Here is a 43,001-nt window from a genome sequence, read left to right as displayed (position 1 = left end):
GCCGTCGACCGTGCCGAGCATCTCGCCGCTGCGCGTCTCGACCACGCGCACCTGGTCCAAGGACCCGGAGCGCAGCGACACCGCGCCCGCCGGGAACTCCTCCGGGTGGCGCAGCGTGAACTGCCCGCGACGCTCCACCAGTTCCCCGAGCGCGACGAGATGGTCGCAGTGCTCGCGCACGCGCGGACCGAAGACGGCAGCGTCGGTCCGCGGGTCGATCGGTCCCTCGTGGGCCGCGCACACCAGGTGTGCGAGGTGGATCTCCTCGCTCTCGTGGTCGAGGATCGCCGACTCGACGGGACGATCGAGGAACTCGTCGGGGTGGCGGCAGAAGAACTGGTCCAGCCCGTCGTCCCCCGCGACGTAGACGGCGAGTCCCCGGCCGCGCCGCCCGGCCCGTCCCCACATCTGCCGCAGCGAGGCGACCGTCCCCGGGAACTCCACGCACACGGCAGCGTCCAGCGCCCCGATGTCGATGCCCAGCTCCAGCGCGTTGGTCGTGATGACCGCCTGGATCTCGCCCGCCATCAGGCGCGCCTCGAGCTCGCGGCGCTGCTGTGGCGTGTAGCCGGCCCGGTAGGGGATCACCCGCTCGGCCAGGTCCGGGTCGGTGTCCCGCAGCTTGTCGGTGATGATCTTCGCGACGCGCTCGACGCCGCGGCGGCTCTTCACGAAGCAGATGGTCCGCGCCCCGTCCTGCACCAGCGACGTGACGATGTCGGCGGCCTCGCCGAGCGGGCTGCGGCGCGTCTGCAGCGCCTCGTCGGTCACCGGCGGATTCCACATCGCGATCTTGCGTGCCGCGCCAGGCGACCCGTCCTCGTCCACGAGCTGGACGCCGTCGAGACCGGTGAGCCGCTGCGCGAGGTCCACCGGATTGGCGATCGTGGCGCTGGCGAGCAGGAACCGGGGATCCGTCCCGTAGGCGTTCGCGATCCGCCGCAGGCGCCGCAGCACGTTCCCGACGTGGCTGCCGAAGACGCCGCGGTAGACGTGGGCCTCGTCGACCACGACCACGGCCAGGTTGGCGAACACGTCGGCCCACAGGCGGTGGTGGGGCAGGATCCCGATGTGCAGCATGTCAGGGTTGGTGAGGATCAGGTTCGCCTTGCGGCGGATCGCGCGCCGGTCCTCCTGACGGGTGTCGCCGTCGTAGATCGCGGGCCGCACGTGCTTGGTGAGGCCCAGCGCATGGATCGCCCGCGCCTGGTCCTGGGCGAGCGCCTTGGTCGGGTACAGGTAGATCGCGCGTGCCTTGGCGTCGGAGCAGAGCACGTCGAGCGTCGGCAGGTTGAAGCACATCGACTTGCCCGACGCCGTGCCGGTCGTGACGACGAACGGCCCGCGTGACGCGGCCTCCAGCGCGTGGGCCTGGTGGCGGTAGAGCCGCTCGACGCCCGCGCGAACGAGCCCCTTCCGCAACGCCGGGTGCAGGTCGTCGGGGAGGTCCTCGAAGACCGGTCGGCGCGCACCCTCGAAGGCCTCGCGAACGAGCCGGCCGTCGCGGGCCGCCTCCTCCAGGAGTCCGGCCCACGGGTCGGTCTGCGCGGGAGCGGAGGGCGACGGCGGCATCCACTCCGACGGTACACCTCCGGGGGCGGCTGCTACCTCGCCGCGAGCACCGTGTCCGTCACGCGGTCGCACGCCTCCCGCAGCTTGCGGAAATACGTGGCGCGGCTGACGTTGAGGTCGAGGGCCGCCCGCTCGTGCCCACCGTCGGGGTCGAAGTAGCCACGCCGGATGGTCTCGGCCAGCAGGCGCTCGTCGGCGCTCCCGCCGAACCCCTCGTTCACCGCGGCGTGAAGCACGGCCCGGACGGCCGCGGCGCGCTCGGTCGGCGTCCCGGCGGGGGGCGCGAGCGCGTTGCGGGCGAGGTCCAGTGGGCGGTGATAGCGCCGCAGCGCGAGACGGACGTCCTCCGCGGTCGCCCGGCCGTTCGCGCCCCCGCCGTCCGCCGGGGCCGGGGTGGCGTCGCCGGTGCGTACGAAGCGCCGTCCGGGACCGGGGACCGTGACGAAGGTGCCGTCGTCGTCTCCTGCGACCTCGCCGCGCCGGCCGGTCTCCGCGGCGCGAGCGGCGACCTCGGCGTGGATCACGTCCCGAAGCTGGCCGAGCACGCCGCCCGGTCCGTGGTCGAGAACGTGGCACTCGGTGATGCGACCCTCGCCGCGGTCCACGTCGAGCTCCGGGACGTGCTGGGCCCCGACACCCTCCGCGAACGCACGAGCGACCGGGTTGTGCGGGTCGATCGGCAAGTAGCTGCGGCGGATGTTGCGCAGGCCGCACCGGAGCATCGCGGCGGTGTTCATCAACGCGATCACGGGCGAGTGCACGTTGCCTTCGCGTCCCGAGCTCAGGTCGGCCGAGTCCCGCCAGACCAGCACGTCCTCGCCGGCGTGGTTCGCGCGCGCGTGCGCGATCCACGGCCCCAGGATGGGGTCGGCGTGCACGACCGGCGAGGTCGCGGACGGGGTGGCGCTGATGCAGAAGCCGGCCAGGCGGTCGGTCGCGTCCCGGGCGATCACGACGTGCTCGGGCGCCTCCTCGAGGAAGGCGCGGACGTAGGCGTCCCAGTCGTCGTTGCCCATCCGCGCGGCCATGGCCGCGACCACGGCGTCCACGTCGCTGGCGACGGGCTGATCGAGGCGGTGGGTGACCGACCCCTCCGCGCCGAACCCCCATCGCAGGGCCTCCGCCTGCATGAGCTCGGCCAAGTCCGGGATGACCGCCAGGCCCTCCGTCCCGGCCCGGGAGTGGACGTGGTCGGCGATGCGGCGGCGCAGCTCCCGTTCGCGCTCCGGTGCGCCTGCGCGGAGCTCGGCACCCACGGCCCGACGGAGCAGCTCGTGCAGCGCGATGCCCCCGCCGAGCCGCTCGGCGAAGGACCGCTCGCGCAGCCACCTCAGGGCGCGCCGGGCGTCGACGCCGGGCAGCGCGGCGGCGAGCAGATCGTGGGTGCAGACGCGCGCGATGGCGGCGACGGCGAGCACGTCGTGGTCGGAGCCCGCGAGCTCGTTGCCGGCGATGCGCTGGACGAGCGTGCCCGCGAGGTCCGGGCGCCCGTCGAGCGTCGGCTGGATCAGGTGCGGACGATCGGCGGTGCCACCGGCGGCGTCGAGCCCGACCACCAGCGCCAGCGGGGAGCCGTTCGCCCAGCCGACGAGCGAGCGTGCCGCGGCGGCGTCCGCGATCCCGGCGCGCTCGACGAGGGCGAGCGCGTCCTCCTGGGGCAGGGGGCCGAGCTCGAGGGACGTCGTGATCGCCTCCCAGCCGTTCTCGAACCACGCGGGCTCGGGCGTGCGGCGCCCCGCGATGACCACGAGGGTGCCGTCCGGCAGGCTGGGCAGCACCCGCTTGCGCAGATGCGTACCCGTTGCCGCGAGCCGCTCGTAGGTGTCGAGCAGGACCACCGGGCGCTCGGCGTCGTGGACGCCTCGCAGCGCGAGGTCGAGCTCGCCCGGCACCGGCGCGACGTCCCGGCCCTCCACGGCGAAGACCGGCCGGCCGGTGGCCGCCGCGCGGCGGCTCGTCTCACGCAGCAGGGTGCTCTTCCCGATGCCGCTGGGCCCATGGACCAGGACCACCGACGCGCTGGCGTCCACGTCCTCGAGGAGCAGACTGAGACGACGGATTTCGTCCTGACGTCCGACGAAGCGCTGCGCGTCGCGACGTTCGAGGCGCTGGCCTAGGGTGGCGGTCATGTGCGGTCCAACCGTGGAACTGGTGAAGAACTTACGCCGCTCGACGCCGATCGCCAAGCAGGTTCAGTGCTGACCCTGAGGCTCCGCCGGCGTTGACGGGGTGCGCGCGGCTACGCTCCCCGCATGCTCCAGGCGGTCTACGTGGATCTCGACGGCACCCTCCTCGGGCCGGGGGGGCACCTGTTCAAGGACGCCGAGGGGGGCTTCTCCCTGCTCGCGGCCCGGGCCGTGGAGGCGTGCGAGCGGGCCGGTGCCGAGCTCGTGGTCATGACCGGGCGCCGGCAGGCTCAGGCGATGGAGGACGCGCGGCTCCTGGGGCAGACGGCCTACATCTTCGAGGCCGGTGCGTGTGTCGTGCTCGACGGGGAGGAGCACTGGCTGACCGCTCCGCTCCTGCCCCAACCCGGCGAGCGGGGGTCGATCCACGCGCAGATCGAGGACGCCGGTGCCGCGACGCTCCTGCTCGAGCACTACGCGGGTCGGCTCGAGTACCACGACCCGTGGCATCGCAACCGGGAGGTGTCGCACCTGTTCCGTGGTCTGGTCGACGCCGATGAGGCCACGGCGCTCCTGGCGGAGCGCGGGCACGCAGGACTGCGCCTGCTGGACAACGGCGGGGTGCACCGGCGGTCGCCGGACCTCGCCGATCTGCCCCAGGTCCGCGCGTACCACCTGGTCCCCGTGGGGGCATCGAAAGCGGCGGGTGTCGCGTTCCACGTCCGCGCCCGTGGCTATGACCCGAGCCGGTGCATCGCGGTCGGCGACTCGCGGGAGGACCTCCAGACCGCCGAGCACGTCGGCGCGTTCTGGCTGGTGGCCAACGGGCTGAGCAAGGATCCGTCGATCGCCGAGGCGTTGTCGGCGTACCCGAACGCCCGCGTCGCCGAGGGTGCGCACGGGGCCGGGGTCTACGAGGCGGTCGTGGAGACACTGGCGCGACGCGGCGGCTGAGCGGGAGCCTCCGCCACCGCCGCACGCGGCGCCGCGACCGGGCCGTCAGGCCCCGTCCTCGCGCTGCTGCGCCCGGCGCTCGCGCCACGCGAGCCAGCGTGCCCGCATGCGCGCCCAGAAGCCTTCGCCCCGTTCACGTGGACGGGGTCGCCACCGCACCGGCGAGGGAGGAACCGTCGTGCGGACGAGCGCGACCCAGCCCTCGAGCGGCAGCGCGCCCGCGATGAGGTCGGCGAGCCCGCGGGTGACGGGCGCGTCGACGCCACTGCGCTCCAGGGCGCGGGCGAGCATCGGCACAGACTCCAGCGCCTCGACCGCCTGCCCGATGCGGTCGGGGATCTCGCTCGTCGGGACGCCCTCACCGAGCAGTTCTCCCGCGCGGCGGTTGCGGGACTGGGGGGCGAGCGCCGTCGCGACGAGGTCGCCCGTGCCCGCGAGGCCGATCATCGACTCGGGGCGCGCACCGTTGGCCTCGGCGAACCGCCACACCTCGGCGAAGATGTGCCCCGCGGCGGCGCCGGCGGCGTTCAGCCCGTGCCGCTCGGTGGCGCCCGCGGCCAGCGCCGCGGCGTTCTTGGCGGCGCCCGCCAGCTCGACCCCGACCGGGTCGTTGGAGCTCTCGCACACCACGCCGGCCCGGATGAACACGGCGCTGATCGTCGTGGCCAGCTCCTCGTCGCTGGACGCGACGACGAGCCCGGCCCCCTCGCTCACCATCTCGCGCGCGTGCGCGGGACCGCCCACGCAGGCGACGCGGTGCTCCCCGAACGCCTGCGACAGCAGGACCGTGGGCGCGATGCCGTCCGGCGGCACGAGGCCCTTGGCCAGCGACACGATGGACGCCTTGGGCGAGAGCCCGGTGTCCTCGAGGCGCCCGATGACCTCGTCGAGCCCACGCGACGGCACACCGAGGAACACGATCTCCGCGCGCGACAGACCGTCCCCGATGTGGCCGATCCGCAGCTCGCGAGGGAACTCGACGCCCGGGAGGTAGGTCTGGTTCTCGCGGTCCTGCTGCAGGCGCTCCGCCTGCTCGGTCGTACGCGCCTGCAGGACCGTGCGAAAGCCGCCACGGGCGAGCAGGACCGCGACGGCGGTGCCGAAGGACCCGGCTCCCACCACGACGGCGCGACGGCCCAGGGGTGTGGGGAGACGGGAGGGAAGCTGAGGGAGATGGCGTTCGGTCACGAGAGGGGGTCGGGGAGGGTACCCGGAGCGTCGCGTCGGGTTGCGCGAGGTCCAGACTTGTCCGCAACACGGGCCGTAGTACGAGCGGATGGCGCCGCTGCCGGGCAGCAGTAGCGTGGAGTCCGATCCACGCCGAAACGGAGATCGCCGTGATCCATGCCCGCCGCACCGTCCACCCCGAAGGTCTCGCGTGTCGCGCATGACGGCCCGACGCACCGCCGCGCTGGCTGCGGCCGCGGCATGCCTGCTCGGCGTGAGCACGGCGCCGGCCGACGCCAGCAGGGTGAAGTACAAGCTGACCGCGACGTACGACCGCGTCCACGCGGACTGGCGCAGCGGCGAGTACTGCGGGCCCGGATCGCCTCCGGGCGGCGGGGACCCGATCTACGTCTGCTCCGCGGATGCCGGGCTGAACCACGAGACCACGACCTATACCGCCCGGAGCACACGCTCCTTCACGTTCACGCGCGGAGCCACGAAGACGCCGTTCTTCTCGTTCAGTGCGCCGATGAAGGGGTCGTTCCGGACGGCGGTGAACCGCAACGCCTGGTCGAACTGGTTCCTCGGCGGCATCGGCCACAACCTCTGTACGAGCTTCTCGGGCGGCACGGGCGGCGCTCGCCTGACGGGGACCGTGGCGATGTCGGGCTACGGGAAGGCCCGTGTCCGCACCAACCTGCGGACGCGCTCCAGCACCAAGTACGGCTCCGTGTCGACCACCTCCGCCTGTCAGCGGTTCGGCGGCCAGGAGACCATGGAGCCGATCTCGGCGATGACCGACCGCAACTTCCTGCGGTTCGTCGATCTGCGGAAGGTCTACGGCAAGGAGTTCACGGTCACCGACACCCGCGTCGACCGCGGGCTCCTGAACCCGCCGCGCCAGCGCACGCGGACCCGCTGGACGTTCCGGTTCACCCCCGTCGCCAAGAAGCGTCCGCCGCGACGGACCTGGCACATCGACGTCGCGGGCCACGACACGTGGTCGTGGGGCATGTTCACCGGCCTGCGTGCGGGCGTCGGGGTCGACTGGCTGCATCGCACCGTGCTCGTGGTCAGGGGCGGCAAGATCGTGTCCGCCCGCGGCAAGGTCTACGTGCCGAACGTCCGCGCGTTCTCCGAGCCGGACGGGGCGTTCTCGGTCTCCCATCGGGTGACCACGCCGAAGAGCTACAAGATCCGCAGGGCGATCAAACGCAAGCGCAGCAACCGGGTGGAGCTCGGCCTGCTCGCCCTCAACCGCTCCGAGTACCGGGTGCGCTTCACGACCACCGCCGCGGGGCCGCCCCTGCTCGAGCAGTTGCGGCGCATCGGTGTGGCGAACCCGGATGCGTCCTACGCCAACGTCGTGAAGCGCGGGCCGGTCGAGGAGGCGGTGGCGTCGATCGTCCCCCTGAACCCTCGGGTCGTCGTGCGCCTGGTCGACGGTCGCAGCTATCGCCGGGAGACGGACGCCTTCAACGTGCAGTTGCCGTGCACGCGGTTCGGGGCCAAGGAGGACGACTGCTTCCGGCGGCGCGGCGGCGAGATCATCACCGTGAAGCTCGTGAAGTGAGCTAGAGGAAGGCCGCGATCCTGGCGCCCGCCGCCTCGATCTCCGCGAGCGTCGAGGCCTCCTCGATCGCCTGCAGGTCGAGGATCCGCACGTCGAAGGGGTCGATCTCGCGACGGCCGACCACCGCGTGCGCCGGGACCCCCGCCTGCCGGGCGCGGATCGCGAGCTCGCCCGCGATCTTGCCCTCGAGGGTGGTCCGGTCCAGGCGCCCCTCACCGACGACGACCGCGCGGGCCTCCCGCATCCGCGCGTCGACGTCGAGCGCCTGCAGCACGAACGGTGCCCCAGGTTCCAGCGTCGCCCCGAAGGCTGCGTGCAGCCCGCCGGCCAGACCGCCCGCGGCGCCACCACCCGGGACGCCGCGCGGGTCACGGGGCAGGGTCTCGGCGAACGCCGCGAGCCGCCGGGTCAGCCGATCGACCGTGGGGGCGTCGGCGCCCTTCTGGGGACCGAACACCGCCGCGGCCCGTTCGAAGGCGATGCGCACGTCGCACAGGACGACCAGTGAGGCGCCACGCAGGCCGCCGTGCTCCTGGATCGCGGTGATCGCGCCCGCCCCGCCGTCGGTCGTCGCGCTCCCGCCCGCGGCCACGAGCACGACCTCGGCGCCGGCGTCGACCGCGGCCGCCACGAGGTCTCCGGTCCCGACGGACGACGCCGCCCACGCCGTGTCGGGGCCACGTTCCTCGTCGCTCACGTGAGCCCAGCCACTGGCGGCGGCCACCTCGACGATCGCGGTCCCCCCGTCCTCGACGAGCGCGAAGGACGACAGCACCTCGCGGCCCAGCGGGTCACGGACGCGGGCGCCGGCCGTCTCCCCGCCGAGGGCGGTCAGCAGGACGGACATCGTTCCCTCGCCACCGTCCGCGAGCGGGCACAGGTCGGGAGGCGGCGTGACGCCCGCGCGCTCGAGGCCGCGGCCGACGGCGGCGGCCACGGTTGCGGAGGAGAAGGTCCCCTTGAAGCTGTCGGGTGCGACGAGCACCGGACGGTCCCACGGGTCCACGGGCCGCGCCATCGGTGCTGCTCAGTGCTCGAGCTGGTCGACGAGGCACTCGCGCGGAGCCTTGTCCTCGCGCCAGCGCTGGACCTTGGTGCCGTGACGGATCCGCCCGTCGCTGGCGTGGTCGTAGGTGACCTCGACGACGAGCTCGGGGCGCAGCGAGATCCACTCCAGGTCCTCGTCCGGGCGCCAGCGCGACGGGTCGCCCATGCCGCGCTCCCCGGTCTCGAACGGCCGCAGCCTCTCGACGAGCTCGCGCTTCTCCTTGGCGCTGAACCCGGAGGAGTGGCCGATGACCCGCAGGTGCCCCGCGTCGTCGTAGGCGCCGAGCATGATCGACCCGACCGTGCCCGCCGCCTTGCCGGGGCGCCACCCGACGACGACGGCGTCGAGGGTCCGCATCCGCTTGATCTTCACCATGCCGTCGCGCTTCCCCGGCCGGTACGGGGCATCGAGGTGCTTGGCGATGACCCCCTCGGCCTCGTGCAGCCAGCGGTCGGCCTCCGCGGCGGTCCCCACCATGGGGGTGAGCGAGAACGGGTGGCCGCCGCCGGCCGGGTCGTGACGCTCGACCCACGCCTCGAGGCGCTGCCGTCGCTCCCCGTAGGGGACGTCCAGCAAGGACTCGTCGCCGTCGGCCAGCAGGTCGAACGCGACGTAACGCGCAGGGGTGGTCTCGGCGAGCATCGCGACACGTGACGCGGCCGGGTGGATGCGCTGCGACAGGGTGTCGAAGGTCTGGCCGGCGCCGTCCGGCGCGTCGATGACGAGCTCGCCGTCGAGGATCGCGTGGAGCCCGGGCGGGAACGTGATCTCCGGGAAGTACCGCGCCATCGGCTTGCCGCCGCGCGACTGCAGGTGGACGTCGTCCCCGTCGAGGAAGACGAGCGTCCGGAACCCGTCCCACTTGGGCTCGTAGGCCCACCCGTCCTCCTCGGCGGGCAGGCCCTTGCGCGGGCGGGCGAGCTGGGGCGGGATCGGCGGCTGGAGCGGGAGCGTCACGTCGCGGACGTTACCCGCCCCGCCGCGCGGCCCTCAGCCGGGAGGGGCCAGGATCAGGCAGGTCGTCGACGCGTGGGCGACGAGCTTGCCGGTCTCGGCGATCGTCAGGCGACCGTCCGCCGTCGCGGTGCGCCGGCCCACGTGGATCACGGTCCCTTCCGCGTGCAGCGTCCCCGCGTCGTGCGGCACGCCGCGCACGTAGTTGACCTTGAGCTCGAGCGTCGTGTAGCTCACCCCGACCGGCAGGGTCGTGTGGATCGCGCAGCCGACCGCCGAGTCCAGCAGGGTGGCGATCGCCCCGCCGTGCACGCTGCCGAGCGGGTTGAGCATCCACGGCGCGGCGTCGGCGGCGAAGACCACCCGCCCCTCCTCGATCTCGGGGATCGAGAAGTCCATCGAGGCGGCGATCGGCGGGCGGGGCAGCTCGCCGGCCGCCACGCTCTGCCAGATCTCCAGGCCGCTCAGCCGCTGGGCGGCGAGCCAGGTGGGACTCGGGTCCTCCCACGCGAAGGCGTGCGAACCGGGGGCCATCATGCCGGCACCTCGACCGTGGTCACGGCGGGGGCGGTCGGCCGGGCGGAGGGCCGTGGTGCGTGCAGCGGGCCGATCGCGAGGAAGCTCGCGGCCGCGGCGAGCGCGCCGAGGACCATCACGAGCCAGACCCCGTCGAAGGACCCTGCCCCGGTCGGGACGCCGAGGACGGGCACGAGGATCGCCACGCCGAGCGCCGTGCCCACCTGGCGCCCCATGCCCAGTACCGCGGCGCCGGTCGCGAACCGCGCGGGCGGCAGGGATGCCGCCGCGGCGGAGGTGAGCGCCGGGTTGACGAGGCCGACTCCGGCGCCGCCGATCAGCATGCCGGGGAGGAAGTCGCGTGCCCATGCGGGATCGTCACCCAGTCGCCACGCCCAGCTCGCCGCGCCGATGGCGAAGAGCAGTCCGCCGAGCGCGCCGACGCGGTGCGGGCCGATCCGCTCACCCAGGCGCGCGCCGGGAACGCTGAAGGCCGCTGCGGTCGCCGGGCCCGGCGCGACCATCAGGCCGGCGGTCAGGACGCTCTTGTCCCAGACCTCGGTGAGGAACAGCACGCTGCCGAGGAGCATCGCGGCGAAGGCGACGAAGAACAGCAGTCCGCCCGAGACGGCGAGCCGGAACGAGCGGACGCCCACGACCTCGCGCTCCAGGATCGGGGCGGGGTGGCTGAACGTGCGCAGGACGACGGCTCCGAGCAGGACGACGGCCGCTCCGGACAGCGCCAGGGTCCGGGTGGACGTCCAGCCCCAGCTGTCGCCGTTGACGATGGCCGCGATGAGCGCACCCGTGCCGAGCGTGACGGCGACGGCGCCCGGGACATCGATCCTCCCGGCGTCGGGCCCGGTGGCGCGCGCTTCGCGCAGGATGCGGCTGCCGATGGTGATCGCGGCGACGCCCACGGGCAGGTTCACGAGGAAGACCCAGTGCCAGCTGAGCTCGACGAGGAGGCCGCCGACGGGAGGGCCGGCCGCGGCCGCCACGCCTCCGGATGCCGCCCAGACGCCGATGGCGACCGGCCGTTGCTCGGCCGGGAACTCGCGCAGCAGCAGGGCGAGCGAGGTGGGCAGCAGGAACGCCGCGCCAACGGCCTGGACGATCCTCGCGCCCACCAGGGTCTCGACCGATCCTGCCGCAGCGCAGGCGACGCTCGCCGCCGTGAACAGCGCGAGCCCGCCCAGGAACGCCCGCTTGTTGCCGATGGAGTCCGCGAGACGGCCGGCGGGGACGAGCAGGGCGGCGAACACGATCGTGTACGCGTTGAGCACCCAGCTCAGGTCCGCGAGGTCGCTGCCGGAGAAGTCCGCAGCGATGTCGGGGAAGGCGATGTTGACGATGAAGAGGTCGAGGCTCGCGACGAAGACTCCGACGCACACCACGAGCAGGACCTGCCAGCGACGTTCCATGGGACTGCGCTCCTTCGAGTGAGTTGCTTGACGAAACGCACTGTAGGGAAGTCGGTTGTTTCATGCAACCCAAGTCGTTAGGATGCGTGACGATGCTTCGCAGCGACTACGACGGCCAGACCTGCTCGATCGCCCGCACGCTCGAGATCGTGGGTGAGCGCTGGACGATGCTCGTCCTGCGCGACGTGTTCCTCGGTCTCCGGCGGTTCGACGAGATCCAGAGCGACCTCGGTGTCGCGCGCAACACGCTCACCAACCGCCTCGACAAGCTCGTCGACGCCGGCATCCTGGAGCGCGTGCCCTACCAAGAGCGCCCGGTCCGCCACGAGTACCTGCTGACGGAGAAGGGGCTCGACCTCTGGCCGGTCATCGTGTCGCTGTTGCAGTGGGGGGACGAGTACGCCCCCAGCGATGCCGGGCGCCCGGTCCTGTTGCGTCACCGCGGCTGCGGCGGCGAGCTGGACCGCCACCGGGTGTGCACGACCTGTGGCGCTGCGCTCGGGCCGCGCGATGTGGAGGCACTCCCGGGGCCGGGCGTGAGCCCCGACCACCCGCTGATGGTCAGGCGTGCACAGGCGGAGCAGGCGAAGGCGCGGGCGGTCCGCTGAGACCGGTCTCCTCGTCCGCGTCCGCCACCCCGCTCACCGCGGTGACCGGCATCCGGGTGCGGAGGTTCAGGACCACGATGGCGCTGAGGACGAGCGCGCCGCCGAGCAGCTGCACCGGCGTCAGCGCGTCGCCGTAGATCGACATCGCCAGCGCGACCGTCACCACCGGTTCGAAGGTGGACACGATCGAGGCGGTGGACGGTCCGACGCGCGCCATGCCGCGGAGGAACAGGGTGACCGCCGCGACCGTCGAGACCAGGGCGATCGCGACGATCCAGCCGAGCGCGTCGACGGCGGCCCCCGGGTCCAACGAGCCGGAGGCGAGGCCGGCCGCGCCGAACGTCACCGCGGCACCCGTGGTGATGAGCGCGGACAGCACGAACGGGTCGGCGCCGCTCGCCGCTCGGTCGGTGCACAGGATGTACGTGGCGTACGCCGCCGCGGCGCCGCACGCCATGGTGACCCCGAGTCCGTCGAGGTGGCCGATCCCTCCCCCGAGCAGTACGAGGGCCCCGCCGCTGGACGCGGCGCCGAGTGCGGCCCAGGTCCGCGCGGTCGGCGTCTCGCGGCCCGTGGCGAGTGCGCCGAGCACGACGAGGACCGGGTGCAGGTACAGCAGCAGCGCCACCAGCGACGCGTCGATGCGGGTCAGGGCGCCGAAGTACAGGCCGGCCTGCGTCGCGTAGCCGACGGCGCCCAGCAGCAGCCCGGCCTGCACCGTCGCCCGCGAAGGGCGCCCCGGCCGCAGCACGGCGACGATCCCCCAGAAGACGAGGGCGGCCAGCAGGAAGCGCGCTTCGAGCAGCGAGGTGACGCCCAGGCCGGTCGCGTAGGCCTCCTTGGCGAACACGGCCATGCAGCCGAACGCGACGGCCGAGCCCAGGACGAGGACGAGCCCCGTCACGTCGGCGCCGCCATGGTGGCGGGACGGGGAACGGGGCTCGCGCGGCACGGCCGGGTGGGTGGTGGTCCGGCGGGTCGGGGTGGGGCGGGTCCTAGATCTGGCGGCCGCCGTCGATGGGCCGGGAGTCGGTGCCGTACCGGGAGGCGAGGGCATCGAACACTCCGACCACGGCGATGGGGGCGGCGATGGCGAGGAGGGAGAACATGGGGTCAGAGTAGAACCCGTGTTCCCCCCGCGCTAGCCTATATGTGTTTGAGCAACCATAGGTTTTGCCTTGACCCTGCAACAGCTCCGGTATCTCATCGCCGCGTTCGAGCACGGGTCGTTCTCCGCCGCCGCGGAGGCGCTCTACCTGTCGCAGCCCTCCCTGAGCGAGCAGGTTCGGCGGCTGGAGGGCGAGCTGGGCGTCGAGCTGTTCCACCGCGTCGGGCGCGGGCTCGTGCCGACGGTCGCGGGCATCACCCTGCGAGATCACGCGGTCAGCGTCCTCGCAGCGGTCGAGGAGGCGCGCGAGTCGGTGTCCGCCGTGCGCGAGCTGCGCGGCGGGACCGCGACCTTCGGCACGTGGGGGACCGCCCGCTACTACCCCGGCACCGAGATCGTCGCCGACTTCCGTGAGCGCTACCCAGGCGTCCGCGTGCGCATCGTCGGGCAGAACTCGACGGAGGTCGTCGCGATGGTGCGCTCCGGGGAGCTGGAGGCCGGCATGATCGCGTTGCCGATCGACGACCGGGGTCTCGAGGTCCGCCCGATGATGGACGACGAGCTCGTCTTCGCGAGCGCCCGTCCCGAGCACCTGCGCGGTCCCGTCACGATCGAGGACGTCGCGTCACATCCCCTGGTGCTGTCGGAGTCCACGTGGGGCGCAGAGGACCCGACCCGTCGGCAGCTCGTGGAGCAGGCGCAGCGCGCGGGTGTCGACGTGGATCCCGAGATCGACGTCGAGGACATCGAGGCCGCCCTGGAGCTGGTCTCGCTCGGACACGGTGCCACGATCGTCGCCCGGGGCATGCTGCACGGACTCGGCGACCGCGTGCCCGAGAACCTCGGCTGGGTGCCGTTCGCGGAGCCGTTCTACGACACCTTCGCGTTCATCCACCGACGGGGAGCGCGGCTGTCGCCGGCGTCGCAGGCCTTCCTCGACCTGGCCGAGGTGCGGCTGGACGCCCTCGCCCGGACGCTCCAGGCCAGCCCGCCGCGCCGGCGTGCGGCGAAGGGGCCTCGCCCGCACCGCAGGTGAGCCTGCTGTCGCGTTTTGGTGGCGGCGCTTCGGGTATCCGCGGAGTGAACGGACGAAACCCTCGACGAAGGAGGAGACATGGCAGACAAGGCTCGCGACGTGATGAGCGACGACTGCACCTGCATCGACGAGAAGGCCTCGATCCTCGAGGCGGCCAAGCTCCTGCGGGAGCGAGGCGTGGGAGCCCTCCCGATCTGCGGCGAGGACGACCGGCTGAAGGGAATGCTCACCGACCGTGACATCGTCGTGAAGGTGCTGGCCGAAGGCCGAAGCCCCGGCGCGACCGTGGCGGGGGATCTCGCCCAGGGCAAGCCCGTGACCATCGGCGCCGACGACTCCCTCGAGGAGACGATGCGCACCATGGCCGAGCACAAGGTGCGACGTCTGCCGGTCATCGACGGCCACCGGCTCGTGGGCATCGTGGCCCAGGCCGACCTCGCCCGGGCGCTGGACCCCGAGCGCTCGGGAGAGCTGCTGGCCGCCGTCTCCGAGTGACGGTGACCGGGCGGGCACGCCCCGGCGTCAGTCGCGCCGGGGCGCCGCGGTCCCACCGCGCAGCGCTCGCAGCAGCCGGTCGCTGACCTTCGGGGAGAGGTTGTGCAGGATCCCGAGCGCGCGCACGAGCGGTGGGAAGGTGAGGCTGCGGTCGTCCCGCTCGACCGACCGCACGATGCGCTTCGCCAACTCGGAGGCGGGGGCCGCGTCCGGGCCGCCCCGGTACCAGTCGGGCATCGTGTCCTTCTCGTGGTCGTGCAAGGACGTCGCGATCTCGCCCGGGTAGACGGTCGTCAGGGAGACGCCGGTCCCGCTGAGCTCGTGCCGCAGCGCTTCGGCGAACATCCGCTGCGCCGCCTTGGTGGCGCCGTAGACGGCGGCCCACGGGAACGAGCGCAGGGCGGCGCCGGACGAGATCACCACGATGTGGCCTTGGGCGGCATCGAGCATGTGCGGCAGCCCGTGGTGGACCGTGTAGAGCGTCCCGTACCAGTTGATCTCGGTCATCCGCTTGGCGTGCTCGAGCGGCTGGTCGCGGAACGGGCCGTAGTGGGTGATGCCCGCGTTGGCGACGAGCAGGTCGATCCCGCCGGCGAGCTCGACGAACCGGTCGACCGCGGTCCTGACCGCGGCCTCGTCGGCGACGTCGCACTCCAGGACGTGGTGGGTGCCCGGGAGGGTCGCAGCAAGCTCCTGCAGCTCGTCGGTCGAGCGCGCGGCCAGGCCGAGGATCGCGCCTCTTGACGCAAGTTCGACGGCCAGCGCGCGTCCGATACCGCGCGAGGCGCCCGTGATGAACGCTCGCGTGCCTGTTCTGATCTCCATGCGCGGAGCCTACGCGGCGACGCCGCGCGCGGACGGTACGATCGGGGGAATGAGCGCTCCGCATGCCACCGTCGCCGAGGAGGAGTACCTCCAGACCCTGTTCTGGCTCCACGAGGTCGGCCTTCCGATGACCGGTGCCAACGTCGCCCGTGCGATGCAACTCAGCGCGCCGACCGTCCACGAGATGATCGGGCGACTCGAGCGGGACGGCTACATCGAACGGGCCGCCGACAAGGTGATCAGCTTCACGCCCACCGGGCAGGAGCACGCGGAGGGCATCGTGAGCCGGCACCGGCTCATCGAGCGCTACCTGACCGACGTGGTGGGCGTGCCGTGGGACGACGTGCACGAGGAGGCCGAGCGCCTGGAGCACGCGATGAGCCCGAGGTTCGAGGCCTACATGCGCCGGGCCATCGGTGACGCGAAGACCTGCCCGCACGGGCACCCGATCGAGGTCGGCGACCGCGGCGAGGCCGTGCCGCTGGCCGACGTGGAGGTCGGGGCGAAGCTGTGCGTCGTCCGCTTCGAGAACGAGGCGGAGGACCTGCTGCACTACCTCAAGGAGTCCGGGCTCGAGCCGGGGCTCGCGGGGGTGCTCGAGGAGAAGGACGACGAGGCGGTCGTCGTCCGGGCCGACGGGGGCGCGCGGTGCGTGGTCACCGCGTCCGTCGCCGAGACGATCAGCGTGACCGCCGATCCCAGCCCGCCCCCGCGGACCGCGCTGCCCGACCAGCTGGTCCTCGCGAAGGACCGCTGGGGCATGTAGGACGGTCCGGCGGGCGCTCCCGTCGGACCTCAGGCCTTCTTCACGACACTGGACTTCAGCTGCATCGGGCCGAAGCCGTCGACCTTGCAGTCGATGTCGTGGTCCCCGACGCCGTCGACGAGACGGATGTTGCGGACCTTCGTGCCGACCTTGATCGGTGCAGAGCTGCCCTTGACCTTGAGGTCCCTGATGACCGTGACCGTGTCGCCGTCGGCCAGCACGTTGCCGACCGCGTCGCGGATGACGCTCGCCTCGGCGTCGTCGCTCTCGGCGGCCTCGGGCGACCACTCATGCGCGCACATCGAGCAGACCTGGAAGCCGTTGAGCTCGTAGGTGTACTCGCTGGCGCATTCGGGGCAGACGGGTGCTGGCTCGCTCATCCGCAGGACTGTAGTGGTGGGACCGTTCTCCACCACTCATCGCGGCCGGCGTCCGATCAGTCCGCAGTGGGGTCCGGAACGATCCGGATGTACGGCTTGGGCTCCTGCCAGCCCTCCGGGTACTTCTCCTTCGCCGCATCGTTGGTGACCGACCCCGCGATGATCACGTCGCCGCCGGGCTGCCACTGCGCGGGCGTCGCGACCTGGTGCTCGACGGTCAGCTTCAGCGAGTCGATGACCCGCAGGACCTCGTCGAAGTTGCGGCCCGTGGTCATCGGGTAGATCAGGACGAGCTTGATCTTCTTGTCCGGGCCGATCACGAAGACGTTGCGAAGCGTCTGGTTCTGGGCCGGGGTCCGCTGGGTCGGGTCGCCCTCGACGTCGGCGGGCAGCATCCCGTAGGCCTTCGAGACGGTGTGGTCGGTGTCCGCGATGATCGGGTAGTTCGGCGCGGTTCCCTGGGTCTCCGCGATGTCCTTGCTCCACTCCATCGAGCCCTCCACCGGGTCGGTGGACAGGCCGATGATCTTCACGCCGCGGCGATCGAACTCGGGCTTGATGGAGGCCATGTAGCCGAGCTCGGTGGTGCACACCGGGGTGAACGCGCGCGGGTGCGAGAACAGGACGGCCCAGGAGTCGCCGATCCAGTCGTGGAAGCTGATGGGACCGTCGGTGGTCTCGGCGTCGAAGTCGGGGGCGGTGTCGCCGATCGTGAGGCTCATGAGGTGGAACTCCGTGCTTGGGGATCGAATGACCGATTACCGATCAGGATTACCACTATAGCGCGGGGCCGATGTGGCCCAGCGCGACGACCTGTCGCTGTTCAGAGCGAGCGATACGCGTCGGCGAGGCGCTTCACACCCTCGTCGATCTGGTCTGCCGTGACACCCGAATAGGCCAGGCGCAGCGTGTTCTGCCCGCCTTCCATGAGGAAGTCGGTGCCCTTGACGAAGGCGACGCCGCGCTCGGCGGCGGCGACGAACAGCGCGTCGACATCGGTGCCCTCAGGCAGCGCCACCCACATGAAGTACCCGCCGTCCGGGGCGACGAACTCGGCCTCCGGCAGATCCCGCTGCAGCGCGGCGGTCAGCAGGTCGACGCGCTCGGCCAGGGCGGCCTTGACCGTCGCGATCGACCGGTCGAGCCCGCCGTTCACGCAGAACGCGTGGACGATCGACTGGGCGACCTGGTTCGGCGAGATGTACGTGTTCGTCGCGCGCTTGGCGATCGCGGCGATGATGTCCGTCGGGCCCACGAGATAGCCGACGCGGATGCCCGGGCAGACGGTCTTGGAGAACGACGAGGCGTAGACGACGTGCTTGGTGTCGGCGCCCCCGTCGAGGTCGAGCATGGTCTCCAGCGACTCGCCGCGGAACCGGATCGCCACGTACGGGTCGTCCTCGAAGATCGTGAAGCCGTGCTCAGCCGCCAGCGCCAGCAGGGCCCGGCGCTTCTCGAGCGACAGCGTGTAGCCGGCGGGGTTCTGGAAGTTGGGGATGATGTGGGCGAGCGTCGGCTTGACGCCCGACTCGAGCAGGGCCTTCAGCTCGTCGGTGTCGATCCCGTCGGGCTGCAGCGACACCATGCGGACGTCGGCGCCGCGTCCCTTGAGCGACAGGAGCGTCCGGTCGTACGTGGGCTTCTCGACGATCACCGGCTTGCCGGGTTCGACCAGCTCGTCGAACAGGAAGGCGTCCGCCTGCATCGAGCCGTTGGTCACGAGCACGTTCTCGGGGGCGACGCCATGGCGCTCGGCGATCCACTTGCGCAGCGGGACGTAGCCGACCGACGTGCCGTACGCGGTGGTGCCGGCCGGGTCGTCGGTGAACGCCTGCGCGGCGGCAGCCTTCAGGCCCTCGATGTCGACGATGTCGAGCGACGGCGCGCCGCGGGCGAAGGAGATGGTGTCGGGCATGCCCTGAACCCTACGCATGTCGCGCGCCGTGGGAAGCGCAGGGGGCGGCCCGTCGCTCCGGGACCGCCTGACGCTCAGTTGAACGTTCACGTACAGTAGGACGATGACCTCTTCCTCGTCCCCGGAGCAGGCCGACGCGATCGTCGTCGGTGGCGGTCTCGCCGGCCTCGTCGCCGCCGCGGAGCTCGCCGACGCGGGCCGCCGCGTGATCATCGTCGACCAGGAGCCCGAGGCGTCCTTCGGCGGCCAGGCCTTCTGGTCCCTCGGCGGTCTGATGTTCGTCGACAGCCCCGAGCAGCGCCGGATGCGCATCAAGGACTCGGTGGACCTCGCCTGGCAGGACTGGCTGGGCACCGCCGGGTTCGACCGTGAGGAGGACGCGTGGCCCCGCCGCTGGGCCGAGGCGTACGTGCACTTCGCGGCCGGTGAGAAGCGGTCGTGGCTGCACGACCAGGGCATGCGCTGGCTGCCGAACCCGGGGTGGCCCGAGCGCGGCGGGTACCACGCCGACGGGCACGGCAACTCCGTACCCCGGTTCCACATCACCTGGGGGACGGGCCCCGGGGTCGTCGCGCCCTTCGAGCGGCGTGTCCGCGACGCCGTCGCACGGGGACGTATCGCGCTGCGCTTCCGCCATCGCGTGACCGGCCTGACGGTGACGGACGGGACCGTGACCGGGGTGACGGGCGAGGTGCTCGCGCCGTCGGGCGTCGGCCGCGGAGAGGAGAGCTCGCGGGAGGTGGTCGGGGCGTTCGCGCTGGAGGCCCAGGCCGTGATCGTCACCACCGGTGGGATCGGCGGCAACCACGAGCTCGTACGGCGCAACTGGCCGGCACGGCTCGGGCAAGCGCCGAAGTACATGCTCTCGGGCGTGCCCGCCCACGTCGACGGCCTGATGCTCGGCATCGCTCGCGACGCCGGAGCGAGCGAGATCAACGGCGACCGCATGTGGCACTACGTGGAGGGCATCCACAACTGGGACCCGATCTGGCCCAGGCACGCGATCCGGATCATCCCCGGGCCGTCGTCGATGTGGTTCGACGCGCGTGGTCGCCGGCTGCCCGGTCCGCTGTACCCCGGGTACGACACCCTCGGCACGCTCGACCACATCATGGGGACCGGGTACGAGCACACCTGGTTCGTCCTCACCCAGAAGATCATCGAGAAGGAGTTCGCCCTGTCGGGCTCCGAGCAGAACCCCGACACCACGTCCAAGAGCATCCGGGCCGTGCTCAAGGACCGGATCGGCAGCGGCCCGCCCGGCCCCGTCCAGGCGTTCATGGACAAGGGCGAGGACTTCCTCGTCGAGCGCGACCTCGCGCAGCTCGTCCGCCGGATGAACGAGCTGGTCGGTGAGGACCTCATCGATCACGACGATCTGCGGGCCCAGATCGTCGCGCGCGACCGGGAGCTCGAGAACCCGTACGCGAAGGACGGGCAGATCACCGCCATCCACGGGGCGCGCGCGTACTTCGCCGACAAGGTCACGCGGGTCGCCGCACCCCACCGGATCCTCGACGAGGACGCGGGCCCGCTCATCGCCGTGCGCCTCTCGATCCTCACGCGCAAGTCCCTCGGTGGCCTGCAGACCGACCTCGAGGCCCGCGTGCTGCGCCCGGACGGCGAGCCCCTTCCGGGCCTCTACGCGGCCGGTGAGGTCGCGGGCTTCGGCGGCGGCGGGATGCACGGGTACCGCGCGCTCGAGGGCACCTTCCTCGGCGGCTGCCTGTTCAGCGGGCGGGTCGCCGGCCGGGCCGTCGCGAGCGCCGTGGGGTGAGAAAAGCGTCGGGTCAGTCGGGCCAGATCTCGCCGACCACGAACTCCACGGAGTTGCCCGCCGGGTCGCGCACGTAGACCGAGCGCCCGCCGCGCGGCCAGGTCAACTCGCGCTCGACGCCCGCTCCGGCCTGCGCGCAACGCTCCACGATCGCCGGCAGCGCCGCATCGTCGACCGTGAACGCCACGTGACCCTGGCCGTGGGCGCCATGGGCGGGCACGTCCCGGCCCTCGGCGGCCGACAGGGCCGGATCGAACAGCAGCAGCACGCTGCCCGGCGCGACGCGCAGGCCCACGAACATCTCGCTCGGTCCGAAGACGACACGCAACCCGACCGCCTGCGTGTAGAACGCGGTGGCCGCGTCGACGTCGTCGACGTAGAGCACCGTCTCGTGGACGCCGGTCGGAGCAGGATCCGCCATGCACGGATTCTGCCGTGCGGCCGGCCCGCCCGCCGACGAACGCGACCGGTCGAGACGATGACCCGCGTGTCGGGCGCCCGATCCCGCGCTACGCTCACTGCGTATGGGGTTTCCGGTGCATTCGCTCTCTCCTAGCGAGCGTGCCGCCCTGGTGACGGCCGAGCACGAGGGCTACCCCTTCCTGGCCTACCGAGACGGGTTCGGCGACCTGCGGATCGTCCCGATCACCGACGCGCAGCAGGTGACGATCGGCCGGGCCACGGACAACGACGTCGTGATCGACGGGGATCAGCAGGTCTCGCGCGTGCATGCGGTGCTCGAGCACATCGGCGGCACCTGGGCGCTGCGGGACGATGGGCTGTCACGCAACGGCTCGTTCGTGGGCGGGGAGCGCGTGCTGCATCGTCAGCGGCTGGTGGACGACGACATGCTGCGGGTCGGCGGGACCGCGATCCTCTTCCGATGCCCGCCGCCGGTCACCGCGGACAGCACGCTGGCGACCAGCAGGGCGTCCGCCGCACGCCTCACCGAGGCCGAGCGGCGCGTGCTCGTCGCGCTGTGCCGTCCCCTGCTCGGTCCCGACACGTCGGCCGGCCCCGCGAGCAATCGCGAGATCGCCGCAGAGCTGGTGCTGTCGCTCAGCGGCGTGAAGTCGCACCTCCGCTCGCTGTCGGCGAAGCTCGCGGTGGGCGATCTTCCGCAGAACCGCAAGCGGGCGCATCTCGCGCGCCGGGCGCTCGAGGCCGGGATCGTGACCACCCGGGACCTCATGCCGCGATGACCGAGGACCGCACCGGCGCGCTGGTAGGCCCCTACCGGCTGGGCCGGGTCCTGGGGCGCGGAGGGATGGCGGTCGTTCACGAAGCCACGCACGAGACGCACGGCCGCACCGTGGCCCTCAAGCTCCTGAGCGGAGACCTCGCGAGCGATCCCGCCTTCGTCGAGCGGTTCCGCCGGGAGGGTCGCGCGCAGGCCGCCCTCGACCACCCGCACGTGGTCACGGTCTACGAGGCCGGGGCATCCGACCACGGTCTCTACCTCGCGATGCAGCTCGTCCCGGGCGCGACGCTCGCCGCGCTGCGGGATCGCGGGGTGCTGACGGTCGACCTCACGCTGCGCCTCCACGAGGAGGTGGCGGCGGCACTCGACGCCGCACACGCCGCCGGCCTGGTGCACCGCGACGTCAAGCCGACCAACGTGCTCGTCGGTCCTGGTGACCACGCCTACCTGGCGGACTTCGGCCTCACGAAGATCGGGGACACCGCAGGCCCCACCGTGACCGGCAGCCTGCTCGGCACGATCGCCTACCTCGCCCCCGAGGTGATCCGCGGGGAGCCGGCGACCGCCGCCTCGGACCGCTACGCCTTCGCCGCCATGCTCTACGAGTGCCTGTCCGGGACGCCCGTGTTCCCGCGAGCGACGCACGCCGCGCTGCTGTACGCGCACACCAACGAGCCCCCGCCGAGGATCTCCGCCCGACGCCCCGAGCTCCCAGCGGAGCTCGACGAGGTGTTCGTCGCCGCGCTGTCCAAGGCTCCCGCGCAGCGACCCACGACGGCGGCGACGCTCGTCGCCGAGGTGCGGCGGATCCTCGGCGAGCACGGCGCGCTCGGTCTCGGCCCGCCGGACCCGCCGCGACGCGACGGCGCGGGCGCCGACGTCACGGACCCGGGAGCGGCGGTCGACGGCGAGCGTCGGCCGGCCCGCGGACGTGGTCGTCGCCCACCGACCACCGTCGTCGCGGCGCTCCTCGGCGTGATCCTCGGCGGGGGCACCGTGGCCGCCCTGAGCGGCGATGACCCCCGACCGGACCCGGCGAGCGTCGCCGCGCTGCCCGGTGCCCGATTGCTCGGATCCGATCTCGCCGGGCCCGGGGAACGGCGGGACTGCCGTGGACGCGCACCGACGGGCACCTCGCCGGCGTGCACGATCCTCCAGGACCGGCTCTCGGACACGACGCTCGTCGTTCCGCGCGCCGGCGTCGTGCGCCGCTGGGGGGTCCGATCGGCCCGCGGCGAGTTCGCGCTGTCCGTCCTGCGCCGCCGGGACACGGGCTCGTTCCAGACCGGGCGCTCGCGCAGCGAGTTCGTCAACGACGGCGCACCGCACCTGTTCGCGACGGACCTGCCGGTGGAGGCCGGGGACCGGCTCGCGCTGGTGGTCGTGGGTGGCTCGGCGGTCGGTCTGCGGCCTTCGGCGGCGGGCCGGACCGCGACGTGGTCGCCGCCGCTGCGCGGCGACGTACGGCCATCCGCTCCCGGCCCCGCGGGCGAGCTGCTCCTGCGCGTCGACTACGTCCCGGGCGGCGAGCAGCGGCTCCCGCGGCAGGTCAGCGGCGCAGCGGCCGAGCGCCTGGCGGACGGCGACGTCGTCCTGCGACGTGTCATCCGGATGGACAACGGCGTGACGGTACGCCTGGAGGTGGTCCGGATCGGCGACCGCTACGCGCTCGACCTGCGGCGCGGCGGTCGCCGCGTCGCACGCATGGACGTGCCGGGGCTCGTCGGCGAGGGGCGGTTCGTCGACTTCACCGCGGTGGCCGACGACGACCGCGAGCAGTTCTCCGTCTCGATGGAGTGGATGGGGCTCGAGAGCGAACGCGTGATCTCGCACTACATGGAGGGCAATGCGAGCGAGCTCTTCTTCTACGACTGAGCCTCGGATCGAGGGATACCGGATCGTGCGCGAGGTCGCGCGCAGCACGACCGGGACCGCGATCTACGACGCCGTGCAGCTCGACCTGGACCGCCCGGTGACCCTCACGGTCCTTGCCCCGCACGATCCCCGGGCGCCCCGGTTCCGGGCGGAGGCCTGGCCCGAGCACCCTCACGTCGTCTCGCTGTTCGTGGCCGGGATGTCCGACGACCGGTTCTACATCGCCACCCGCCACGTCCCGGGGGCCAGCACCCTGCAGCGGCGCATCGCGGACGGCGCCGATCCCCAGGGCTGGCTCGACGAGGTGCGCGCGACGCTGGTGGCGACCGGGACCGTGCACGGGGCGCTCGAGGACGAGGTGTCGCTCGTGGTCGATGGTGCCGACCGCGTGCTCATCACCGGCTTCGGCCTCGCGCCCGCGGGCGCCACGGCCATCGACGACGTTCGCGCGCTCGAGCGCCTCGGGGAGCTCTCGGGCGTGGTCCGACGACCGCAGCGGCCGGTGCGCGGGCGCGTCGCGACGCTGATCGCGGGGGCGGCCGTTCTGGCTGTCGTCGCGCTCTGGCTCGCGGTCGGCCCCGGCGGTGGTGACGCCGCGCGCAGCGACCAGGCACCTGCGCCCGCGGGCACCCCCGGGGCGCTCGCCCTCGGGTCGAGCCTCGCGGCCGGTCCCGCGGCGACCGCCGACTGCGACGGCGAGCCGCCGAGCGGACGGTCGCCGGCGTGCACGCTCGTGCAGCGCGCGCTGCCGGGCCGCGCCGTCGTCGTGCCCCGGGACGGGGTCCTCGTCGCCTGGCACGTGCGTGCGGCCCGCGGCGAGGTCGCCCTGCGGGTCGTGCGGCCACGCGGGACGGGGAGGTTCGCCGTGGTCGGCGGGAGCGACCCCGAGACCGTCGATGGCACGGTGCGGACGTTCCGGACGGCCCTGCCCGTGCGCCGGGGGGACCGCGTCGGCCTCGAGCTGGCCCCGAGGGCGGCCGCCGGCCTGCGCACCGCCGTGGCCGCGGCCAGGACCTGGCGCTTCATCGGTCCGCTGCGAGCCGAGTCCCGGGCACCCGACCAGGTGGCGGTCGCCGGCCGCGACGAGGAGCTGCTGCTGCGCGTCGACGTCGTCCTGGGGCGCCGGCTCCCAGCGCCCACGCGGCTCACGGGTGCCGAGGCCGCGGTCGCGCGGCGCGGCCGGCGGCTGGACGAACTGCGTCTCGACGTGCGGGGAGGAGCCACCGTGACGGTGGCCGTGGTCCTCCTGCCGGCAGCGGTGGCCGTGGACGTGTTCGACGGGCAGCGGCGACGCGCGCGGGTCGTCGTCCCCGGCGTGGACCCGGGCGGTCGCCCGGTCCGGTTCACCGCCAAGGGCGAGGCCGATCTCACGCTCGGCTGGCGCAATCCCGGGGGGCGAAGCCTCGAGACCCGGTTCCGGGTGACGGCGGATTCCGTCGACCTGGACCGCTGACCTGTCGAGGGTCACCCGACTTCAGCCCTGGGGTTCCTTCCCGCGGCCCCGGGTGCGACCGAGACTCGGTCCGTGTCCGTCGCGAGTCCCATCTGGGTGCGCAGGATGCGTACCGTGCTGGTCGTCCTCTGCACGTCGGCTGTCATCCCCGGCGCGGCAGACGCGGGACTGGTGCAGGAGCCTGGCAGCCCGATCGCCGTCGGGACAGAGCCGCGGTGGGTCACCGCGGCGGACTTCAACGGCGATGGCCGCCCGGACCTCGCGGTGGCCAACGAGTCGTCCGCCTCGCCCGACGGGACCGTGTCGATCCTGCTGCGGCAGCCGCTCGGTGGGTTCACGGCGGAGGATCCGATCACCGTCGGCCAGCGCCCGGGCGCGCTGGCTGCCGCGGACCTCGACGGTGACGGTCGCCTGGACCTCGTGGTCGCCAACGCCGCGTCGAGCACCGTCTCCGTGCTGCTGCGCCGGGCCGACAACGCGGGGTTCGTCGCGGAGGGCGCGCCGCTGGCGGTCGGGACGAGTCCGCACGCCGTGGCGACCGGTGACGTCAACGGCGACGGCCGGGTCGATCTGGTGACGACCGGCTCCGCGTCGGGCACCGTCACCGTGCTGCTGCGCACCGCCGACAACGCCGGCTTCGCGGAGGAGCCGAGCTCACCGGTGCCGGTCGGCGTCAACCCGAGGCACGTGGCGCTGGCCGACTTCGACGGCGACGGACGCCTCGACATCGCGGCGGCCAACCGCGGGAGCGACGACGTCACGGTCCTCCTGCGCACGGCGACGAACGACGCGTTCGTCGCCGAGGCCGGTCCGCCGCCGACGGCCGGCGACGCGCCGGTCGGCCTCGTGGCGGGTGACCTCGACGGCGACGGGCGCCCGGACCTGGCGGTGACCGGCGAGGTCTCCGACGACGTGACCGTGCTGCTGCGCCAGGCGTCCGGCGGATTCGCCCCCGCACCGGCTTCGCCGCATCCGGTCGGCGACGCGGCCCACGGAGTGGCGATGGCGGACTTCGACGCGGACGGTCGCCCCGACCTGGCCGCGACCGCGTTCACGGGCAACCGCGTGACGCTGCTCCACGGCACGGGCGGCGGGGCGTTCGCGCAGGCCGCGTTCTCGCCGCTGCCCACCGCCAAGGGGCCGCTGGTCCCGGCGGCGGCCGACTTCGACGCCGACGGCCGTGTCGATCTCGCGATCCCCAACCAGGGGGCGCACACGGTGACGGTGCGGATGAGCCGGGCAGACACCGACCCGGCGCCCGTACCGGCTCCGGCGACGGGGTGCACACCGCCGACCGCCGATCGCATCGCGCTCTGGCGCGGGGAGGGCAACGCACGCGACAGCGTGGGCGGGCACGACGGGTCGCTCGAGAACGGCGGGGGGTATCGGGCGGGCCGGGTCGGACAGGCGTTCTCCCTGGCGGGCTCCGACGACTACCTCCACGTGCCCGACCGGCCCGACCTGGGCATCACCGGGGACCTGACGCTCGACGCATGGGTGCAGATCGACGACCTGAACTTCGGCGCCGCCGACCCCTACGGCGTCGGCGGGGACCGCGTGATCGTGGCCAAGCCCGACGCGACGGACAGCCAGGTCACGTTCGCGTTCTGGATCGAGGGCGACAGCCCGCGCACCGCCCAGTCCGCGCCGCTGGCGTTCGCCGGAGGGCCACGCAGCGACGCTTCCACGGTGGTGACGTCCGAGGCGCTCAGCTGGCAGCAGGACACGTGGTACCACCTCGCCGTGGTGCGCAGCGGCAGCACCGTGCGCTTCTTCCGTGACGGCCGCGAGGTCGGAGCCGCCACGATCGGCGGCGCGGCCCCGGCGACCGCGACGGCTCCTGTGGCGTTCGGTGCCTCGCCGTACGACACGACCATCTTCAACCCGCTGAAGGGCGGGATCGACGAGGCGCAGATCTTCACGCGGGCGTTGAGCGCGGCCGAGGTCAGCGCGATCCACGACGCCGCCACCGGCGCCTGCGAGACACCGACGCCCACGCCGACCCCACAGCCCGCGCCGTCCCCAGCGCCCGCGCCGTCGCCGGCCCCGGAGCCGCCCGCGACCGTCGTCTCGGCGCCGACCGCCGTCATCTCGCGGCCCGTCGTCTCGGGCAGCCGTGTCGTGTTCGACGCGAGCGCCTCGAGCAACGTCAGCGGGTATCGGTGGGATCTCACCGGCGACGGCAGGCCGGACGTGCACTGCGGCGACCAGCCACGGCTGACGACGACCCTCGGCAACCTGCCCGCCGACCGAAGGGTCCTGCTGGTCGGCGACGGACGGACGGGCACGAGCGACACCGCGACCGCCACCGCCCCACCCGTCCGCGGGCAGGCGTCACGTGCCCGCGCCGCTCAGCTGCGCACGTCGCGGTACGCGGACTTCGCGTTCTGCGACGGTGGCGGCCTGCGGGCGGACCTGACGGAGAACGGCGGCCCGCCCGCGGGCTGCAACCAGCGGGTCGTGTTCGGACTCGTCGAGGCCCAGGGGTGCCTGACCAAGGTCGCGTCGCGGGCGACGCTGTCCCCCCGCGTCATCGATGCGTTCCGCCGGGCCGTCGCGCAGGACGCCGAGCTGCAGCGCTACCTCGGTGGCGTCATCGCCGGCGGGACGGCGCGAGCGAGCCAGACCGCGACGACGAAGTCCATCGATCTCGAGGCGGCACTCGACCTCGGGGAGTTCTACACGTCGGACCGACCGGTCCGGATCAACGGCCTGGACTTCTATCCACGATCCGGCACGGACATCGTGCTCTCCTCCGTGATGCGGTACGTCATCGCCGAGAACGCCGCGGTACGGCTCGAGACCGCGCTCGTGCGCAAGCCCGGTTCGCTCGTCCTGAACGTCGCCGAGACGCGCGGCGAGGTCGATGTCGGCGAGGTGAACCTGGGTGAGACGAGCGTCGGGGAGGGCGACGTGCGCGCTCCGCGCCTGGGCGGGTTCCCCGTGGCGCCCCAAGCCCGGGTCACGTTCGTGCGCCTGGCCGACCGGCGCATCTCACGCATCGCGGGATACGTGAGCCTGACCGGGAGCAGCCTCAACCTCGAAGGGAACGGCGGGGAGCCGTCGATCGACGTCGAGCTGCAGGCCGACAACGATCGGGCGCTCGCCCAGTTGCCGCTCAAGGGGACGCTCGGGCCGGTGCGGGCCGGGCTGTGGCCGATCCGGCAGGGCGCGGTCGAGTTCCGCCCCGACGAGCCGGCCGGACTGCAGTGCAACCTCGACGCGCTCGGCACCGGCCCGCTGTGGACCATGGCCGGAGACCTGCTGCTGAGCCTCGCCGCCGACCTCGGCCTGCGCCTGACGCCGCCGCCTCGCAACGGGATCTGCTTCAAGAACGGGCGCTTCAAGAGCGCCGGTGGCGAGTACGACTTCCCGGCGCCCGGCCTGCCGGTCGGTCCCGGCATCCTCCTGGAGAGCATCGGGATGAACTTCCAGGTGGCTCCGTCGGTGCTGCGCGGGAACGCGACACTGAGCGGCGTCAAGATCTTCACGCTCGACGGCAGGATCCTCGCGGCGTTCCCGTCCTCCGGGGCGCCCTTCCGATTCGAGCCGGGGGACCTGCCGATCGTGCCCAAGGGGTTCGGTGGCGACTACGTCGACCCGGTGTTCGGGGTCGGCGGCGCGCTCGGCGTCCAGATCCCGCTGTTCGGCAACGTCCGGCTCGTCAACGCGGGCTTCATCTACGCCTATCCGGCGGCGATCGGCTTCGGCGCACAGCTGGCGAAGGAGAACGGCGACCCGCTGGACTTCCTGGGGGTCGTCCAGATCAAGGCCGATGTCCAGGGCGCGCTGAACTTCGAGAACGGACGCTTCAACGTGGTCGGCAGTGCCGAGGCGTGCATCGTCGACACGGTGTGCGGGGGCGGGATCGGTGTGTTCTCGAACGTCGGGCTCGGCAGTTGCGTCAAGGTCGGCCCCCTCCAGATGGGCGGCGGCATCCAGTGGCCGGACAAGGTGTTCCTGTGGCCGCTGGACGGCTGCAAGTGGACGCGCTTCACCGAGGAGAACGTTCGCGGTCGCGCTGCTCAAGCCGCTCAGACCTACCCGGTGACCGTCGCCGAGGCCGGACGGAGCCAGGCGATCGAGTTGCGGGGCGAGGACACCGCGCCGATCGTGCGCGTCGTCGGACCGGACGGCGAGACGGCGGAGTTGCCCGCGAATGCCAACCACGTGGCCGGCCGCCGGATCCGCATCATGCGCTCCGCCCGCCACAAGATCACCGTGGTCGGCCTGCAGGACCCGGTTGCGGGCACGTACCGGATCGAGCGGCTGCCGAACTCGGCCACGTTCAGCCGGATCGCGACGGCGCTCGACCCCGGCGCAGCGGGCGTGACCGCCGAGATCGACGACAGGTCGCTGCCGCGCCCGACGGCGAGCGCCGCGCAGGCCGGCACCCGCCGGACGGCGCTGCGGTACGCGATCCGCCGCCGCCCCGGTCAGACCGTCACGTTCCTCGACGGCGGCCGCATCCTCGCCGAGGTCCGGGGCGGCGGTCGCGGCACCGTGCCGATCGCCCTCCCGCAGGACGGCAAGGTCCACCGCATCCTCGCCCGCCCCGCGCTGAACGGCATCACGGTGCCGGGAGAGGATCGTGTCGTCGCTCGCATCCTCATGCGCCGGCCGCTGCTGCGACGCCCGTCGGGCGTGCGCGTCACGCGGCGGGCCTCGACGCTCGTCGTCCGCTGGCGCGGGAGCGCGTCCCGGCACGTCGTCGTCCTGCGCGAACGCGGCGGTCTGGCCCGCTCGGTCATCACGCGCCGCCGCACCCTCCGGCTGCGCTCGTCACCGACCCAGAGCGGGTCGGTCCTCGTGCGGGCGTTCGGGGACGGCGGTCGCCTCGGGCCCGCGGTGCGCGTGCGGTTCCGCGCCGTGGCGCGCCCGCGGACGCGCTTCCTGCCGTACTCCGTGCTCTCGAGGGGGCGGGGCCGCTAGAGGCACCGTGGTCCCGGCGTCCGGCTCAGTCCCGCCGCGGCGGCGTGGCCATCACCTCGACGCGGTGGCCCGCGGGGGACACGACCTGGGTGCGCGGCGAACCCCAGTACTCCTGTCTCGGCGCCGCCTCGTGACCCGCGGCGCGCAGCGCCGCCACGATCTCGTCGAAGCGCCACCCGGCGACCACGGCGACGTGCCCGGTGTCGGGTACGGCCGGGGAGTCCGACCACAGCAGATGGATCTGGAACCCGGCCGCGTCCTCCACCCACCGGGAGCGCTCACCGAGCGAGGGCTCGGGCGGCGCGACCTCGGCGAACCCGAGCAAGCCCCAGAACGCGACCTCGGCGTCCGCTTTCTCCGCCCGGATCTCGAGGCCGACGTGCTGGATCACGCCGCGAGCACCCCGGTCCCGCTCATCTCGCGCGCACCTCCGACCCGCTCACGCGCGCGACGTTCTCGGCGTGGATCCTCAGCTGTGCCGGCCCGCGACGCGCCAGCGGCAGCTTGGTCGCGGCCGTATCGGGGTCGCTCGCCAGAGCCTCGAGGTACGCGTCGTCCTCGCGCAGGATGGCCCGCGCCCGCTGCGCGTCGAGGACGGCGCCGTGGCCGGGCACGACGTGGTCGGCGCGCTCCACCAGGGGAGCGAGGCGCTGCAGCGTGGCGCGGTACTCGGTGATCCCGCCGCCGTCCGACAGCATCGGGATCTCGACCGGCGACAGGTGATCCCCGCACACGAGGACCCGCGCCCACGAGATCCAGACCGCCATGCCGTCCGCCGTGTGGCCGCCGGTCGGGTGCAGTTCCACCTCGCGGTCCCCGACCTCGAGGTGACCGGGCACCGGGAGCGCCTGGAGCTCGCCGAGCCGCAGCGTGGAGGCCGACGTGCCGAGCGACCGGTCCACGTAGTGCTCGTCGTCGAACTCGCGCAGGGCACGGGTGGCGTCCCCGGGCTCGGCGGCCAGGCGCGCCGCAGTGGTCTCCGCGCACCCGAGCGGAGCGTCCGGGAACGCCAGGCGACCCAGCAGGTGGTCCCAGTCACCGTGGGTGGCGAGGAGTCCGGTCAGGGGGAAGCCCGCCTGGGCGAGCAGGGTGGGGAGGAGATCGAGCTCGCTCGGGAAGACCGGCGAGTCGATGACGAACGCCTCCGCGCTGCGCTCCGGGTCCCCGTCCTGCGCGTCCTCGAACGCGCCGCGGACGATCGTGCAGGTCGTCTGCCACGCCGCCGAGGTGGCGACGAGCACGTCCGGGTGCAGGCTGACGACGCGCACGCTCGCTCCCTACGCTCGCGGTCGTCGATCGTGCCGGCTCAGCAGCCGAGCAGCTTGGCGGCCTCGAGCAGCGACTTGACCTCGGCCGTCGGCTTCTTCATGCCCGACTCCAGCGGCTCCTTGTTGCGGTTGACCCAGATGACCGGGACCTTCGCCTTCAGGCACGGCTCGACGTCGTGGTAGTGGCTGGAGGCGATGTGGACCCAGCCCTTCTTGCCGCCGATCCGGCGGGCGAACTCCGTGAAGTGCGCGGGGTCGGGCTTGTAGGAGCGCACCTGCTGTGCGGTGACGACGAGGTCGAAGTCGCCCGGGATGTGGCGGCGGGTCTGACCGAGCAGCTTGTCGTCGATGTTGGAGATCAGCCCGGTCGAGTACTTCTTGCGGAACTTGTTCAGCTGCGCGTTGGTCTCGCGGAACGCGGTCCAGCGCTCGACCGAGTCCGGCAGGAAGCCGGAGCGCGACGGCTCCAGCGGCCAGCCGATCTTCTTGGCGATCTCGACGGCGGTCCGGCGCAGGACCTCGGCGTACAGCTCGTAGGAGCCGCTCTCGACGTCCCTCGAGATCTCGTGGAAGAGCGGGATGATCTCGTCCGGAGAGTCGATCGTGAAGCCCTCGCGAGCCGCTTCTTTGCGAAAGGCGTCGTAGATCCCCTTCTCCCAGTCGATCAGTGTGCCGTAGACGTCGAAGGTGATCCACTGGATCTTTGCTGGGAGGGCCATAGGCGGGGCATTCTGCCACGTTGCATCGGATACTCGCGGTCTCCCGCCGGGTGTCGGGTACGCGCGCGGCCAGCGCACAGCACGGTCCGCGGGCGGCCTATAGCATCGCCCGCGCTATGGACCTCCTCGAATATCAGGGCAAGCAGCTCTTCGGGCGCCACGGGCTCGCCGTCTCGGACGGCAAGGCCGTGACCACCGTCGACGACGCTGTCGCCGCCGCCAACGAGATCGGGTATCCGGTCGTGGTCAAGGCGCAGGTGCTCATCGGTGGGCGCGGCAAGGCCGGCGGGGTCAAGCTCGCCTCGAACGAGGACGAGGCGCGCGAGCACGCGACGAACATCCTCGGCCTCGACATCAAGGGCCACATCGTCCGCACCCTGTGGATCGAGCACGCCTCGGACATCGCGACCGAGTACTACGCCTCCGTCCTGCTGGACCGCTCCGCGAAGAAGCCGCTGGTCATGTTCAGCGTCGAGGGCGGCGTCGACATCGAGCAGGTCGCCGAGGAGACGCCGGAGAAGCTGATCAAGGAGAACGTCGACCCGCTCGTGGGCCTCACGCGCGAGCAGGCGCTCGACATCGCCAAGAAGGGCGGCGCCGACGAGGACGTCGTCGAGGGCGTCGCCGACGCGCTCGTCGCCCTCTACGAGGTCTGGATCGAGGAGGACGCGAGCCTCACCGAGATCAACCCGCTGATCGTCACCCCCGACCGCAAGGTCAAGGCGCTCGACGCGAAGGTCACGCTCGACGGCAACGCGCTCTTCCGGCATCCCGAGAACGCCGACCTCGGCGACTCGGCCAACGCCGATCCGATCGAACTGCAGGCCAAGGAGCAGGGCGTCACGTACGTCAAGCTCGACGGCGACATCGGCATCATGGGCAACGGGGCCGGCCTCGTCATGTCCACGCTCGACGTGGTCGCGCAGTACGGCGGCAGCCCCGCGAACTTCCTGGACGCGGGCGGCGGATCGGACGCCGCGAAGGTCAAGCAGGCGATCGAGCTGATCCTGGCCAACGACCAGGTCAAGGCCGTCCTGCTGAACATCTTCGGCGGCATCACCCGCTGCGACGAGGTCGCCAACGGCCTGGTCGCCGCGTTCGCGGACCTCAAGCCGTCCGTGCCGTTCGTGGTCCGCCTCGACGGCACCAACGACGTCGCGGGCCGCAAGATCCTGGAGGAAGCGGCGCTGCCCAACGTGCACGCTGCCACGACGATGGACGGGGCGGCCGAGCAGGTCGTCGCGCTGGCGAAGGGGAGCAACTAGATGTCCATCCTGGTCGGGAACGACACGAAGCTGGCCGTCGCCGGCATCACGGGCCGCGAGGGCTCGTTCCACACGCTGAACAACCGGTCGTACGGCACGAACGTCGTCGGCGGCATCAACCCCAAGAAGGCCGGGGAGAACGTCGAGGGCATCCCGGTGTTCGCGGACTGGCAGACCTGCGTCGCCGAGTCCGGTGCCAACACCGCGATGATCTTCGTGCCGCCGCCCTTCGCGGCGCAGTCGGCGCTCGAGGCCGCTCAGGCCGGGTGCGAGCTCGTGGTGATCATCACCGAGGGCATCCCCGCCCACGACGAGCTCAAGCTCTACAACACGATCAAGCGCGACCACCCGAACACGCGGGTCGTCGGGCCCAACTGCCCGGGCATCCTGTCGCCAGGCAAGGCCAACGTCGGCATCATCCCGGCGTCGTTCTTCAAGGAGGGCAACGTCGGCGTGGTGTCCCGCTCCGGCACGCTCACCTACCAGATCGGCAACGAGTTGGCCCAGGCCGGCTTCGGCAACAGCTCGATCGTGGGCATCGGCGGCGACCCCGTCCCGGGCTCCTCGTTCGTCGACATCATCGAGCTCTTCGAGCAGGACGAGCAGACCGAGCTGATCGTGCTCTCCGGCGAGATCGGCGGCTCCGCCGAGGAGGAGGCCGCCGAGTACATCGCGGCCAACGTCTCCAAGCCCGTCGTCGGGTACATCGCGGGCTTCACGGCCCCCGCCGGCAAGCAGATGGGCCACGCCGGGGCGATCGTCTCCGGCTCGGCCGGCACCGCCGCGGCGAAGGCCGAGGCGCTCGAGGGCAAGGGCGTGCGCGTCGGTCGCACCCCCACGCAGGTCGCGAAGATCGCGATGGAGATCCTCGGCGCCTGACCGGGCACACGCGCCCTCGGCGCGTACCTTCCACGTCGTGCACGAGCGCCCCGGTCCCCGGGGCGCTCGTCGTTGCGGCGTGCCGCGGACTCCTGCCGTCGCACGTGAGCGGCGTTGCCGCCCCCGCCTACTCCTCGCGCGGGCCGCGGAGCTGGGCCTTCAACCGCTCGATCCGCGCGACGATCTCCTCCAGCGGTGCCACGGGATCGGCGCGGCGTGCCGCGGCGGCGCGGTCGGTGGCGTCGGGGGCTTGCGCGTGGGCGGGGGCCTGCGCGTGGGCGGGGGCGCCGGGTGCATCCGGGGCCTCGCTGCTGGAGGAGTCGCCGGGTGCGTCGGACCGCTGGGCCCTTGGGCCGGGGTCCCGTTCCGAGCGTGCCGGCTGCCGGTCGCCGTGTTCCAGGCGCGCGAGCAGGTCGGCCAGACGATCGGCCTCGGTGGCGAACCGCGTTGCGGCGTCCAGCTGGTCGACGCGGACGCGAGCCAGCTCGTCCGCGTGGTCGGCCGCCATCGCATCGATCCGGGCGTTGGCATCGTCGAGGTCGCCGAGCACCGTCTCGATGTCCGTGGCGAGCTGCTCGACGGCCGCTTCGAGCGCGCGGACCTGCGCGAGCGCCCGGTCACGCTCCTCGCGCAGTCGCGCCGCCTCGTCGGCGTGGTGCCGGCGCTCCTGCGCGACCTCCTGGCGAAGCGCCGCCAGCGCGTCACGGGCCGAGCGGACCTGCTCCGCGAGGTCCTCGGTCGCGGGCTCGGGGGCGGACGTGACCGCGCGCGAGGGAGCGGTCGCGGCGGGGGCCAGAGGCGGGCGGATCGGGATGGCGGGACGGGCGGGGGCGTCGACCCGCGCGGGCTCGGCAAGGCGGGCGGGGGATCCGGACGAGGCGCCGCCGGTGCCGCCCTGCAGAAGCTCCTGCGCCCGCAGCCGCAGTTCCTGCAACCGGGCGAGGGACTGCTCGACGCTGGGCGGACCGGGTGTGGCAGGACCCGTCATCGCGCTGGTGCTCGGCGGATGAGGGAGAGGTCCGGCACGGTCGCCACGTCGGGGCCGAGGATCAGGCGTCCGGTCCGGCGTCCAGGTGGACGCGCAGGTAGAGGTCACGGGCGCCGTAGGGATTGTCGGTGGCACTGAAGCCGAACGACCCGTAGAGCGCGAGGGCCGCCTCGTTGCGCTCGTTGACGTCGAGCTCCATGCGCCGGGCGCCGCGCTCGCGCGCCCGCTGCATCGCGGCCTCGACCAGGGTCCGTCCCAGGCCGCTGCCGCGAGCTTCGGCCGTCACGAAGACGTCCTCCACCAGGCAGTCGCCGCCCGCCCGCCAGACGCCGTAGCGGTGCCGCAGCTGCACGATGCCCACCGGGGGGCCGTCCGGGTCGAGGAAGCCCAGGAGGAAGTCGGTCTCGCGGTCGTCCATGAGGCGCTCGACGCCCGCGAGGAACGCGTTGTCCGACGGCCAGTCCGCACCGAGGTGGTCGCGGAACGCCACGAGCAGACCTGCGACGGCCTCGGCGTCCCGCGCATCGGCGAGCCGGACCGAGGGAGCACTCACGACGGATTGCGCCGGACGTACCAGTGCACGGTGACCTCCGCGACCACGACGCCCTGCGCGTCCGTCAGGTCCACCCCGACCTCGAACCGCGCCTTGCCGTCGGTATCGAGCGCGGCGTTGACCTCCTCCACCGGGGTGCGGAGCGCCGACGTCGCCGTGATCGGCCCGCGGGCGATCTTGCGGTAGGCGATCTCCGCGCGCTCGGCGAGCGGGGTCAACGTGGCGAGCTGCTCTGCGAACGCACCGAGGAAGGCGCCGCCCGACGCGGCTTCGGCCACGGTGAAGAGCGCGCCCGCGTGCTGGGAGTTCACGTGGTTCTTCAGCTCATCCGCCTCGGGAAGCTCAGCGACCGCCGTGCCTGGCCCGATGTCGAGGATCTTCACCCCGATGTGGTGCGCGAAGGGGATCATCGTCTCGTAGCCGGAGGCCATTGCCGCGTAGTCCATGGGCGGGAACGCTAGGGCATCGTGGCCGCGACCGCCGCGAGTCTGGCCATCCCGAGACGGCAGATACGCCATGTGGCCGATGTTCTCGCCGCCGTGCGGACCTAGCGTCATCGGCATGACCCAGCACTACGACGCCATCATCGTCGGCGCGAGCATCGCCGGCTCCTGCGCGGCCATCGGGCTCGCACGACGGGGAGCGCGTGTCGCGCTCCTCGAGCGGCGAGGCGACCCGGATGCCTACAAGACGATCTGCGGGCACTTCCTGCAGTCGAGCTCACGTCCCGCGTTGGAGCGGCTGGGCGTGCTGTCCGCCCTGCATCGAGCGGGGGCCGTGGACAGCACCATCGACATCCACACCCCGTGGGGCTGGATCCGGAGCACCGAGGACCAGGTCCCCGCGCTCAACCTGCGCCGCAGCGTGCTGGACCCGCTGCTGCGCCGGACCGCGGCCGAAACCCCGGGCGTGGACCTGATGCTCGGCGAGACCGTCGACCGGGTCCGTCTCGACGAGGGGCGTGGAACCGGCGTCGAGTGCGTCGACCGTGCCGGGCGGCGTCGGCGGCTGCGCGCTGCGCTGGTCGTCGCCGCCGACGGGAGGGGCTCACGTGTCGCCGAGCTCGCGAACGTCCCCGCACGCACCATCGACAACGCCCGCTTCGCCTACTACGCGTACTTCAGCGGAATCGCGACGCGCCCCGGCGGCGCGCGGGCGTGGTACCTGGATCCCGATGTCGCCTTCGAGTTCCCGACGGACAACGGCCTCACGATGCTCGCCTGCATGCCGGAACGCGACTGGCTGCCGGAGTTCAAGCGCGACCTGGGCACCGCGTTCTCGCGCTTCTTCGCCGGCCTCCCGGACGCACCCGCGACACGCACCGCCACCCGGGAGACCCCGATCTTCGGCAAGCTCGAGATGCAGACCATCTCGCGGCCGGCAGCCGCCCGCGGGATCGCGTTCGTGGGCGACGCCGCGCTCGCCGCCGACCCGCTCCCCGGTGTCGGGTGCGGCTGGGCCGTCCAGTCGGCGGAGTGGCTCGCCGACTGCGTCGGGGAGGCGCTGCTCGAGGGGCGCGGGCTCGAGCGGTCGCTGCGCCGCTACCGTCGTCGTCACCGGGCCGCTCTCCACGGTCACGAGCAGCTCATCACGAGCTACTCGAGCGGTCGGGCGTTCAACCCGCTGGAGCGCCTGCTGTTCTCCGCCGCCGTGCACGACGCGAAGACCGCGGCACACCTCGAGGCGTTCGGATCCCGGCGGATCCGGGTGCGGCAGTTCCTCGCACCCCGCCCCGTGGCCCGTGCCGCACGTGTCCGGTTGCGTGCTGCGGCGCGCACACCGGGGGATCACGTCCTCCAGCCGACCGGGTAGACGACGCCATCAGTGAGGCCTCCGGGGCTTGACCCCGGGCGGCAGGACGCCGATCCTCATGGTCTGCCGGAAGGGAGGATCGTGAGCGAGCGGGCAACGGACGGTCTCGACGCGACGCCGGTGGGCCGAGCCCCCGGGTCGGTCGCGCTGCCCGAGGGGCATCAGGGACTGCCCCGACAGCTGACCACGTTCATCGGCCGGGAGCGCGAGCTGCTGGAGAGCTCGCGGGCGCTGTCCGCCACGCGCGTGCTCACGCTCAGCGGGACGGGCGGATGCGGGAAGACGCGTCTCGCGCTCGCCCTGTGCGAGCGCAGCCTGGACGACGCGCCCGGTGGGTGCTTCTGGGTCGAGCTGGCACCCCTGACGGACCCTGCCCTGGTCGGCAGCGCGCTCGCCGCGGCCGTCGGAGTCCGGCCACTGCCCGGGCAGACACCGCTCGACGCAGCCCTCACCTACCTCGAGCCGAGACGCGCGCTCGTCGTCCTCGACAACTGCGAGCACGTCCTCGCCGAGGCTGCGCACGTGGCCCGATCGCTCGTGATGGCCTGTCCCGAGTTGACCGTCCTGGCCACGAGCCGCGAGCCACTGGGCATCGCCGGCGAGACGGACTGGCGGGTGCCCTCCCTCGCCGTGCCCGACGACACCGCCATCCCGTCGAACCGTCTGCCCGTGGAGTGGGACGCCGTGCGGCTGTTCGTCGAGCGAGGTCGGAAGGTACGGGTCGACGGACTCCGCGCGACCGACGCCGCGGCCGTGGTGCGCATCTGCCGGGAGCTGGACGGTCTGCCGCTGGCGATCGAGCTCGCGGCGGCACGGCTGCGCCTGCTCTCTCCCGAGCAGATCGCCGAGGGGCTCTCCGATCGCTTCCGGCTGCTCTCGCGCGGCGTGCGAGGCGCCCTGCCACGCCAGCAGACGCTCCGGGGGTCCGTCGACTGGAGCCATGCGCTGCTCACCGTGCGGGAACGAGCGCTGTTCCGGCGCCTGGCCGTGTTTCGTGACGGGTTCACCCTCGCCGCCGCCGAACGGGTGGGAGCTGGTCCCGAGGTTCGCTGCGAGGACGTGCTCGAGGTGCTGTCCGCGCTGGTGGACAAGTCCCTGGTCACGACCGATCGGCGCGCGGGCGACATCCGGTACCGGCTGCTCGAGACCGTCCGGCAGTACGCCTTCGAGCGACTCGTGGAGAACGGCGAGCTCGAGGGCGCGCGTGACCGTCACCGCGACACCTACCTGGAGCTCGCCGAGCGTCTCCATCCGGGGATGCTCACCCCGGGGCAGCTCGAGGTCTTCGACCGGCTCGACCCCGACGCGGCGAACCTGGCGCAGGCCATCGAGTGGGCGGCACGTACCGCTCCGGAGAAGGCGCTCCGTCTGTGTCGCGCCCTGTCGCTGTGGTGGCACTCGCGCGGACGGTTCGGCTCCGGGGAGGACGCGTTCCGGCTCGCCGTCGACGCGAGCGCCGGGCACGACCTCGAGCCGCTGCGCTCTCGCGTGATGGCTGCGCGGGCGTATCTCTGGGCGACCAGCGGCAACTTCCCCGGGGCTGCCGAGGTCGCCGAGGCGGCGCTGCGTGCCGGTGAAGCCATCGGAGACCCGGTCGCCATGGCCCATGCGTCCTGTGCGCTCGGGCTGCCGCAGCTGCTCCAGGACCCCATGCGGTCGCAGCCGACGCTCGAGCGGGCGTACGAGCTGGCCCGGGAGAGCGGGGACGACTGGTGCGTGCTCCTGTCGACCCAGAACCTGGCCTGGCACTACGTCTTCCGGGACGAGCCCCAGCCGATGCGACGGCTCCTCGACGGATGCTTCGACATCGCGACGCGCGTGGGGGCGGTGGAGCGCATCGCCTGGCACTGGATCGCTCTCGGCTACAGCCACTACGCCGCCGGAGAGCACGGCGAAGCTCGCACGTTCCTGGAGCGGGGTCTGGAGGAGGCCCGCAGCGCGGGCGATCCCAACTCCGCCGGCGTGGGCCTCGCCTGGCTCCACCGGATCGACGTCGACGCCGGACGGGTGCAGGAGGCACGGGAGGGGCTGGCCGTCGCGAGCCGCCGTGCGCACGCGCTCGGGGCAGGGCTCGCGCTGTCACCGCTCACCGCTGCGACGGCGTACGCGGACGGCGCGGCCGGAGCGTTCGATCGTGCTGCACGAGCGGCGGACGACGGAGGATACGAGCCGGGGCCGGCCCGCTATGCCGTGATCGACGTGTGCCTGGACACGGCGGAGATGCTGCGCCTCGCGGGCGAGCACGGAGCCGCCCGGGTGCGTGCGGACGAGGCCCTGGGGCTCGCTGACGACCTGCAGAACGGCTGGTTCGCGGTTCGCGCGCTCCTCGTTCTCGGCCGTCTGGCGTGCGGCGAGAGTGATTGGTCGGAGGCCCAGCGGCTGCACCGTCGCGCGCTCGACGCGATCGTCGCCGGGGGCTACCGCCTCGAGCTGCCCTCAGCTCTCGAGGATGCTGCCGGCATCGCCGCGGGGCTGGAGAGCTGGCGCGAGGCGGCACGTCTGCTGGGTGCCGCGCGTCGGGCCCGGGCGGACCTCGGGCTGGTGCCGTGGAGCGGACGGCGCGCGGAGGTGGCGAACCTGGCCGTGGCCGTGCAGGAGGCACTGGGTCGGGCGGGCCTCGCGTCGGCGAGTGCCGAGGGCGAGCGGCTGACACCGGATGAGGCGGTGGCCTGGCTGCGGCGCGCTCGCGGCGAGCGCAAGCGGCCCCCCGGCGGGTGGGAGAGCCTGACGCCGACGGAGGTGGAGGTCGTGCGGCATGCGGCCCAGGGGCTCACGAACCCGCAGATCGGCGAGCGCATGTTCATCTCCCGCTCGACCGTCAAGGTCCATCTGTCGAACGTCTACCGGAAGCTCGGTGTGCGCAACCGGGCCGAGCTCGCGCGGGAGGCGGCTACGCGCCTCCCGTCGGCGGCGCGGAGTCCGTGAGGCCGAGGTGCCGGACGGGCGGCCGGGCGGCCGCGTGCGCCCGGCGGTCTGGTGGCGGGGTGCTACTCCGCCGCGGCTTCGGCGGGCGCCTCGGCCGGGGCGCTCGTGATGTCGGCGATCGGCTGACCCGCGGTGATCGGGTCGCCTTCGGCGATGTGGAGCTTGGCGAGCGTGCCGGCCTTGTGGGCGACGATCTCGTTCTCCATCTTCATCGCCTCGATGATGCAGATGAGCTGGCCCTCCTCGACCGTCGCGCCCTCCTCGACGACGATCTTCCACATGTTGCCCTGCATCGGGGAGGCCAGCAGATCGGCTCCACCGGCGCCGCCCTTGGACGCGCGCTTCTCGCGCTTCTTGGGGCCCGCGGCGGCGGCGTTGCCCGCGACGGCGATCCCGCCGACTGGCGGCGCGCCGAAGACCTTCACGTCGAAGCGCTTGCCGCTGACCTCCACGGCGTACTTGGTCTCGACGACCTCCTCACCCTCCGGCGCCTCGAACGGCTCGGCGGTCTCGGCGGCGCAGCCCTTCAGCCACTCCTTGTCCTCGACGAGGTCCTTGCAGATCGAGCCCTTGGCCCAGTCCTCGGTGGCGAGCAGGCGCTTGTGGAACGGGATCAGGGTGGTGAGGCCCTCGATCTCGTACTCGTCGAGCGCGCGCAGCATGCGCTGCGTGGCCTGCTCGCGGTCGGCGTCCCACACGATGAGCTTGGAGACCATCGGGTCGTACATCGGCGAGACCTCGCCGAACGCCTCGACGCCGGAGTCCACGCGCACGCCCGGGCCGGTCGGCTCCTTGTAGTTGCCGATCGGACCGGCAGCGGGGGCGAAGTTGCGCTCGGCGGCCTCGGCGTTGATGCGGCACTCGATCGCGTGGCCGCGCAGGACGATGTCCTCCTGCTTGTAGTCCAGCGGCTCGCCCGCGGCGGCCTTGATGCCCTGCTTGACGATGTCGATGCCCGTGGTCATCTCGGTCACGCAGTGCTCGACCTGGACGCGGGTGTTCATCTCGAGGAAGAAGTACTCGTCTCCCTGCAGCATGCCCTCGATGGTGCCGGCGCCGACGTAGTCGACCGCCTTGGCGGCCTCGATGCCGATCTTGCCGATGCGCTGGCGCATCTCCTCGTCCACGACCCACTCGGGCGCGGGGGACTCCTCGATCAGCTTCTGGTGGCGCCGCTGGATGGAGCAGTCGCGCTCGCCGAGGTGGATGCAGTTGCCGTGCTTGTCGGCGAGGATCTGCACCTCGACGTGGCGGGGCTCGGGCAGGTAGCGCTCGAGGTAGACGGTGCCGTCGCTGAAGAACTTCTCGCCCTCGCGGCTGGCGCCCTCGAAGGCGTCCTTGAGCTTGTCCTCGGTCAGCGCGACGCGGAAGCCCTTGCCGCCGCCGCCGGACGCGGCCTTGACGGCGACCGGGAAGCCGATCTCGTCCTTCGCGATGCGCAGCGCGTCCTCGTAGGTGTCGACGGCGTCGGTCGTGCCGGGGACGATCGGGACGCCGGCCGCCTGCATGAGCTCGCGCGCCTTGGTCTTGGAGCCCATCGCCTCGATCGCGGAGGCGGGCGGGCCGATGAACACGATGCCGGCGTCCTCGCAGGCCTTCGCGAACGGGGCGTTCTCGGCGAGGAAGCCGTAGCCGGGGTGGATCGCCTCGGCGCCGGACTCCTTGGCGACCTGCAGGATCTTCTCGACGTTGAGGTAGTTGTCCGCGGCCGGGCCCTCACCGATGAAGTAGGCCTCGTCGGCCTTCTTGGGGTGGAGCGCATCGCGATCGGTCTCCGAGTACACGGCGACGGACGCGATGCCCATCTCCTTGCACGCGCGGAACACGCGGATCGCGATCTCGCCTCGGTTGGCGACCAGGATCTTCGAGAACATAGGCGGCGGAATCTACTTGAGGAAGGGGGTTCGACGACTCCTCGCGCGCGGGGCCGGGGCCGTCCGTCGGGGGCGCCCTTCCGGGGACGCCGTGTGTCGCAGTAGGCTCGCATGATCAATCCCGCTTCGACGGAGGATTCCCCATGGACGTTTCGCAGCTGAGTCAGGGCGCCAAGATCGCCGGGGGAGCAGGTCTGCTGCTCCTCATCTCGATGTTCCTGCCCTGGTACGACGTGTCCGCGAGCTTCGCCGGATTCAGCGCCTCGAACAGCGGCAACGCCTGGGAGGTGTTCGGGTTCATCGACCTGGTGCTGTTCGTGACCGCGGTGGCGGCGATCGCCGTGGCCGTGATGGCGACGCAGAACCGCTCGGCCGCCCTTCCGGTGCCCCCCGGTCAGCTCCTGCTGGCCCTCGGCGGCCTCGCGACCGTGCTCGTGGTCTTCCGCGTGCTCTCGGTCCCGGACGGCGGGATCGACGTGGACGGCGTCGACGTGAGCCGCAAGTTCGGTCTCTTCGTCGGCCTGATCGCGGCGGCGGGCGTGGCCTACGCCGGCAAGCTCCTGAGCGACGAGTAGTCCGCGGCGGTGCGCGGGGCGGGCCGTGGGGCCCGTCTCGCGCGGCAGGGGCGGGTCCGTGCCCGAGCGCGGCGGGGGCGGGTCCGTGCCCGATTCGCGAACTCGGTGGACGAGACCATGCCCGTCTCGCGCGGCAGGGGCGGGTCCGTGACCGATTCGCGCGGCGGGGGCGGGTCCGTGCCCGATTCGCGAACTCGGTGGACGAGACCATGCATGTGGTGGTCTTGTCCACCGAGTTCGGCCTGGGCCGTGCCCGTTCCGGGCGCGGGGGCGGGCAGTGCCCGCCCAAGGGCTCCGAGGTGCGCTGCGCCCGCCGAAGGGACTGCTGCCGAATCGCAGGGCCTGGGCTCACGGGACCCGCTGGCCTCACGGGCCCGCCGCGGCGAACTCGGTGGACGGAACCACGCATAGGGTGGTCCTCTCCACCGAGTTCGGTGC

At 72.7% G+C, this 43,001-nt stretch carries 36 protein-coding genes; 16 read left to right on the top strand and 20 right to left on the bottom strand.

What is annotated here, in order from left to right:
* Together ABYE80_RS00360 and ABYE80_RS00355 are read right to left on the bottom strand one after the other, a co-directional pair.
* A partial coding sequence (locus ABYE80_RS00360; protein ID WP_372787774.1) for a DEAD/DEAH box helicase occupies positions 1-1,572 on the bottom strand: 1,572 nt, incomplete at its 3' end.
* A gap of 32 nt (positions 1,573-1,604) precedes the next feature.
* Positions 1,605-3,701, bottom strand: a complete 2,097-nt coding sequence (locus ABYE80_RS00355; RefSeq protein WP_372787773.1) for an ATP-binding protein — start codon at positions 3,699-3,701, stop codon at positions 1,605-1,607.
* Between the two features lie 123 nt (positions 3,702-3,824).
* Here ABYE80_RS00355 and ABYE80_RS00350 point away from each other — a divergent pair, with 123 nt between their 5' ends.
* Positions 3,825-4,652: an HAD family hydrolase gene (locus ABYE80_RS00350; RefSeq protein WP_372787772.1), complete on the top strand. Its 828-nt coding sequence runs from the start codon at positions 3,825-3,827 to the stop codon at positions 4,650-4,652.
* A gap of 45 nt (positions 4,653-4,697) precedes the next feature.
* On the opposite strand, the gene ABYE80_RS00345 is transcribed toward ABYE80_RS00350, so the two are convergent.
* On the bottom strand, positions 4,698-5,840 hold the full coding sequence (locus tag ABYE80_RS00345) for an NAD(P)H-dependent glycerol-3-phosphate dehydrogenase (RefSeq protein ID WP_372787771.1): 1,143 nt from the start codon (positions 5,838-5,840) through the stop codon (positions 4,698-4,700).
* 199 nt (positions 5,841-6,039) lie between these two features.
* Here ABYE80_RS00345 and ABYE80_RS00340 point away from each other — a divergent pair, with 199 nt between their 5' ends.
* Positions 6,040-7,392, top strand: a complete 1,353-nt coding sequence (locus ABYE80_RS00340) for a hypothetical protein (protein WP_372787769.1) — start codon at positions 6,040-6,042, stop codon at positions 7,390-7,392.
* A 1-nt stretch (position 7,393) separates the two neighbouring features.
* Here ABYE80_RS00340 and ABYE80_RS00335 read toward each other — a convergent pair whose 3' ends face one another.
* From ABYE80_RS00335 to ABYE80_RS00320, 4 genes are read right to left on the bottom strand one after another with little or no spacing between them, the layout of a single operon-like run.
* Positions 7,394-8,410 (bottom strand): glycerate kinase, encoded by a 1,017-nt coding sequence (locus ABYE80_RS00335; RefSeq protein ID WP_372787767.1) that lies wholly within the window; start codon positions 8,408-8,410, stop codon positions 7,394-7,396.
* Between the two features lie 9 nt (positions 8,411-8,419).
* Entirely contained in the window at positions 8,420-9,397 is a 978-nt protein-coding gene (locus ABYE80_RS00330; protein WP_372787766.1) for an ATP-dependent DNA ligase, read from the bottom strand.
* A gap of 33 nt (positions 9,398-9,430) precedes the next feature.
* Positions 9,431-9,931, bottom strand: a complete 501-nt coding sequence (locus tag ABYE80_RS00325) for a PaaI family thioesterase (RefSeq protein WP_372787765.1) — start codon at positions 9,929-9,931, stop codon at positions 9,431-9,433.
* Positions 9,928-11,334, bottom strand: coding sequence for an MFS transporter (locus ABYE80_RS00320; protein ID WP_372787764.1), 1,407 nt, complete (start codon positions 11,332-11,334; stop codon positions 9,928-9,930). The genes ABYE80_RS00325 and ABYE80_RS00320 overlap by 4 nt, the downstream gene beginning before the upstream one ends.
* A 92-nt stretch (positions 11,335-11,426) precedes the next feature.
* On the opposite strand from ABYE80_RS00320, the gene ABYE80_RS00315 reads away from it, so the two are divergent.
* On the top strand, positions 11,427-11,942 hold the full coding sequence (locus ABYE80_RS00315; protein WP_372787762.1) for a winged helix-turn-helix transcriptional regulator: 516 nt from the start codon (positions 11,427-11,429) through the stop codon (positions 11,940-11,942).
* Here ABYE80_RS00315 and ABYE80_RS00310 read toward each other — a convergent pair.
* A complete protein-coding gene (locus ABYE80_RS00310) occupies positions 11,896-12,846 on the bottom strand; it encodes a DMT family transporter (RefSeq protein ID WP_372787761.1) in 951 nt (316 codons plus the stop codon). The genes ABYE80_RS00315 and ABYE80_RS00310 overlap by 47 nt on opposite strands.
* A 274-nt stretch (positions 12,847-13,120) precedes the next feature.
* Between ABYE80_RS00310 and ABYE80_RS00305 the strand changes: the two genes are divergently transcribed.
* Positions 13,121-14,086, top strand: a complete 966-nt coding sequence (locus tag ABYE80_RS00305; RefSeq protein WP_372787760.1) for a LysR family transcriptional regulator — start codon at positions 13,121-13,123, stop codon at positions 14,084-14,086.
* A gap of 78 nt (positions 14,087-14,164) precedes the next feature.
* On the top strand, positions 14,165-14,581 hold the full coding sequence (locus tag ABYE80_RS00300) for a CBS domain-containing protein (RefSeq protein WP_372787759.1): 417 nt from the start codon (positions 14,165-14,167) through the stop codon (positions 14,579-14,581).
* Positions 14,582-14,608: 27 nt separating this feature from the next.
* Here ABYE80_RS00300 and ABYE80_RS00295 read toward each other — a convergent pair whose 3' ends face one another.
* Positions 14,609-15,406, bottom strand: coding sequence for an SDR family NAD(P)-dependent oxidoreductase (locus ABYE80_RS00295; RefSeq protein ID WP_372787758.1), 798 nt, complete (start codon positions 15,404-15,406; stop codon positions 14,609-14,611).
* A gap of 49 nt (positions 15,407-15,455) precedes the next feature.
* Here ABYE80_RS00295 and ABYE80_RS00290 point away from each other — a divergent pair, with 49 nt between their 5' ends.
* The gene (locus ABYE80_RS00290) at positions 15,456-16,172 is read left to right on the top strand and encodes a metal-dependent transcriptional regulator (protein ID WP_372787756.1); all 717 of its coding nucleotides are present in this window, start codon (positions 15,456-15,458) and stop codon (positions 16,170-16,172) included.
* 29 nt (positions 16,173-16,201) lie between these two features.
* Here ABYE80_RS00290 and ABYE80_RS00285 read toward each other — a convergent pair whose 3' ends face one another.
* From ABYE80_RS00285 to ABYE80_RS00275, 3 genes are all read right to left on the bottom strand, one after another.
* On the bottom strand, positions 16,202-16,552 hold the full coding sequence (locus ABYE80_RS00285) for a zinc ribbon domain-containing protein YjdM (RefSeq protein ID WP_372787754.1): 351 nt from the start codon (positions 16,550-16,552) through the stop codon (positions 16,202-16,204).
* A gap of 56 nt (positions 16,553-16,608) precedes the next feature.
* Positions 16,609-17,274 carry a peroxiredoxin gene (locus ABYE80_RS00280; RefSeq protein WP_372787752.1) on the bottom strand — a complete coding sequence of 222 codons (666 nt, stop codon included), beginning with the start codon at positions 17,272-17,274 and terminating at the stop codon, positions 16,609-16,611.
* A gap of 101 nt (positions 17,275-17,375) precedes the next feature.
* Positions 17,376-18,467 carry a PLP-dependent aminotransferase family protein gene (locus tag ABYE80_RS00275; RefSeq protein WP_372787751.1) on the bottom strand — a complete coding sequence of 364 codons (1,092 nt, stop codon included), beginning with the start codon at positions 18,465-18,467 and terminating at the stop codon, positions 17,376-17,378.
* Between the two features lie 103 nt (positions 18,468-18,570).
* Here ABYE80_RS00275 and ABYE80_RS00270 point away from each other — a divergent pair, with 103 nt between their 5' ends.
* Entirely contained in the window at positions 18,571-20,244 is a 1,674-nt protein-coding gene (locus ABYE80_RS00270; protein WP_372787750.1) for an FAD-binding dehydrogenase, read from the top strand.
* A 13-nt stretch (positions 20,245-20,257) separates the two neighbouring features.
* Here the strand turns inward: ABYE80_RS00270 and ABYE80_RS00265 are convergent, their stop codons facing one another.
* A complete protein-coding gene (locus ABYE80_RS00265) occupies positions 20,258-20,665 on the bottom strand; it encodes a VOC family protein (RefSeq protein WP_372787749.1) in 408 nt (135 codons plus the stop codon).
* Between the two features lie 115 nt (positions 20,666-20,780).
* On the opposite strand from ABYE80_RS00265, the gene ABYE80_RS00260 reads away from it, so the two are divergent.
* The 4 genes from ABYE80_RS00260 (at position 20,781) to ABYE80_RS00245 (ending at position 29,705) form a co-directional block, all read left to right on the top strand.
* Positions 20,781-21,446, top strand: coding sequence for an FHA domain-containing protein (locus ABYE80_RS00260; RefSeq protein ID WP_372787748.1), 666 nt, complete (start codon positions 20,781-20,783; stop codon positions 21,444-21,446).
* Complete coding sequence (locus tag ABYE80_RS00255; protein WP_372787747.1) at positions 21,443-23,320, top strand: serine/threonine-protein kinase; 1,878 nt, start codon at positions 21,443-21,445, stop codon at positions 23,318-23,320. The genes ABYE80_RS00260 and ABYE80_RS00255 overlap by 4 nt, the downstream gene beginning before the upstream one ends.
* A 25-nt stretch (positions 23,321-23,345) precedes the next feature.
* Positions 23,346-24,773: a hypothetical protein gene (locus ABYE80_RS00250; protein ID WP_372787746.1), complete on the top strand. Its 1,428-nt coding sequence runs from the start codon at positions 23,346-23,348 to the stop codon at positions 24,771-24,773.
* Positions 24,774-24,845: 72 nt separating this feature from the next.
* Positions 24,846-29,705, top strand: a complete 4,860-nt coding sequence (locus ABYE80_RS00245) for an FG-GAP-like repeat-containing protein (RefSeq protein WP_372787745.1) — start codon at positions 24,846-24,848, stop codon at positions 29,703-29,705.
* Positions 29,706-29,730: 25 nt separating this feature from the next.
* Here ABYE80_RS00245 and ABYE80_RS00240 read toward each other — a convergent pair whose 3' ends face one another.
* Genes ABYE80_RS00240 through ABYE80_RS00230 form a run of 3 tightly spaced genes read right to left on the bottom strand, consistent with a single transcriptional unit; the run spans position 29,731 to position 31,692 of the window.
* On the bottom strand, positions 29,731-30,096 hold the full coding sequence (locus ABYE80_RS00240) for a VOC family protein (protein WP_372787744.1): 366 nt from the start codon (positions 30,094-30,096) through the stop codon (positions 29,731-29,733).
* A 22-nt stretch (positions 30,097-30,118) separates the two neighbouring features.
* On the bottom strand, positions 30,119-30,973 hold the full coding sequence (locus ABYE80_RS00235; RefSeq protein WP_372787743.1) for an MBL fold metallo-hydrolase: 855 nt from the start codon (positions 30,971-30,973) through the stop codon (positions 30,119-30,121).
* A gap of 38 nt (positions 30,974-31,011) precedes the next feature.
* Positions 31,012-31,692 carry an HAD family hydrolase gene (locus ABYE80_RS00230; RefSeq protein ID WP_372787742.1) on the bottom strand — a complete coding sequence of 227 codons (681 nt, stop codon included), beginning with the start codon at positions 31,690-31,692 and terminating at the stop codon, positions 31,012-31,014.
* A 116-nt stretch (positions 31,693-31,808) separates the two neighbouring features.
* Between ABYE80_RS00230 and sucC the strand changes: the two genes are divergently transcribed.
* Positions 31,809-32,957 carry an ADP-forming succinate--CoA ligase subunit beta gene (sucC, locus tag ABYE80_RS00225; protein WP_372787741.1) on the top strand — a complete coding sequence of 383 codons (1,149 nt, stop codon included), beginning with the start codon at positions 31,809-31,811 and terminating at the stop codon, positions 32,955-32,957.
* The gene (sucD, locus tag ABYE80_RS00220; protein WP_372787740.1) at positions 32,958-33,836 is read left to right on the top strand and encodes a succinate--CoA ligase subunit alpha; all 879 of its coding nucleotides are present in this window, start codon (positions 32,958-32,960) and stop codon (positions 33,834-33,836) included.
* A 127-nt stretch (positions 33,837-33,963) separates the two neighbouring features.
* Here the strand turns inward: sucD and ABYE80_RS00215 are convergent, their stop codons facing one another.
* From ABYE80_RS00215 to ABYE80_RS00205, 3 genes are all read right to left on the bottom strand, one after another.
* The gene (locus ABYE80_RS00215; RefSeq protein WP_372787738.1) at positions 33,964-34,824 is read right to left on the bottom strand and encodes a hypothetical protein; all 861 of its coding nucleotides are present in this window, start codon (positions 34,822-34,824) and stop codon (positions 33,964-33,966) included.
* Positions 34,825-34,885: 61 nt separating this feature from the next.
* On the bottom strand, positions 34,886-35,377 hold the full coding sequence (locus ABYE80_RS00210) for an N-acetyltransferase family protein (protein WP_372787737.1): 492 nt from the start codon (positions 35,375-35,377) through the stop codon (positions 34,886-34,888).
* Positions 35,374-35,823, bottom strand: a complete 450-nt coding sequence (locus tag ABYE80_RS00205; protein ID WP_372787736.1) for a PaaI family thioesterase — start codon at positions 35,821-35,823, stop codon at positions 35,374-35,376. The genes ABYE80_RS00210 and ABYE80_RS00205 overlap by 4 nt, the downstream gene beginning before the upstream one ends.
* Before the next feature lie 115 nt (positions 35,824-35,938).
* Here ABYE80_RS00205 and ABYE80_RS00200 point away from each other — a divergent pair, with 115 nt between their 5' ends.
* Positions 35,939-37,189: an NAD(P)/FAD-dependent oxidoreductase gene (locus tag ABYE80_RS00200; protein ID WP_372787735.1), complete on the top strand. Its 1,251-nt coding sequence runs from the start codon at positions 35,939-35,941 to the stop codon at positions 37,187-37,189.
* A gap of 81 nt (positions 37,190-37,270) precedes the next feature.
* Positions 37,271-40,114 (top strand): LuxR C-terminal-related transcriptional regulator, encoded by a 2,844-nt coding sequence (locus ABYE80_RS00195; protein ID WP_372787734.1) that lies wholly within the window; start codon positions 37,271-37,273, stop codon positions 40,112-40,114.
* A 62-nt stretch (positions 40,115-40,176) separates the two neighbouring features.
* Here the strand turns inward: ABYE80_RS00195 and ABYE80_RS00190 are convergent, their stop codons facing one another.
* Positions 40,177-41,988, bottom strand: a complete 1,812-nt coding sequence (locus ABYE80_RS00190) for an acetyl-CoA carboxylase biotin carboxylase subunit (RefSeq protein ID WP_372787733.1) — start codon at positions 41,986-41,988, stop codon at positions 40,177-40,179.
* A gap of 143 nt (positions 41,989-42,131) precedes the next feature.
* Between ABYE80_RS00190 and ABYE80_RS00185 the strand changes: the two genes are divergently transcribed.
* Positions 42,132-42,563 (top strand): hypothetical protein, encoded by a 432-nt coding sequence (locus tag ABYE80_RS00185; RefSeq protein WP_372787732.1) that lies wholly within the window; start codon positions 42,132-42,134, stop codon positions 42,561-42,563.
* Positions 42,564-43,001 lie beyond the last annotated feature (438 nt).

The organism is Paraconexibacter sp., assembly GCF_041602235.1.
Lineage (GTDB): Bacteria > Actinomycetota > Thermoleophilia > Solirubrobacterales > Solirubrobacteraceae > Paraconexibacter.
This window is presented reverse-complemented; position numbering and strand designations above follow the sequence as displayed.

Bases quoted from the DNA above. Each gene is read 5' to 3' on its own strand.
- ABYE80_RS00355 (WP_372787773.1), bottom strand. From the start codon at position 3,701: ATGACCGCCACCCTAGGCCAGCGCCTCGAACGTCGCGACGCGCAGCGC.
- ABYE80_RS00350 (WP_372787772.1), top strand. From the start codon at position 3,825: ATGCTCCAGGCGGTCTACGTGGATCTCGACGGCACCCTCCTCGGGCCG.
- ABYE80_RS00340 (WP_372787769.1), top strand. From the start codon at position 6,040: ATGACGGCCCGACGCACCGCCGCGCTGGCTGCGGCCGCGGCATGCCTG.
- ABYE80_RS00335 (WP_372787767.1), bottom strand. From the start codon at position 8,410: ATGGCGCGGCCCGTGGACCCGTGGGACCGTCCGGTGCTCGTCGCACCC.
- ABYE80_RS00325 (WP_372787765.1), bottom strand. From the start codon at position 9,931: ATGATGGCCCCCGGTTCGCACGCCTTCGCGTGGGAGGACCCGAGTCCC.
- ABYE80_RS00320 (WP_372787764.1), bottom strand. From the start codon at position 11,334: ATGGAACGTCGCTGGCAGGTCCTGCTCGTGGTGTGCGTCGGAGTCTTC.
- ABYE80_RS00315 (WP_372787762.1), top strand. From the start codon at position 11,427: ATGCTTCGCAGCGACTACGACGGCCAGACCTGCTCGATCGCCCGCACG.
- ABYE80_RS00300 (WP_372787759.1), top strand. From the start codon at position 14,165: ATGGCAGACAAGGCTCGCGACGTGATGAGCGACGACTGCACCTGCATC.
- ABYE80_RS00295 (WP_372787758.1), bottom strand. From the start codon at position 15,406: ATGGAGATCAGAACAGGCACGCGAGCGTTCATCACGGGCGCCTCGCGC.
- ABYE80_RS00290 (WP_372787756.1), top strand. From the start codon at position 15,456: ATGAGCGCTCCGCATGCCACCGTCGCCGAGGAGGAGTACCTCCAGACC.
- ABYE80_RS00285 (WP_372787754.1), bottom strand. From the start codon at position 16,552: ATGAGCGAGCCAGCACCCGTCTGCCCCGAATGCGCCAGCGAGTACACC.
- ABYE80_RS00280 (WP_372787752.1), bottom strand. From the start codon at position 17,274: ATGAGCCTCACGATCGGCGACACCGCCCCCGACTTCGACGCCGAGACC.
- ABYE80_RS00275 (WP_372787751.1), bottom strand. From the start codon at position 18,467: ATGCCCGACACCATCTCCTTCGCCCGCGGCGCGCCGTCGCTCGACATC.
- ABYE80_RS00270 (WP_372787750.1), top strand. From the start codon at position 18,571: ATGACCTCTTCCTCGTCCCCGGAGCAGGCCGACGCGATCGTCGTCGGT.
- ABYE80_RS00265 (WP_372787749.1), bottom strand. From the start codon at position 20,665: ATGGCGGATCCTGCTCCGACCGGCGTCCACGAGACGGTGCTCTACGTC.
- ABYE80_RS00255 (WP_372787747.1), top strand. From the start codon at position 21,443: ATGACCGAGGACCGCACCGGCGCGCTGGTAGGCCCCTACCGGCTGGGC.
- ABYE80_RS00230 (WP_372787742.1), bottom strand. From the start codon at position 31,692: ATGGCCCTCCCAGCAAAGATCCAGTGGATCACCTTCGACGTCTACGGC.
- sucC (WP_372787741.1), top strand. From the start codon at position 31,809: ATGGACCTCCTCGAATATCAGGGCAAGCAGCTCTTCGGGCGCCACGGG.
- sucD (WP_372787740.1), top strand. From the start codon at position 32,958: ATGTCCATCCTGGTCGGGAACGACACGAAGCTGGCCGTCGCCGGCATC.
- ABYE80_RS00215 (WP_372787738.1), bottom strand. From the start codon at position 34,824: ATGACGGGTCCTGCCACACCCGGTCCGCCCAGCGTCGAGCAGTCCCTC.
- ABYE80_RS00205 (WP_372787736.1), bottom strand. From the start codon at position 35,823: ATGGACTACGCGGCAATGGCCTCCGGCTACGAGACGATGATCCCCTTC.
- ABYE80_RS00200 (WP_372787735.1), top strand. From the start codon at position 35,939: ATGACCCAGCACTACGACGCCATCATCGTCGGCGCGAGCATCGCCGGC.
- ABYE80_RS00190 (WP_372787733.1), bottom strand. From the start codon at position 41,988: ATGTTCTCGAAGATCCTGGTCGCCAACCGAGGCGAGATCGCGATCCGC.
- ABYE80_RS00185 (WP_372787732.1), top strand. From the start codon at position 42,132: ATGGACGTTTCGCAGCTGAGTCAGGGCGCCAAGATCGCCGGGGGAGCA.